The sequence below is a fragment of the Corynebacterium doosanense CAU 212 = DSM 45436 genome (assembly GCF_000767055.1).
Taxonomy (GTDB): domain Bacteria; phylum Actinomycetota; class Actinomycetes; order Mycobacteriales; family Mycobacteriaceae; genus Corynebacterium; species Corynebacterium doosanense.
The window spans coordinates 334,640-387,635 of sequence record NZ_CP006764.1 but is presented as its reverse complement, the minus strand read 5'-3'; the positions used below and the strand labels follow the sequence as shown (position 1 = coordinate 387,635).

The following is a 52,996-nucleotide window of genomic DNA, read 5'->3' as shown; positions in this document are numbered from 1 at the left end:
TCGGTGTGGCAGACGCCGCAGGTCAGGACGCGCACGATCACGTCGTTCGGGCCGGGATCGGGGATGACGACGTCGACGAGTTCGACGTCCGCGCCCTTCGAGCGGGCGATGACACCTTTCACGGTGGTGGGCATAGCTTCTCCTTCGTCTGTTGCTTGGCCACGACCTTACGCTGCCCGTATCCGTAGCGGTAGGAGACCCCGTCGCGGTCGACGTAGGCGTAATCCTCGCCGCGGAACTTGCCCGGCACGTCACGCCCGTGCGCCGCGACCGCGTCCGCGGAGGCGGGCGGCGTGAGCGGCAGCTGCCCCTGCGGGCCGCCGTCCTCCCCGGTCAGCGAGCGCAGCAGGTGCTCCGGGGCGATCTCGAAGGTGGCCACCACGGCGTCGGCACCCGGCTCGATCTCGCCGAGCAGCCACGGGTTGATGAGGTTGACCGCGAGGATCGTCGGCACGGTCGCCTCCACCTCCTGCACCCGCTCGATGTCGACGCCGTTGTCCCGCGGATCCACGGAGAGGGACACCCCGTCACGGTCGTCCTCGAAGAGGTTGATCTCCGGGCGCGCCCAGATCAGGGCAAGGTTGGCGTCCTCGGGCTTATCGACGATCGTTGCCCCGGGCAGTACCTTCGCCACCGCGTCATGGAGCTTGCGCTGCACCACGTCGGACTGCGTGCGGCCGGTGACCAGCAGGTGGATCTTCTGGGTGGTGTCCTTATCCAGCGGCAGCAGGCCCGAGGAGCGCAGCAGCGCGACGGAGTGGCGCTGCGCAAGCTCGCCGCGGGCACTGACCTCGTCGCCTCCCACGACCTGTTCGGCGGTGCCGGCGTCGACGTAGGGGTTCTCGAAGAGCCCGAGCTCGAAGATCTCCGTGAGCAGGCGGGAGAAGGCGCGGTCCAGGTCCTCGTCGGTGAGCAGACCCTGCTCATAGGAGGCGATGAGCTCGCGGGGGTCGGCCATGTCGGAGAAGATGTCCGTGCCCGCCCGAACGGCTGCGGCGAAACGCTCCGGCTTGGTCATCTCCTCCACGCCCCAGGGCATGGCGTCGATGATGCCCGAGTCGGAGTTGACGTAACCCCGGTGCCCCATGTCCTGGCGCAGCATCTTCTCGATGAACGTGGTGTTGTACGCGAAGGCCACCTCCTCGAACTGGGTGGTCGGGCCCTGCCAGTCCTGCTCCGCCAGCTGCGGAGCCGAGTCGTTCACGGGCTTGGCGTAGTACGGCATGATCGAGGAGACACCGGCGTCGACCGCGGCCTGGAACGGCGGAAGGTGGTACTTCCGCAGGGAATCCACCGTGGGGTAGTCATTTGTCTGGCCCCATTCGAAGTGCGGGTCATGGCCGTCGTAACGCACGCCACCTCCGGGGAAGTGTTTGACGGTGCAGGCCACCGAGGTCTCCGAGACCCCTTCGCCCTGCATGCCCGCGGCGATCTCGCGGATGTAGGCGGAGACCAGCTCCGGGTCCTCGCCGAAGGTGCCGTTGAAGCGCGACCAGCGGGGTTCGGCGGCGACGTCGGCCATGTAACCGTAGAGCTTGTGGATGCCGGCGGCGCGCCACTCCCTGGCGATCCCCCGGCTGAAGTAGCCCATGAGCTGGGGATCGTTCAGCGCGGCCAGGCCGATCTCCGCCGGCCACTCGGAGAACACGCCCGAGGATTCGTTGACACCGAACTGCGCCACCAGGGCGACGTGGTTACGGGGGTTGGACCGAATACGACCGGGATGCCCAGCCGGGACTTCTCGGCGACCTCCTGGACCGCGTTGGTCCACTACACCATCTCGGCCGGGGTGAGGTTGTCGCGGCTGATGAGGAAACGTTGGTGACGCAGGTTGATCGCGTTCTCCGTGGACGAGGTCACCAGCACCGGCTCGGGGTACTGCTGGCCGGTGATGGGGTTGGCGTCTCGCGAGACATCCTTCTGCGAGAGGAGCTCTTCCTCGACCGGCTCGGGCAGAAACGACGAATACCCCGGGTGGTGCGAGCCGATGATCATCAGCCCGGCCTTTTCCTCCGGGGTCATACGGGTGAGAAGGCCCGCCGCCCGCTCTCCGGCGGGCAGCCGCCAGTCCTCGTAGGGGGCCAGCTGGCCGTCGCTGTCGAGGTCACGGAAGTCGAGCCCCTCGACGGTGATGGTGGCTCTGGCGCGGCTGGACAGCACCGGTTGATTTGTCATGGGCATCCCACTTTCCTGCTCCTAACTACCTTAGGGGAGAAGGAAGGGATGCGGGGACGGTTACTAGCTGTTGGCGATCATCCAGGCGACGTGCTCGTGACCACGGTCGTTGACGTGGATGGGCAGGTTGCCGGTGCCGCCGTAGAAGTCGACCAGTCCGGCCCACATGCGCTGGTTGTCCGGCGCACACATGTGGTTGTTCACCGTGGAGGGTTTCATGTCCAGGAACTCGACGCCGGTGGCGCGCGCTAGGTCAACCTGCATGTTCTGTGCCTGCCACTGCCAGTGGTTGACGTCGGGGAACAGGGTGCGATCGTAGACGTTCGGACCGACGTGGAAGAGGCAGACGTTGTTGCCCTCGGTGATGGACGGGTAACCGACGATCTGGATGCGGGCGTTGGGGGCCGCGTCGCGGATGCGGTTGATCTGCGGGGCCATGGAGCCGACGAACCGGGCGCGGACGTCGCCGTCCGAGAGGGTGCGGTTGTTGTAGGTGTCGTTGAAGCCGGTGGAGATGATCACGCGGGCGGTGCTCGGGGTCAGCGCCTGGTCCCACAGGGCGTGGTCCACCTGCGCGGCGAACTGCGGACCCTGGGAGATGGAGACCGTGCCGGAGCAGGAGTAGTCCCAGGGGACCAGTCCAAGCCGGGCGGAGGCGGAGCGTCCCCAGTTGTTGCCCTGGGGGCAGCCGGTCGCCGGGTTACCGGAGGAGCCGGGGCGGCCGTCACTGAGGCCGCCTGCCAGGTAGTCGGGAACGGTGGGGTTGGCGATGATGGAGTCGCCGAAGATGACGAGGTTGCGGTCCTGCGCCTGCGCCTGGGGAAGACCCGGCCCGGCAATGAGGGCGAGGGCGCTGACCAGCGCGGCGATGACCGCGGCGAGCCGGCGCGGGGTGGTCGAAACTGACATTCGAGGTCTCCTGAAGATGTAATGGGGAGTTTCGATGAAGATACTACACAGCGCTCGTAACATACGTCACTTCTGCAGCATGCGCACCTTAGGTTACATTGGAAACCAAAACCACACGCGGTACCCTCTTATCGATCTATATGTAGCCTTTGCGTCCGCGTTAGCGATGTAGGACCAGATACCTTCTTTTACTTTCAGGAGTACCCCCGTCATGAACCTTGCCACCGCCCTCCACTACGTCTCCTACACGGCCAAATCGGTGTCCAAGTTCGTCCCCGCCGTCCTCAAGACCGGCCTGGTGGATCTCAGCGCTCCCCCCAAGGTCACGGCGGCGCTGATCCCCAACCTGTCCCGCTACTGGTTCTCCCTCGCGCGCGAGCTGGAGCAGGCCGTGGCCGCGGTCCCCGACCAGCTCGCGCTCATCGACGATGACGGCACCCTCACCTACCGTCAGTTCCGGGAGGACTCCCGGACCCTGGCCAGGTACCTCACCTCTCTCGGCCTGGACGAGCTGCGCATCGGCGTCATGGCGCGCAACGGCCGCGGCATCCTGCTGCCCATGGCCGCCAAGGGTTATGCCGGCGCGGCCATCTACCTGCTCAACGTCGGCTCCTCCCCCGAGCAGATCCTGGGCACCGTGGAGGAGAACGACATCAACGTGCTCATCCTCGACGACGAATTCGAGCAGTGCGCCCCGCTGGACCGTCCCGGCACACTCACCCTCATCGCCCACGCGTCCCGACCCCACGACAACCTCGGCACGGTGCACGACATCGTCAGCCACCCGGAACGGGTCGCCAGCGTCAAGCTGCCCGCCTTCCCGAAGCACGGCCCCATCGTGCTCATGAGCTCGGGCACCTCCGGCATCCCCAAGGGGGTCGTGCGCCCCGAGCCGAAGCTCCCCTACGTCGTCGCCGGCGTCGTGCGGGCCATCCCCTTCAAGGCTGGCATGCGCATCCAAATGACCGCGTCGATGTTCCACACCTGGGGCTGGGCCGTCTCCAACATCGCATTCGCCGCCCGCTCCACGGTGATCACCCAGCGCAACTTCGACCCGGAGACCGTGCTCAAGCAGATCCAGAAGTACCGGATCGAGGGCCTGTACTCCTCCCCGATCTTCCTCAAGCAGATGCTGCAGATCGAGGGCCAGGAGAGCTACGACACCTCCTCGCTGCAGTTCATCGCCTCCTCCGGCCACGCGCTGACCCCGGAGATCGTGCGCTCGGTCAACGACCGCTTCGGCCCGATCCTCTGCAACATCTACGGCTCCACCGAACTCACCCTCGCCGCCAGCGCCACCGCGGCCGAGATCGAGGCCGACCCGACCGTCGCCGGGGAGATCACCGCCGGCACCGTACTCAAGATCCTCGGCCCCGACGGCGCCGAGCTGCCCACGGGCTCCATCGGCCGCATCTGCCTGCGCAACTCCACCTCGCTGACCGGCTACACCAACCCGGACATCCCCATCGTCAGCGACGACGAGGGCCTCATCGAAATCGGCGACCTCGGCTTCATCGACGAGCAGAACCGGCTCCACGTCCTCGGGCGTATCGACGACATGATCATCGTCGGAGGCGAAAACGTCTTCCCCCGTTCCGTGGAGGAGATCCTCGAGCCCATGCCGGGCGTCGCCGACCTCACCGCCATGGGTGTCGAGGACGCGGAGACCTTCTCCCGCATCGCCGTGTGGGTCGTCCGCGAGGACTCCCCGGAGGGAGACGCGCTCACCGAAGACAGCATCCGCGACTGGGTCGCCCGCCACCTCGCCGGGCACTCCGTCCCCCGCGACGTGCACTTCGTCGACGATCTCCCCCGCAACGCGACCGGCAAGGTCGTGCCGCGTTTCCTCACTGAGTGACGGCCAGCTGCCCCACCACGTTCTGCCCCAGGCACACCGTCTGATCCCGCGCGGAGACCCGCAGCGTGTCCCCGCCGCCGCTCACCCGGACGAAGACCTCGCTGAGCCCGGACGGCACCTGCGCCGACGTGGCCTGCGCGTCACCCAGGCCCACGGACACCTCCGTGGCCCCCGCGGCCAACACGTTGAGGCGCACGACCCAGTCACGTTCGAACAGCGGGCCGTCCAGGGGCACGAGCAGTTCCGACCCCGGTTCCACGCAGCCCGGTTCCCACGCCGTCGCGCGGGCGGGTGCGAGCTCTGCGGCGATGAGGTGGCCGGAGGCGTCGACAAGCGTCGGTTCCTGCGTCGCCCCGGTGACCTGGCCCTCCGGTAGCAGCGCTGAGAGCTGGTTGTAGGGGTAGGTGACCGGCAGCAGAACCTCGAGGGCGACCGGCTGATCCAGGATCGGCTCGCGACGCTGCTCCAGCTCGGCCCGCAGGGTGGTGAAGTACTCACGCGCCGGTTGCTCCGACCAGGACTGCGCGTAGGTGACGGTGCTCACCAAGGACGAGACGGCCACCACTGCGGCAACCACCGCTTGTCGACGCCCCTCGCCCGCGAGCACCCCGAGGGTCAGCACCAGGAGCACCGAGGCCTCCGCGAAGTGCCGCAGCGTCTGGGCGATCTCCGGGGCCGTGTCCGGGGCGGAACGCCCCCACGCCAGCGCCGCGAGCGCGAGCACCGGGTACGCGAGCACCACGGCCATGGCCGCGAGGCCGCGTCGGCGCACCGACCAGATGAGCAGCGCGGCGGCGGCCAACGCCCCGGCGATCATCGTCACCGTGGCGGGGTCGGCGAACGGCGGCCCGGGATGCCACCGCTCCCACGTCCACGGCGCGCCGATCAACGTGGGCAGGAAACCGCGGACGTAACCGTGGGTGAACAGGTCAAGCGGACCGGCGCCGGCGGGGTTCGAATCGGGAATTCCCGCGGCGATGACGTACACAGTCGCCCAGACGGCCGTGGGCACGAGGAAGGCGGGCACGAGCCTGCCCGGGTTCCGGTTTCCCGACCAGGCCCACAGCAGGAGCAGCGAGGTCGGAGCCAGCAGGAGGGCGCGTTCGCTGAACAGGCAGGCCAGGAGAATCGCCACGGCCACGACGACGAGGTCCGTGGTGCGCCGGCGCCGCAGATACAGCCAGCCGTGCGCCAGCCACAGCGCCGCCGCGACGTGCAGCGGCAGCGAGTTCACCGCCGCGGACAACCACGTCGTCACCGGCAGCGTCAGGGGCGTGAGCAGGTACAACGCGGTGACCCACCAGGCGTTGCCCGGCGCGGTGCGCACGGCCGCGTAGGCCACCGCCAGGGCGGCGAGCACCTGCCCGGCGATGAGCACCGTCAGCGCCACCGACCAGTTGAGCGGCGGCAGCAGCCGCAGCACCACCCAGGCGCCGGGCATGAGATGGCCGTCATGGGGCTGGAGGAGGAGGTTGCCCAGCCCCTCCGCCCGGGCCTGCGCGCCGAGGGTGAGGTCATCGCCGTACAGCCAGCCCTGGGCCGCCACGAGCGCGCGGAGGGTGACCCCGACGATGAGTACGGCCAGCAGCGCCACGCGGGATCTCGTCATACCCGGGCAGTGTAGTGGGGCACCCGGACAGGGCACGGTAAAACCCCGGCCAGAACAGGGTTCCAGCTGGGGTTTTGGTGGAGCCGCCTGCGAGAATCGAACTCGCGACCTTCTCATTACGAGTGAACCCTTCCTGGCGTTGGCTAGCAACAACGCCACCAAGGACGACAGTAAAAGACCAGATCAGAGAAGCAATACCGCCAATGAGAAACGGTTAGCGCTCAGAGCGGTGTGTATTTTGTGTGTACTCGCCCGTTACTTTGATGGTGTCCCCATAATGGGGATAGTCGCGTCTGGACACAGGAGCTTTCCCCTTTCCTCAGTGGTGCGACCAGAGGGAGAAGAAACATCCACCCCGGTGCACCCGCTGCGGTGACAACGACCCATCGCCCGCAGCAGGTGGCAATCGTCACGGTTATCCCTCTTTTTCAGATTCCTGTCCTCGGGATCAGAAAAAGACGGGGGCCTGTCATAGGTCAGTGAGCATCTGCTGCATCTGGGCGATCTCGGCCTCCTGGTCGTTGATAATTTGTTCGGCCAGGGTGATCGCATGGGGATTCTGGCCGTCAGCAACCTCGTCACGGGCCATGTCGACCGCACCTTCGTGGTGGGCGGTCATCTGCTCCAGGTAGAGGCGGGCAGCCTCGGTGCCCTGGGCTTCCTCAAGGGCTGTCATGTCCTCCTGGCTCATCATCCCGCTCATGCCACCCATCTCGCCGTGATCCATTCCACCCATCTCGTCCATGGTCCCCATGCCCCCAGAGTCGGTGACCGGCTGCTGGCCCCAGGCCTCGAGCATGGCGTTCATCCGGTCAATCTCCGGTCCCTGGGCGTCAATAACCCCCTGGGCAAACTCCACGACCTGGGCGGGGATACCCTCCTTGGCCAGGAGCGTCTCACTCATCTCCACGGCCTGCTGGTGATGGGGGATCATCATCTGGGCAAACATGATGTCCGCGTCGTTGTGATCGGCGGAGATCTCCCCGTCCGCCTCAGTCGTCGCCGTGGTGGTCTCGGTCGTCTCAGCGGTAGTCGTCGCAGTGCTGGTGGCCGAGGTGGTGGCGTCGGTGTTGCCTGACTCGGTGGCCTCACCGCAGGCGGCCAGCGCCAGGGTGGAGGCCACGGCGAGAGCGGAAAGAACAAGGGTGCGCTTCATGGTGGAGCCTTTCAGGGTCATATGGGGGCAGTGGAGAGAAGTGGTGGATCAGTGGACGGCGGTGGATGCCGGAGTAGGCGTGGTGTGTTCCTCCTTCGGACTGGTGGGAGCCAGGTGGGCCGGGTCCAGATCAATCCGGCGCAGCAGCTGAGCGTTCAGGGCCACCACGATGGTCGAGGCAGACATCAAGATCGCGCCCACGGCCGGGGACAGCACGAACCCGATCGGGGCGAGCACGCCGGCGGCCAGCGGCACGGCGAGGATGTTGTAGCCAGAGGCCCAGATGAGGTTCTGGATCATCTTGCGGTAGCTGGCCTGCGAGAGCTCAATCATCGACAACACCGCCCGGGGATCGTCACTGGCCAGGACCACTCCGGCGGATTCCATCGCCACATCCGTGCCGGCCCCGATGGCGATGCCGACCTCGGCGCGGGCCAGGGCCGGGGCGTCGTTGACACCGTCGCCGACCATGGCCACGCTCAGGCCACGCTCCTGTAACTGGGTGACCTTGGTGTCCTTGTCCTGGGGCAGGACCTCGGCGAAGACCTCATCGATCCCCAGGTCCTGGCCAACCGCCTGGGCCACCTGCTGCGCGTCACCGGTGATCATCGCGACCTTCACCCCGCGGTCCTGCAGGGCTTTCACGGCGGCGCGGGATTCGGGGCGGATCTTGTCCTCGACGGCCACCGCACCGATGATCTGACCGTCGCGGACAATATGGAGCACACCGGCCCCACGCCCGGTCCAGGCGCTGGTGGTGTCGGTGAGCTCGGCCGGGGTGGTGAGGTTGAACTCGCGCAGCATGTTCGGCCCGCCCACGAGGATCTCAGCGCCATCGACAGTGGCCCGAACCCCCCGGCCGGAGGCGGCGCTGAAACCAGTTGCACGGATTTGCCGACGGGAGGCCTCGGGATGGGCGGCCGCGGCCGCCACGATGGCGCGGGCCACGGGGTGCTCGCTGTCGGCCTCCGCGGCGGCGGCCAGGGCCAGCAGCTCGCCCTCGGTGACGCCGACAGCTGCCGCGACACCGGTGACCGCGTGCGCACCCTCGGTCAGGGTGCCGGTTTTGTCGAAGAGCACCACGTCGATGGTGCGCATCCGCTCGAGCGCCATCCGGTCCTTGATGAGCACCCCGGATTTCGCGGCCCGCTCGGTGGAGATCGCAATGACCAGCGGAATCGCCAGGCCCAGGGCGTGCGGACAGGCGATGACCAGCACCGTGACCGTGCGCACCACGGCATCGTCCGGGCTGCCGATGATGGTCCACACCACCGCGGTGATCAGAGCGGAGATCAGCGCGAACCAGAACAATAACGCCGCCGCCCGATCCGCCAGGGCCTGGGCCCGGGAGGAGGACTCCTGGGCGTCGGCAACCATGCGTTGGATCCCGGCCAGGGCGGTGTCCCCGCCGGTAGCCTCCACCCGGATGCGGACGGTGTTGTCGGTGGCCACGGTACCGGCGACCACCTTGTCACCGGTGTCGCGGAAGACGGGACGGGATTCGCCGGTGATCATCGCCTCATCGAATTCGGCGGCTCCGTCGAGGATGGTTCCGTCGGCCGGCACCCGGGCACCGGCCCTCACCAGCACGACGTCGTCGACGACCAGCTCGGAGATGGCCACGGTGCGGGTGGTCCCGTCGATGACTTTCTCGGCCTCATCCGGCAGCAGAGCAGCCAGCGCGTCAAGCGCGGAGGACGCGGCCCCGAGAGCGCGCATCTCCAGCCAGTGGCCCAGCAGCATGATGGTCACCAGCAGGGCCAGCTCCCACCAGAAGTCCAGGTCAAAACCGCCCAGCCCCAGAGTGGTGACCCAGGAGGCGACAAACGCCACGGTGATGGCCATGGCGATCAGGAGCATCATCCCGGGTTGGCGGGATTTCAGTTCCGTCCATCCGCCCTTGAGGAAAGGCGTTCCGCCGTAGACGAAGATGATCGTGCCCAGCACCGGGGGGATCCAGGTGGATCCGGGGAATGCCGGGAGGTGGTAGCCGAGCAGGTGGGCGACCATGGGGCTGAAAATAACGACGGGAATGGACAGAATCAGCGACCACCAGAAGCGGTCCCGAAACATTGCGGTGCTGTGTCCGGCGTGTTCGCCGTGACCATGAACGTGGTGGTCTTCGTCCAGGGCGGAGTGCGGGTGATCGTGGGGCATCGCCTGGCCGTGGGTGTCGGCATCTGCGTGGTGTTCGTGGCTGGCATGATCCGGGTGGTGGGTGTGGTCTGTTTCCGGAGCGGGGTGATCACCATGGTGATCGCCGGAATGGTGGGGAGTGCTCATGACGTTCCTTTCGCTCAACCCGGTCGGGGTCGAGATGATGGGTAAAACCGATCAGGATAAGACGGTGTAGCCGGCCTCCTCGATGGCCCGGCGAACCATCTCCGGAGGTACGACACCGGTGACCGTGACGGTGGAAACACCACCAGCAGCGAGATCAATCTGGACGTCGTCGACCTGGGGGAGGGCCTGAAGGGCCTGGGTCACGCTTTTCGCGCAGTGCCCGCAGGTCAGGCCGGTGACCTGGTAGCTAGGGGAGGACCCTCCTGCTGACGAGTCGCTGGCGGCAGGGATGGAGGCGGTGTCGGCACGTGAGGCAGGTCCGCAACAGCTGCAGCCGTGGGAGGCCATCGGCAAGAGGCGGGGTGGGGAGGTGATCATGGGAAAGCTCCTACGGGTCGGTGGGATGCGGCGATGCTACTCTCTAGCATATACCCCCCTGAGGTATATTTTGAAGGGGTGGAGGGCACGGCCCTCACGCGGGGCAGGGTGTGGTCACCGAGCAGCCTCCTCACTGTCGGGAGGGGACAGCGGGAGGCGGAGGGCAAACACCGCTCCGCGACCGGGTCCGGGGGAGGTGGCGGTGAGAGTGCCGCCGTGGGCCTCGATCAATGCCTTGGAGATGGTCAGACCGATACCGGCCCCGCCGTTGTCCCGGCTGCGGGCGGCATCCCCCCGGTAGAAGCGTTCGAAGATGTGTCCGAGCTGGCCAGGTGGGATGCCCTCGCCGTCATCGGCGACGTGGATGAGCGCGGTGGACGCCCCCTGTCGGTGGACGCTGATCCGGACCTGCCCGCCGGCCGGGGTGTGCCGTAGCGCGTTCGACAGGAGATTGCTCATCACCTGGCTGAAGCGTTGCCGGTCCACGAGCACCCGGGCGGTGTCCGTAATGGTCTCGACCTGTAAATCGACGCCTTTGTCAGCATAAGCTTCCCCCGCGGCAGCAGCGGCGGTATGGAGCAGATCCCCGAGCCCTTCCTCCGCCAGGTCCAAATCGATCCGGTGTTCCTGGGCCCGGGAGACATCGTCGATGTCTTCCATCAACCGGGTCAGGCGGGTGAGTTGGTCAGCCATGATCGTGTGGGTGGCATTATTCCAGTCCACGACCCCGTCCTGGAGACCATCGAGGTAGACCGTGAGCACCGATAAGGGGGTGCCCATTTCGTGGGCCAGATCAGAGAGCATCTGGCGGCGGATCTGTTCGGTGTGTTCCAGCCGGTCGGCCATGGTGTTGAAGGCATGCGCCAGGGTGGTGACCTCGGGGCCTGCTTCTCCGGCGGGCACGCGGATACGGTAGTTGCCGGCCGTCAGGCTGGTAGCGGCGCGGGTGAGATCCTGCAGGGGGGTGCGCAGGCGACGCGATAACCACAGGCTGGCCAGCAGGGCGCTGATCAAGGCGGTGGGCAGGGCGACGGCCAGGGTGATCAGGTTGGCGTCCCGGTAGGCCTGCTCGGCATGGAACAGCTCCAGCGAGGGGTCCTCCCGGCCGGTCATCAACATATGATCATGGAACAGGGTCGGGCCCACCATCGTGGCCACGGCCGCGGCCACCAGCAGGCTAATCACCACGACCAACACCTGGGCGGCCAGGAAGCGGAAGGTCAGGCCGGGTCCGTGATTCATGGCTGCCCCACCCGGTAGCCCACGCCACGCACGGTGTCGATAAACCCCCGGCCCCGGGTGTCGGTGCCGAGCTTGCGACGCAAGTTGCCGATGTGGACATCGACGATGCGTTCATCACCGACCCAGGTGGTGTCCCAGACCTCGGTGACCAGGTCGTGGCGGGTCAGCACCTGGCCGGGGCGCAGGGCCAGGGCAACCAGCAGCTCGAACTCCGTGCGGGTGAGCTCCACGGTCGTCTCCCCCACCCGCACCTGATGGGCGACGGGGTCAAGGATGAGGTCACCAACGATCAAGGGGGTGGTCACCTGCGGTGGGGTGGTGCTGGTGCGCGGGCGGCGCAGCACCGCATGCACCCGGGTCACCAGTTCCCGGATGCTAAAAGGTTTGGTGATGTAGTCATCCGCCCCCAGGGTCAAACCGCTGATCTTGTCGTCCTCGCTGCCACGCGCGGTGAGCATGAGGATGTAGCAGTCCGAGAAGGTGCGGATCCGTCGGCACACCTCCAGGCCGTCGAGTTCGGGCAGCCCCAGATCCAGCACCACAACATCGGGGGAAAAGCGACGGGCCTCGTCCACGGCCTGGGTGCCGGTGTGCGCCTGGCGGGTATCGAAGCCGGCCCGGATGAGGTAGGAGGCCACCATCTGAGCCAGGGGTTGTTCATCATCGACGACCAGCACCCGCCCCGGGGGCGTGGCGGTGGTCGGTGTGCGGTCAGCCATAGACCCCAGTATCGCTCCGGCCAGGGGGAATACCACCCTCGCTCAGTGCCCGGCGGGGAAATCTTCATCAAATCTTCAAACATCACCCTTCGACCGCCGTCACCCCTGTGCCCCACCCCGGGCCGGCGGCATCGCCTCCCCTGGTCGGTTCAGCAGGCGCCACCAGGGATTTCACTGCCTGCACCGCATACCCGGGGCGGGTAGAAGGACATCGCCCACGGCTGTGGGGTGGTGTCCCGGTGGTGACCCAGCCCACCGAATTCACCTCCTTTTCGCCCTGTTATAAGGCTGTGAGCAGGGTTTTTGATTTCTAGTCCGTCAGGCACCCGTGCTAGATAAAGGTATGGCATCGACCTTGAGGCGGTGTCTTACCACGATCCAAGGAGATTGACGTGAAACGAGCAGCGATCGCAGCCGCCGCCCTTGCCCTCGCCCTCACGGGGTGTTCGGCCGCCGACCCGGAACCCACCGCCGACGGGACGGTGTCCCAGGATACATTCCTGACTACCCATGGCCTGGCCGCCATGGACGCGGTGGAGATCATTGATCACCTCGACCGGCAGAAGGTCACTGAGCGTCCCACGGATCTGATCGCCTCAGTGCGTGCCGATGAACTGCTGCTCTCGAGCGATGACCAGGAAGTCGTGGTCGATCTTCCCGACAATCAGACGTATGTCTCGATCGCACCCTATCTCACCTCCACCCACGACTGCTTCTACCACAGCCTCACGACCTGCCTGGGGGAACTCGACAATGCGGATATCCAGGTCACGATCACCGATGAGGCGACCGGTGAGGTGCTGGTGGACGAGGCGACAACCACCTTCGACAACGGGTTTATTGGCTTCTGGCTTCCCGATGATGCCACCGGCCTGATTGAGGTCAGCTACCAGGGGCGTACCGGCACCACGGAGTTTTCCACCACCGACGACGGTGCCACCTGTGTCACAGACCTGCGCCTGACGTGATGGCTCAGCAGGGTCCTCACCTGCGCCTGTCTCCCGTGTCACTGAAATCTTGCACCAAGGACGGTTAAATCATGACGAACGCGTTTTCCCGACGACAGTTTCTGCTCGGCGGGCTCGTCCTGGCCGGCACCGGGGCCGTGGCCGCCTGCACCAGCGACCCTGGACCCGCTGCCTCGGCACCAGGTCCCTCCCTTCGCCCCACTCCCACCCCCACTGCGCTCGGTGAGCCGACGGTGCGCCGGACACTGACCGCCCGGCCCCTCTCCCTGGATATCGGCGGCATCGAAGCCAAGACGTGGGGATACGTCTCTGACACCGGGGATGCGGCCATTGAGGCCACCGCCGGCGACGTCCTCCAGGTCGATATCACCAATGAACTGCCTGAGAGCACCTCCATCCACTGGCATGGCATCGCACTCCACAACGCAGCCGACGGTGTGCCCGGCATGACCCAGGACCCCATTGAACCTGGCGAGTCTTTCTCCTATGTTTTTGAAGTCCCCCACGGTGGCACCTACTTCTACCATTCCCACACCGGCCTGCAGCTTGATCGCGGCCTCCACGCCCCACTGATCATCCGTGACCCGCAAGACGCTGAGGACCAGGACGTCGAGTGGACCATCGTGCTCGACGACTGGGTCGATGGCATTCAGGGCACTCCCGACGATGAGCTCGACAAGCTCACCGGAATGGGTTCGGGCGACCATAACGGGAGGATGGGAATGGGAGGTCACGGCCAGATGATGCACGGCACCCCGGACCGGGTACTGGGCGGGGATGTCGGCGATGTGATGTATCCGCACTACCTCATCAACGGACGTATCCCCCGTGCTCACCGGACCTTCGAGGCTCGCCCGGGCGACAAGGCCCGCCTGCGGTTTATCAACTCCGGCGGTGACACCATCTTCAAGGTGGCCCTCGGTGGTCACCGCATGACCGTCACCCACACCGACGGCTTCCCTGTCCAGCCCTGGGAGACCGAATCGATCTACCTGTCGATGGGCGAGCGTGTCGACGTCGAGGTCATCCTCGGCGACGGCATCTTCCCGCTCACGGCTTTGGCGGTGGGTAAGGACGACCGCGCCTTCGCCGTCATCCGCACCGCCGGCGGCCAGGCCCCCCGCCCCGATGTCGACTTCCCCGAGTTGTCGTCCACCGGACTGCTTCTGTCCTCCCTGAAGCCAGCAGACCGTGCACTCCTGCCCGAGGGCACACCAGACCGAGAAGTCAGCATCGACCTGGGCGGGCAGATGATGCCGTATGAATGGAGCATTCTCACCGACGGCCAATCCTCCTCCGCGACCGTGCAGGAGGGCCAGCGCCTGCGGATGGTCATGCGCAACAGGACCATGATGCCCCATCCCATGCACATCCACGGCCACACGTGGGCGCTGCCCGGCAGCGGCGGGCTACGCAAGGACACCGTCCTTCTCCGCCACGGTGAAACCATGATCGCCGACCTGATCGCTGACAACCCCGGTGAGTGGGCATTTCACTGCCATAACGCCTATCACATGGAAACCGGGATGGTCAGCTCGCTTCGCTACGAGTAACCCCCACAGCAGGGTTGAGTGCCGAGGTGGGCAGAGTCGCTGCAGACCACCCACCGGGCAGCACGATGACCTTCCTCGGTGTTGTGGTCTTCCGGGACAACCAGAACACCGTCTTCTTTCCCACCGCCCCGGAATAAGGAGATCTAATCCATGCCGAGCACACCCCGCAGAGCCGCCATCGCGGTTGCCGCGGTGCTCACCGCCGTGACCCTGGTGGCCTGTTCCTCAGGCGACGGCGCCCGAAACGCCGTCGCCGTCGGGGGCACCTTCCAGTTCCACTCACCAGGAGGCCAAACCGAGATTATCTACGCAGAGGAGGAACGTGCCCCGCTGCCGGACTTCTCCGGCCCGTCGCTGATGGAGGAGGGTGAGGAGATCAGCCTGTCTGATTTTGAAGGCGAGGTCGTCGTCCTCAACGCTTGGGGCCAGTGGTGTGCACCGTGTCGGGCGGAAGTCGATGACCTGCAGCTTGTCCAGGAGACTCTCGACCCCCTCGGTGGCACGGTGCTGGGCATCAACGTCCGTGACTACAACCAGACCATCGCCCAGGACTTCAAACTCGACAACGCGGTGACCTATCCCTCGATCTACGACCCGCCGTTTCGTATCGCTGCGGCCCTGGGTGGGGTGCCGACCTCGGTCATCCCGACCACCATTGTCCTGGACCGAAGCCACCGCCCGGCCGCGGTGTTCCTGAGGGAGGTCACCGCCGATGACATCCTTGATGTCGCCCTGCCGCTGGCCGAGGAGGCACCAGCATCATGACCGTTGATGTGATGGCGCAGTTGGCGATCGGCCAGCAGTTCGCCGACGCCGCGGCCACCGGGCCACTGATGATCGGCATCCTGGCTGCGGCAGCTGCAGGTCTGATCTCGTTCGCCTCCCCGTGCGTCGTACCCCTGGTACCCGGGTATATGTCGTATCTGGCCAGTGTGGTCGGCGGGGAGGTCGACTACGACGCCGAGGGGGGCACGGTGGTCACCAAACGCCAGTGGGCGGTAGCGGGTGCGGCCGGGTTGTTCATTCTCGGCTTCACCATCGTCTTTGTGCTGGCCACCGTCACCGTCTTTGGGGCGATCAGCATGCTCACGCTCAATGCTGAGACCCTCATGCGCATCGGAGGGGTGATCACCATCGTCATGGGTCTGGCGTTCATGGGGATGGTGCCTGCCCTGCAGCGCGACACCCGGATGGCCCCGAAGAAGTGGTCCACCTGGTTGGGTGCGCCACTGCTCGGCGGGGTCTTCGCCCTGGGGTGGACGCCGTGCCTGGGGCCCACCTTGGCGGCGATCATCTCGGTGTCCGCCGGCACCGAGGGGATGACCGCTGTGCGTGGGGTGATCCTGATCATCGGCTACTGCCTGGGCCTGGGTCTGCCGTTTCTTCTCATGGCCTTCGGCTCGGCCCGGGCGATGCGCACCGTGGGGTGGCTGCGCCGCCACTCCCGCAAGATCCAGATGTTCGGTGGGGTGCTCATGGTCGCCGTGGGCATTGCCCTGGCCAGCGGGGCGTGGGCGTATTTCATCAACTGGGTACGCCAGTGGACCGTGGAATACGGCGCCACCCTCATCTAACGGTGCTGTTGCAAAGTTGGGGCAGTAGGAAGAGCGACGTGAAATAATCACAGCCATGGGTATCTTCTCCGGTCGTCATTTTGTCAAGCCCCGGGTTTTGTAGAGGGTGATTTACTTGTCGATCAGGCCGCGTAGGCCTGACACTTCTGCCATTCCTGATGAACTTCCTTCGGCGGGCGATGAGCCAATGCGGAGTGCAGTCGGCGATTGTTGTACCACCCGATCCACTTCGAGGTCGCCACGATCACATCTGTCAGCGCCGGCCACGTCCTGCGGTCGATCAGCTCGGCCTTGAACACCGAATTCAACGCCTCGGCCATCGCGTTGTCATAGGAGTCGCCGCGGGATCCGACCGAGGCCACGACCTTCGACTCCGCCAATGACTCGCCGTAGGTAATGGAGCGGTACTGCACTCCACGGTCGCTGTGATGGATCAACCCGGAAACGTCCTCACCATCACGAAGCCGTGCCGACAAAGCCATATCCAACGCATCCCGCGCCAGCGAGGCACGCAGATGATTCGTCACCTGCCAACCGACGATCTCACGCGAGTAGGCGTCCAATACAAACGCCGCATACACCCAGCCGACCCGAGTGGGAATATAAGTAATGTCGGCGACCCACAACATATTCGGCGCGGTCACAGCGAAGTCCCGGTCGACCAGGTCCACCGGACACTGATCGGCGTCCGCGCTGCGGGTCGAGGGCTTTTTCTTCCTTCGGTGGATACCCGCCAGGCCGTCGGCGGCCATGAGGCGTTCGACAGTGCAGCGGGCAACGTGGCCGAAGGTGCCTTCGCGGTTGATCTCCGCCCACAGTTTCCGGGCACCGTAACATGAGTAGTTGTCCTCGAAGATGCGGCGTAGCGCCCGGGTGATCTGCTTGTCCCGGATAGACCGGGCTGATTCAGGCCGGGATTTGTGGGCGTAATACGTGCTCAGGGCTATCTTCGCGCTGGTGGTAGCCAGGACACCGATGATGGGCTCGACCCCGAACTGGGCACGGTTGTCGTCGATGAATCGCACGATCACTTGTGTGGGCGGTCGAGCTCCGCCGCGAAAAAGCTGAGGCCTTCTTCAGGATATCGTTGGCGCGTTTGGCTTCGGCGAGCTCAGCCCGCAGCTGGCGGTTTTCTGCTTCCAGGTCGACCGACTCGGCCGGGGTGCCAACACCGGATTGTTTGTGGGTGCGGACCCAGACGCGCAGTGTTTCCTTGCTCACGCCGAGCTCGGCGGCGATGCGGGTGACCGCACCCCGGGCCGTGTCAGGGTCGGCTTGGGCGTGGAGCACGAGTTCTATGGCGCGCTGCTTGAGCTCTGGGGTGTACTTGACGGGCATGTAAGGGATTCCTTTTCCAGTTTCCTACCCTCCATTAAACCCGGGGCGAACCAGTCAGCCCCACCTTCCGTTAGTGGAATGTGGGGCTGACCTGCTTCTTCATTGGAGCCGCCTGCGAGAATCGAACTCGCGACCTTCTCATTACGAGTGAGCGCGGAATGCCGGTTGACCTGCCGTTTATGCCGCGCCGTTCCGTCCTGGTTCCGAATGGGGCCCCGAACCTCGTAACTGCGAAATGCCCGGCATGGCAGCCGAGCTGGACGCAGCGCGGGGTGTCGGGTGACGTGTGGTGGAACCCCGCGGTCTAGCCCCGCCTGGCCCGGGGCGTGAAAATGTCTGCACCCCGGCCGCAGGGAAGCCACTCGCCTTGGAAGTGATCGCACCCTGCGCAACTCGGTAATAGTTTCAGCGCGAAATCACCAACACTATTAATTCTTACGCCAAAAACTCGTCAGCTAGAATCCCCCCTACCAAATTGTCCAAATCGATCGGTGATGCGCAACACGATGAATCTGCCCCCCAAACGATTACGCAAGCTCGCGAAGAAGCTCGCGGTGCAAGGTTGGACGTATGCCCCCACCAAGGACAACCACCCCCGCTTCAATCCCCCCGAAGGGGCCGTAGGCCTAGATGGAAAACGCGCACGTCCAGTCAAGTTTTCATCGACCCCGTCAGACGCCAGGGGCGACAGAAACTCGGTTTCCCTCCTCAGGCGTCAGGGTGCGAACGTCAGCTTTGATGACATAGGATGACGAGCATTGAAAGTAGGTGACCATCATGAAGAACTTCACTCTGGAAGTAACTACGCCCCCTGTTGTCAATGACGACTGGACCGCCCTCGTCCGCATTCTCGATATCGTCCCCGGCAGTGCCCTTATGGAAGACCCTGATCGCCCCACCATCCTCCTCGACGTAGATGCCGACTCCCATCGGAAGGCGTTTATGTTTGTGCTGGGACTGGCGGAGCTTGTCGGGCTGGAAGTGGATCAGATGGAGGTCATCGAATCGCGGTCCTCTACCGTTCCCCAGTTCATTCCCGACGTAGAATGCGTCGATGAGTGGGTGCAGAATTCCCCCAAGCGCCCGGCAATTACTTACTAGACTCTGAGAACAGCTTTCGGTGCCCCATCCCGCTCGGGATGGGGCACCTGCGTTCGGCTTGGTCTTGCATAAAGTCCAGGGCTCAGAACGAGAAAGAGCCCCCACCCGGCGCGGCGGCCAAGGTGGGGGCATGGGGCTAGAGGTCGCGGAGGACTTCGGGGTCGATGACGACGACGGTAGTGGGGTGCTCGCGCCGGTACTCGCGCAGCGATCGGAGGGAGCCCCTGTACTTGATTTCCAGAGTGCCGAACTCGGACCGGAGACTCGCAAGCTCGCCCTTGACTTCCCCGACCTGGTGCCGCAACTCTTCGATGATCTTTCCGCTCATCTCGGCGAGCTCACGGAAGTCTGCGGAAACCTGCGCGGCGTCGGCGGGGACTTTGTCCGCGTCCGCCTGCCGCTTGCCCTTCACGGTGAGGTAGCCGAAATAGGCGGTAATGAATGCGATGATGACGCCCTGCCATCCGTCCATCGTGGCCCCGCTATTCGTCGCCGTTGCGAGTGTCGTGACGGTCATGGGCTACCTCCCTGATGGTGACCTGCCCGCGCCGACCGCGCCAGGTCGACCAGGTGATAGTGAATGCGAAAGCGACGTAGATGACACCGCGGAAGAAGAATTGCTCGGGTGTGAAGACTAGGTAACCGAGTCCCCAGAAGAGGATGCTGGTGGCTGCCAGGCTAAGCGCGATGGCTGCGGCCCTGGAATCATGCCACCGGGCCAGGATGATGTTGGCGAGCGCGAGGACCAGCCAAGCGTAGGACCATCCCCACGTGGGCAGGAGCAGGTCTGCGGGGTGAGGGACGATGGTGAGGTCAGTGTGGTACCGGTGGCTCACCCAGCCTCGAGAGAGGAGTGCGACGCCGATGAGGAGCATGAGCATGCCGTCGGTCAGCATGAATGCCCGGATCCTACGGGCCAGGGGCTGCGCCCGGGCGGGGAGATGGTCGATGGGCACGGCCTACCCCTCTGCCCGGTGCTCGCCGACGTAGTTGTCGACGTTGCGGCGCGCGAGGCAGTTGCCGACCGCTGCGAGGATCGAGCCAGATACGGCCACGACCGCTGCGACGAGCTCCGCATCGACGGTCACTCCCCAAATCGCTGCGATGGGGACGACAATGCCGGCGAGCAGAGTCAGGGTGTCATAGATGCGCTTGCGGGTGTCCGGGGTGAAATCGCGGTTAGGCATTGGCGGTCTCCTGCTTCTCGTAGAGCCGGGTGGCCTTGATGTCGATCAGGCGGAGGTACTGGTCAAGGGTGAAGCTCTTGGAGGCGTCGACGTAGGACGGGTACTGCTCGCCCACCGACGCCGCAGAGAACGTTCCGTCCTTGATCCCAAGGTCAGCGCCCGTACCGAACTCTGCCTCATAGAGGCGAGTGATCTTGTAGTCCACGAAGCGGAGGTACTCCGAGAACCGCAGTTCGCGCCCGTCGAGGTAGGACGGGTATTTGTTGCCGGTGAACTCACCGGCGGGCTGCGGCCGCTCCGGCGCAGGGGTCGGGGCGGTGCCGCCGGACAGGATCTCGTTCGCCCGGGCGATGACCACGTCGTAGGGGAAATTCACGCCCGGGTCCGTGTGATCGGATTCCTGCCACGCCTTTGAGATGTCGTCGTGGCCACAGACGCCGCCCTGACGGGCGCGCACCTCGACGTGGCTTCGCTTGACCGTGGGAATTCCCTTCTCCTTGGCGTAGGCGGCGAGGACGATCGCGCACTTCTCCATCTGCTTCGGGCGGGCGAGCCACTGCTCGCGGGTGAAGGATGCTCGGCCAGCCAGCGACCAGTGCCACCCGGCGCGGTTGCCGGTGAACATGGCGGCCCAGGGGATGTATTCGTCATCGTTCTCGCGGGCCGTACGGCCTTCGGCATCGATGACGCCGTGATACGAGCCGCCGGCGGCCGGGCTGAGCTGATAGCGGGCCATGGCCTCAGCGGAGAGATCCTGGCCTTCGAAGGTGTGGAAGGTGAAGATGTTGCGGCCAGCGGGGGCGAGGCCGTCGTCGTTTGCGGTGAGGAGGTCGATGTCGGCGGTGAATGCGTTTGCCATGGTGGTGCCTTTCTGCCCGGTGTGTGGGCATGAGAATGGCCCCGCGCCGGATGACGGGGGCTAGGATTCGCTCGTATGAGCGAGTGGTGTGAGGTGGTGCCGGATCGGTGTCCGGCGTGTGGTGTGTCGTGGACGGGTGCGGGGTCGGTGCGCCCGGGGTGGGCATCATCCCCACGGTCGGGCGGCATGGGCGGCAGGACGTGGGAGTGCGCCGCGTGCGGGGTCATGCAGCACCCCGAGCACGTGGACCACCCCGCGGTCTAGACCGGGTCGACTTCGGTGACGTAGATCGAGCCCGCGCTGGTTGTGGTCGCCCCTGTGAAGGTGATCGTGACTGGACCCGTGGCGATGCTGGGGACGTCATACGGGCTGTTCGCCGTGGCCCCGCCGTCCACCGCCGACCCGTTGGCCGTAAAAGTCCCGCCGCGATTTATTAGGACGTAGTTCTTCCCTTCCCTACCGACAGTGCGCGATACGGTTCCCTTTCCGGTGAAACGCCCCGCCCAGGACGCCCCCCCGCCGCCGCCGATGGTGCCGATGAGTTGTGTGGTGAACGCCATGCGGGTCTCCTAGATCTTCTGGAACATGGATACTGCGGCGGCAGGCGGCCAGTGCGCAGCCGAGGTGTGCGCCTGGAGCACCCGGTACGTGATGCCCTTGTCGGTGACGTACTGGCCCACCGTGAGCGCGAGCCCCGCGGCGAACGGGAACGGGCGCGCCTGCGTGCCATCGAGGGTGGGTGCTGCTGGGGTGGCTGTGTCGGCGGGCGGGGCGGGTGGGGTGATGACCTGCGCCGTTACGTCCTTCCAATAGCGGTCGTCGATCCCCGGTGCTCCCGGCTCCCAGGAGTTCAGGCCACGCACCTGCGACTCCCACACCTTGCCGTTCTTGCGCACCTTCTTGCTGAACAGATACATCTTCGCGTGATCCGTGCCGGGGTTGACCCACTCCGCGAAGTCGGTCACCTTGGTCTTGTCGGTGACCTTCACCTCCGGCGCGGGGTCGGGGATCGTGCCCGCCTTGCGCATATCCTCGATGACCCCCGCCCGGGCAACGTCCAAAGCGGGGGCGTTGGCGCGCCTCTCAGTCTCGGTGTTCACCATCCACCCTCGCAGATCGACGAAGTCAATCTCCGAGAGTTTTTGAATATCGTCCCGAATGGTCATGTCTTTTTCTCCTTGGTGCGCTGCGTCGATGAATTTGGGTCGCTGGTGCTGGATGTCACGTTTAGACCCCTGTGATTCGTGAGAGCTCGGCGGTGGTGATGCCCCAGAGGTAATCCCCCACCACCGCACCCGAAGGGGCAGTCGTGGGCTTCGTGCCTGTGTAAGGCCAGATCACGAAGCGATCTTCTACCTGCGCTTTGAGGATCTTGTCCTGGTCGTCGACGTACTTCTTGGTCGACACATCGGCGTCTACCGCCGGGGCTGCGACCTGGGCGCGCCCCGCCCCGTCCCGCAGGACCACCGTGCTGGCGGTGGGGGTCACTGACTCGGAGGTGAGACCTGTGACATCGGCTCTGGGGTGCGTGTGCCCCGTGTTCGCCTTGCCCGCGAGCGCAGGGACGGTGGGCGCGTCTGCCGTACCCGCGAGATCCCCCGCCAGCTTGACCTTTCCCTTGGCAGTGGTCGTCGCATCTGCCACGCCAGCCGCCGCCGTATCCGCAGCCTTCTTCTCACTCGCCGCAGCAGCCGCAGCCGACGCCGCCGAATCTGCCGCCTTAGTGCTCGCGGTATTCGCCGCGCTCGTGGCGAGATCCGCCTTCTGGCTAGCCGTCGAAGCACTACCGGATGAGGCGCTCGCGCTGCCCGCTGCATCCGCTGCCTTCTGGCTGGCAGTATTCGCCGCGCTCGTGGCGAGACCCGCCTTCTGGCTAGCCGTCGAAGCACTACCCGCCGCGTTGGTAGCCTGCTCAGCGGCGGTGTTCTTGTACTGCTCCGCCCGGGTGACGGCCGAGGTGACCGTCTCCGTGGCCGTATTCGCCGCAGACGCCGAGGCCTTCGCCGACGCAGCCGCCGCCTCGGCCCCGGTGCGCCCTGCCTCAGCCCGGTCAGCATCAGCCTTGACCACCTCGCGGATCACACCAGCACCATCGGAGACGGCGCGATCCACTTTCTTTTCGGCCTTAGTCGCCGTCGCTACCGCAGCCTTCTCAGCCTCGACTGCCTCATCACGCGCTGCCTCCGCCCGGCGCGCGGCTTCTTCGGCCCGGGCGACGACGACGGGTGTCCATTCGGTGGTGGTGCCGATGAGGTCGGCGAGCTCGTGGGTGCCCTCTGCGGGGAGGTCGATGTCCCAGTGCGTGCCGTGCGACACGCCACCAGCGATTTCGACGCGGATGGGGCCGGGGTCGAGGGCGGGTGTGGTGAATTTTCCTCCCGAGTTGTACAGGGGGATGCGGTGGATCTCCTGGAGGATGACGCCGCCGCCGTTTTCTGCGGGGCGGGTGATTCGGGATTGGAGGAGCAGCGCGGTGCCCTGGGCCTCGAAGTTCTTGCCGGCCACGTCTTTCAGGTGACCTTTTATGATTGTCATGGTCGCCTCCTTTTAGCCTGGTTGGGTTTCGTCTGGGACGTTTTGCTGGCCGGAGTTTTCTGCGACGGCGGAGTGTCGGATCACGTGCAGAGTGCTGCGTTCGGTGCCGCCTTGCCACCAGCGCCAGTTGTCCGAGTAGGCGCGGACTTTCACCCGGTAGCCTTCTGCTGGGACCACGAATGGGTAGGCAGTGAAGAGGGTTTGTTCGCGGTCTCGGGGGATGACGAATTCGCTGTGGCTGCGGGAGTACACGGTCGAATCGGGCCGGAGCACTTCGACGATGAGGTAGCCGTAGTCGCCGCCGGTGAAGCTTGTCCGGCGAGCGTGAAGCTTTGCATAGGCGGTGTATAGTCCGCCGCCACCGAGGACCATCTGCCCCGAGCTGGGGTCCAGGCTGATCGATTTCTCTGGGCCGAGGCGTCCGGAGTACTTGATGTCCCTCCAGTTGTCGCGCGACCACTCGACGTTGATGTTTTCCGTGAGGTACGCGGCGCAGTACCCCTGAATGCCTTCGAGCAAATCAGTGCGCTCAAGCAGGTCGAGCTGGCCGTCGCGGATCGGCTTAATGGCCTCACCCACCGGGGCGAAGATTCCACCCGGGGAAAAGATGCCCCGGATCGCGTCACCAATCCCGCCGATAATGTTGTTGAATCCGGCGGTTAGACCGGATCCGAGGTCGTTGCCGGCGGTGCCGTAGTCGCGGAGGTCCTGCGGGGATCCATCCCAGCGAGGGGTATATCGGTCCGGCGAGACACCCATCTAGCCCACCTCCTCGGTCCCGGTCTGCTGCAGCTGGGCGAGCAGCGCCTCACGCTGCGCAGGCGTAAGCGCCGCGACGTCGACCGGCTGAGGCACAGCGCGCTCCCGATCCTCCAGGGCCCCGATCCACCGGCCCTCCTCATGAGGGGAGCCGGATCCGCCGAGTGAGTCGTACTTCACCTGCGGGCCGACATGCACCGTCCAGGTGTACGGGCCAGCGGGCAGCACGCCCTGCAGCTCCCCCGTCCTCGGATTGAGCGTCAGCCCGGGCGGCAGATCGGGCGACCACACGCTCGTCAGCTCCGAGCCCGGGACAATCTCATCGACGTTGCGAGGATCATCCCAGCCGCGCGAGTACTCCACGGTGTGCGGTTCGACGTCGTGCAGCTTTGCCCCACACATATCGAAGATGAAGGTGGAGAGGTCGTTCATGAACTCGTTGTCCAGCTTCATGCCGAGCGGGTTGAGGAATAGCTGAATGTAGGGGTGCTTCCCCGCGGGTGCGGGGTGCTCGAACATGAAATCGATCTGGGCGTTCACGGGCCCTCCTTAGGGGATAGCAGTCTTGAAGCGGTCGAAGGCGTCGGCCGTGGCCTTGAGTGAGCGGTCGAGCGAGCGGGACGGGGACTCGCGCAGACGCGGATCTCCCATCCCCAGGGCGACGTCGTCGCCGCCCCGGTGAACCGTCACCGTCCAGGACTCCACGTAGGTGGCGAAGATGATTCCGAGGGAGATCACCGCCGCCTGGTCTCCGGTGCGGAAGTCGCGGCCGAGGACGTAGGGCTGGCCATCTCCCACGGTGAATTCGGTGGAGACGGATCCCTGGGTCTCCTGTAGTGCGGTGAAGCCCTGCTGGAGCGACGAGAGGGAGAAGCCGTCACCGGGCTTGACGATGCCCCGGTAGCGGTAGGGGCCGTGGGCCTGGCCTCGTGCGTAGGCCGGGTACTGGATCCAGGCGAAAAGTTTGTCCTTGAGTAGCTCGCCCTGCATGTGGCCGATGAACGCGCCGGCGGCGGCCGCGAACGGAGCGAGTGGCGGGAAGGCAGCGCCGATGCCGGCGCCGATGCCCTGCCACATCGCCGACGATGCCGCGGCGATGAGCGAGTTGACGATTTGCGGGGAGCGGCCACCGACGATGACGCGGGAGTCCGTGGATTTCTTCACCACCAGGCGGTGCGTGATCCCCTTCATGTGGTCGGCCGACCACACGCACCAGGCATTGGGGTTCTGCCCGGTGAACCAGGAGTCGTCGAGGACCAGCGCCTTGGTCGTCTGGTCGCCCGTGATCGTGGCCCTGATCCCCCGGATGACATCGCCGATGCGGCCAGTCGATGACGTGTCGAAGGCGCGGGGCTTGATGTCGAGGATCATCGTCGGCGTCGACAAGGTGGCGTGCGAGGGGAAAGGTTGCTCGTCGCCGGGGAGCCACAGCTCGATGGTGAGCAGCAGCCCCGCGGCGTCCAGGGTGGCCGAGAACATCTCGCCCGCCGAGTTGAACCTGGAGTCGAGAACCGTCCACTCCGTGGTCGTGGATTCATGGATCGGGCTGACCATGAGCGGCCAGGAGCTCGGGTTGATCCCCGACCAGGTCAGCGGTGACCAGAGATCCCAGGCTGCGAGCATGAGGGGCTGAAACTCGCGCGCGAGATTGCGGTGAAGATAGGACTTCAGTACTCGCAGAGAGTCCCCCGCCTGGACGTCGGCGTACTTGAGCTGCGCTGCCAGCGGCAGGCTGGGGGACGCCCACAGCGGCATGTGGTGCAGGTGCTCCCACAAGCCCTCGCCGAGGACGGCCACCGAATCGGCACCGTCCTCCTGGAGCAGCTCTATCTCCGCGAGGCGGTAGGTCACCCGGTAGCTCGGCGTCTCGACGACGATCCAGAACCACTGGTCGAGAAGCGCTTTCGGGTTGCCCGTCGTCGCCTGGTCGATCATGAGGATCTCCGGCACCGCCGGGTGATTACCCGGCAACTTGATATTCAGTGCGCCGGCGGCGTTGCAGGCGTCGCCGTAGCTCCCCTCGAGGAACCCCGAGAGCGAGCACACCGGCACCATCTGATTGTCGAAGAGCCACACAGTGCGCTGCCCTGCCGCGTGCTCGGCGTCGCGGGCGGAGCGCCAGCTCGTCCAATCGAATGCCACCTGTCACCACCTCCACATTGACGTATGCCTGGGAGTGACCAGGCCCGAGCACTTCTCGAATCCCCAGATCGCCTCCGACTGCCGACCAACAGGCGCGGGAAACAGCTGGCCGCGCATGCCGCGCCACAGATCCGGCGCATCCACTTCGCCGACCCGCACCCGCGACGCCTTCTCCGGATCCGTGTCCAGCTCCGCCCACCGCGTTCCCGCATTCGGCAACGCGACCCGGCCGATTCCCGGCGCGGTGACGTAGGCTCCAGCGCCGGTCCAGCGGATGATGGGCCAGGCGGGCAGGTCGCCGGGGTTGCTGACGATCTGGTTGGTGCCGGTGTAGCTGGTGGTCTCGCCGTGCCAGCAGCCCTGGAAGCTGATGGCGGGGACGTCGATCTCCAGGGATTTGAGGCCCGGGGTGGCGGGCGACTTCTCCGGCGAGATCTCATCCTTGCCCCGGATGACCGGGGTCGTGAGTGTGCCCTTTTCCCGGAGGGTGGAGCGGAGCTCGCAGGCGTCGAACTGGCCGAAGCTGCGGAAGAACATCGACCACACTTCGAGGAGGGGGTCTCCGTCGTCGCCGCGGAAGCCGAGTTTCCAGGTGGCTTCCATCTGGTCGGCGGCCCAGCCGATGGGCGTTGCTCCGATCTGCTGGGAGGTGGAGCGGGCGGTGTGTTCCACCGGGGTCTGCAGGCCGATCGGGCCCATGAGGTAGACCCCTCGTCGGCCGGGGGCACCTCGGGTCAGTGACCATTCGGTGCCCCACGGGTCGACCAGGGAGATCAGATACTCCATGCAGGTCTACCTTCTTTCTGGGTTAAGCGAGCAGGGTGACTCCCGTGCCCGGCGCGCGGCGTTCTCGCTTGATGCCGCGCAATTCCTTCTCGCTGACTTCCGCCTTGCCTTCGACGGCTTCGATGCGGTCTTCGAGGATCTGCTGCCCGTCGAGGTTCACGACGAGCTGCAGGCCCGGGGTTTCCGCTCCGAGGCCGGTGGGGCCGAGGACGGAGGTGACTGCGGAGTCCAGGGCGCGGTTGGCTCCGCCGATGTCGGCGGCGCTGTTGACGGCCTGGCTGGCGAGGTCGTCGTTTCCGAGGATCTCGGCCAGGGCGCCGTAGCCCCAGTCGCCACCGGCGGACGCGATCGCCAGTTCGTCGGCGGCTGCGCCGAAGAGTCGGGCGGTGTCGCCGGCGGAGGCGGCCATGTTGACCAGGTCGCCGGCGAGCGCTTCGTTTCCGATGAGCTCGCTCAGCGCGCCGTAGCCCCAGTCGCCGCCATCGGCTGCGACGGAAAGCTCTTCGACGGCGTTGATTAGGCCTGCGACGTGCGTCCACTGCGGATCCGTGAGGACGGGCTCCCGCTTGCCGCTCAGGTTGAGCGCGAGGCCGCGGTGAGGCAGGTAGCCGCCGGTGTCGTACAGGCCAGTGTCCGTGACCAACTGCTCGCCGCGGGCCATCTTGGTGGCGTACCGGTCCGGGTAGGCGCTGCCCTGCACACCCTGGGCGACGGCACCGGGCTCCTTCGACTCCCAGTCCGGGTACTTCCGGAGCATGGCGTCGAAGAAAAGGCCGGCCGACTCGTAGGGATCCATGCGCTGGTCGAGGGTTCCCCACGCGCCGTTGTCACGCTGTTGGAACAGGCCGACACTGTCGTAGTCCGATCCCACTGCGTCGTGCTTGTAGCCGAGGGAGCCAGGTACGGCGTTGTTCGCCCACATCTGCATCGGGTCTCCCGACTCGACGAGTGCGACGGCTTCACCGATCTTGGCCCCTGCAGCCGAGAGTGACCGGGCCTGCGCAGCCCGGGCGATCTCGTAGGCGAAGAACTCCTGGCCCCAGTCCGTGCCCGGCCCCTTGGGCATCTCCAAGACGTCGGGGTTATCGAGTCCCTGCAGCTGTGGGTCGGCGCCCATCTGCGCAGGGGTCATCGTTGTCACGGCCGCATCGTGCAGCTCGGCCGCGTGGGTCTCCGCAGTCGACGTGCGCGCGCTGTCCGATCCGCTCGTGGCCACACCCGAGTTGGACGCGGGCTTGCCGTACCAGTCCGGGACCGGCATCAGCTGATCGAGCGGTGTCGTCAGTGCCTTCTTCGTGAGACTGTCGCCCATCCCGAAAAAATCGAATACGGCGTCCGCCCCGATCTGCAGAGCGGATTTCGACCCCATCCCCCCGGCGAAGACCGACTTAGCCACGTCCGCACCGTAGGCCGTAGCCTCCTGCGGGGAAGCAGGATCAGCCAGTCGCGGGTCAACCGTTGCCGTAGACGCTGACGTCGCCATCGACATAGACGGTGACTTCGTCGACGTCGAGTAGGTCGTCATGGGCATGGTCGTGGGATCAGCAGTCAGATCCCCCAGCCCGTCCAGCTCCACGTTCTCGAACTTCGGCGCCACCGGCATGTAGAAGAAGGTGTCGAAGTACGAGTCCCAGGCGCCGGCAGCACCGCCGCCGATCTGACCGTTACCTCGCCCACCACCCATCTCGACGTTTGTGCCGTCCGGCAGGGTGCCGGCGGTGTGTCCTCCGGCCGGGCCGCCGTTGAGGAAGCCGATCCGGAGATCTCCCTCCCCGCCCCGGCCGCGAGTGAATCCACGGGCCGAGAGCTCGGAGGCTTCATTGCCGGTCGCGAAGCGTGAGCCGAAGGCCTGGCGGCCCGAGGCCACATTCGCGAAGGCGGACATGGCGCCGGAGCAGTCGCCCCAGTTCGTCCCGCCCCACACGTAGGGCGCGCCCTCCAGGGAGCGGGCCGGGCTGCCGAAGCCGACGTCGGATCCGCCCGCAAAAGTGCGGAGGTCCTCGTCGCCGACGACAGCGCCGTCAGCAAACGCGGCCACCTTCTGCGGGCCCAGGTCCCCTGCGTAGGTGCCGGAGTAGGCCGCACCGGTGGCGGCGTCGACGAGCTGGTAGCCGAAGCGGCCAGCGACGTCGTCGAGAATCGCTGTCGACCGTTCCCGCTTGCCCGGGGCGAGCGGGATGTATGCCTCTCCCCCGGTCTCGTCCTCGGCCCAGATTCGCCAGGCGCCCGCGGGGGCGATCTGTGCGACGTGGTTCTCGCGGCCGCCGCCGTTGGCGTAGGCCTCGAGCTGGTCAATACCTCCGTCGACGTAGGAGCGGGTGATGCCACCCTCTGCCATCTGGACGATGCCACCGCTTCGTAGCCCGATCATTGAGCCGACTGCCGAGAAGGACAGGTTGCTCGACAGCCAGGACTTGACGCTAGACCAGGCTCCCTTCATTCCCTCCCACAGGCCGTTGATGATCGCGCGGCCGGAGTTGACCAGCCACGATCCTGCGGCTGCGAAGAGGGACTGGATCTTGCCCGGGATTTCTCCGATGTTGGAGACCATCTCCCCGATCTTGTCGCGGACGATTCCGACGACGTTGGACACGGTGTCGCGGAAGGCGTTCCACGCCTGGCCGACCATGTCGACCACGCCGCGGAAGTAGTCCAGCGCGACGGCGATGACGCCGTGCACGATGTCGCGAAGATAGCCACCCATCTCGGAGAATCGGTTACCGATGTTGGAGAAATTGCCGGTCAGTATGTCGGCGAGTAGGCCTGCGGCAGTGGAGATGAACCCCCAGACCGGCTGGATGATGTTCACCCAGACGGACTGGATCATCATGCCCAGGAAGTTCCACCCGGGGATGATCAGCCCGTTGATGATTCCGGTGATGACGGCTCCGACGATGGAGAAGCCCATCTTGATGAACTCGAAGATGGGCGAGATGAACACGCTCCACACGAGGTTGAACGCCTGGCCGAGGAGCGCCAGGGCGGGCATGGTGATGTTCTGGATCCACCAGGTGATGGCCTGCGACAGGAGGTCGACACCCAGCTTGAAGGCGTCGAATACCGGCTTTACCCAGGTCTGGTACCACTGGCCGATGCCGGTTCCGAGCTGGGTGAACTTGTCCTGGATCCAAGCGAATCCGGTCTCTACGGCCTCCCTCGTGTTGATCAGGAACAGCACGAAGGGATTGTCATCTCCGAGAGCAGTGCGCAGCGCGGTCTTGTAATCGCCGCTGCTGAACAGAGCTTTCAGGCCTTCCCACGCCATGGCGATCCAGTCGAACACGGGTTTGATGTAGTTCTCGTAGCCGGCTTTGAATCCGGTGACCGTCGCTTCCCAAGCGCGAGACATGAAGCCTGTGAATTTCTCCCATGCCTGCCGGCCGGTCTCGGTCTTGGTGAAGAACAGGTAGAGGCCGCCGACGACCGCGGCGATGCCGGCTACGATCCACATGAGCGGGTTGGCCCACATCGCGCCGTTGAGCAGCCACTGTGCAGCGGCGGTGATCTTGAGGACCCCGCTGAGGCTCTTCATCGCGTTGATGATTCCGCCGGCGGCTGCGATCTTGGTCTGGATGTTGAAGGCGAGCATGCCGAGGGCGAGCGCTCCGAGGGGAACTGCTGCCACGGTGAGCGGACCCTGCCACTCCTTGATGAAGCCGAGGAATCCTGCGGCTACGTCCCAGGCGGTCATGAACGCGCCGGTGGCGAGATCCATGAGCGTGCCCTTGAGCATGGTCAGGCGGCCACCGAGAGACTGCTCGATGGACTGTGCGAGTGCCTCCGAGGATCCGCCGAAGCCCTCCATCGACGATTCAGCCCCGGAGAGACCTTCGAGGAAGGCGGGGATCTGATCGACGGAGAGGTCCTCCAGCGGGGTGCCGAACAGAGCGATGGCGGTGTTCGCCCGCTCTGCCGGGTCCTCGATGCCGAGCAGTCGCTCCGCGGTCATCTCCAGCGCCTCGCGGGCACCGGCGCCGCCTCCGGCGATCTTCGATGCCATGTCCTCGGCGGAGAGCCCGAGAGAGGTGAAGGCGTCGACCGACGACTTTGACATGTCGGAGCCTCGGATCGAGAACTCCTTCAGGGCGTCGCCGGTTTTGTCGAGAGCCCACTTGCCGTTCTCGGCCTGGGTGACGAGCATGCCGAAGGCCTCTTCACCCGAGAATCCGAGCGCGCGGAAGTTCGTGCCGTACTCGTTGATGATCTCCGGGAGCTCGCCCCGCATTTCAGCGGGGACACGCTGGAAAGCTGCGGTCATGAGGTCCAGGCCCTCGGTGACGTCAGAGGCCAAGCCGTTCTTCACGAGCTGACCGACCGTCTGCGTGGCTTCGGCCGCTTCGACCCCGAAGGTCTGCGTGAAGCCGAGGAGGTTGCGGGAGAGCTCGCCCGCGGTCTTCTCCCCGTTCATGCCGAGGTTGTCGAACTGGGAGATCAGTGAACCCACTGCCTGGGTGGCTTCCTCGGTGCCGGAGACCAGGCCGGATCGCATGACACTGCTGACCTGGTCACCTGCCATCGCTGCCGCGGGGCCGGTGAGGCCGAGCTGGGAGTTCATCGTGGAGATCGCGTCGGCAGACCCCATCATGGCTTCGACACCCATCGCGAGGCCGAGCCCGGCGAAGATCCCACCCATGCCCTTGAGGGTGCTGCCCATCCCGCCCATGGAGCCATCGACCTCGTCGGTGGCGTCTGCTACTTGGTGGCTGGCGCGCTCGACGTCTTCGAGTGCTGCGGCGTGGCGGAGTTCCGCGGCGCGGAGCTGGTCCGTGGTGGACTCCCCGGCGCGGCGCTCTTTGGTGACTTCGCCCTCGGCGCGGACGGCTGAGGTTGCTGCGGCGTCGGCCTTCTTGCGGGCCTGCTCTAGCTCACGTTCTGCTCGCTGTGCCTCGCGGGAGTCGTCGCCGAATTCCTGGCGGGCTTGAGACAGTGCGGTCTCTGCGGCTTCGGCGCGGTTCGTGGCCGCGATGGACCCGGCGCGGGCGTCTTCTGCGCGCTGTTCGGCGGCGGATATCTGCAGGGCTGCGCGTTCGGTGGCGAGTTTTGCGTCGGTAAGTTTGTTTTCAGCGTTGACCAGGGAGGTTGCCCGGGCTTCGCCGCCGTTGCGGACGTTGTTGAGGTCCGTCTCGGCGGCGCTTAGGCGCTGCTGCATGGCGACCTGCTGGGAGCGGGCGGACTCGACCCGGGCTTCGGCGGTGGCGATCTGGCCGGCGGTGGCTGAGCCGGACTGCCGGAGCTGCTCGAGCTTGGACTCCTCGACCTGTAGTGCGCTGGCGGCGCCGGCCTCGCGGGTGCGGGCGGCGACGACTTTCTTGGTCTGGGATTCGACCGCGGAGGCGAGCTGGTCGGCGGCGGATTTTCCGCCTGCCGCGCCTGCTGCTCCGAGGCCTTTTTCCAGGGTCTGTCCGGCGGACTTGCTGGCGGTGTTCGCGCCCTTGTTGACCTCGGCGACGAAGCCTTTCATTGAGGCGAGGACGGGGACCCAGACTGTGCTGCCGGACATGGGCACCTCCTAGAGGTTGTCGAGATACTCCAGGATTTCGTCCTGGGAGTGGTTGCCGGCGTTGCCGAGCATTTGCGGTCGGCCGGTCTCGGCTTCGGACCACGGGTAGGTGGGCCGTTTGGGGGCGGGCATTTTGGCTTTCTTGTTGCCCGCGGCCTGGGCGGTGGCGACGGTGTTCTCCCACATCGCCCAGACGAGCGACCAGAGGAGGCTGTCGGTGGCGGAGAACTCGCGGCCCTCGGTGGCCTGTCGGGTGTGTGGGCCCACCGGTGGGAGGCCTTCGAGCAGCACGCGGAGTTTGCGGAGAGTGATCTCCCCGCGCCAGAACCGGGCCAGGAAGTCCTGCCCCGGGTAGGCGCGCTCTAGCGCTGCTTCCGCCTCTTCCGCTCCGCCGCACGACGCGAGGAGCGATACGGCCGAGTAGGGCGACCGTTGGAGTCCACCCCCTGGGTCAGACGCGCGTTCTCCTGGACTACGAGCTGGAACATCAGCGCAGTGCCGCCGGCAGTGGTGAAGCGGTCGTACTCTTCCTCGCCGAGCCAGAACTCGGTGACGTCGTCGATGGTGCCGTCCTCGACGAGGTCGTTGATCTCGTCGCGCTCGTCGTCGGTGAGCGCGATGGGGTCTCGGAAGGTGAAGGTGTCGTTGTTGAATTCGAACGGCACTCGGCCTTCTTCGGCGCCGGTGGCTTCTGCTCGCTGGTCGAGCAGTTCGTTGAGATTGATGGACATGGCAGATCCTCCTTGAAAGTTTGGGTGGCAGGTCCCTTATGCGGGAGTTGGTGGGGCGGGGGTGTGGGCGGGACCTGCCAGGGTGTTTCCCACACCCCACACCGGGTGGCCGTTAGGCCGTGACTTCGAGCTCGATCTGCTTGGAGGCGATCAGCGAGTCCTTGTCGGTCACGCGGAAGGTGACATCCTCCAGGGCTTCGGCGGTCGGGGTGCCGGAGACCACGCCTGCCTCGGAGAGGGTCAGGCCGGCCGGCAGGGTGCCGGCGTCGATGGCCCAGCGGTACGGGGCGGTGCCGCCGGTTGCGGCGAGCTGAGCGGAGTAGGCAGCGCCCACGGCGGCGTCCGGCAGGGCGTCGGTGGCCACGGCGAGAGTGGACGAGCCGTCCGTGGTGGAGCGGACGTTGCCGCCGCCCCAGGAGTCGGTGAACTGCCAGAACGTGGACTTGCCGCGGGACTCCTTGCCCTCGTAGGACTCGCCCGCCGGGTAGACGGAGAGCTCGATGGTCAGGCCGATCATCTCGTCGCGCTTGATTGCGATGGACTCACGGGAGGAGACCTGGGCCTCGAATACGACCAGGCGCATGGCGGCGTCGCCGTCGACCACGTCGATGGAGTACTGCTCGCGCTGGAAGTTCGGGATCGCGTCCTCGTAGAAGGACCACACGCCGGTGTCCGGGTTCTCCTTGACCGAGCCCTTGGCGAGGCCGAAGTAGACCTCGGCGTTGCCGCGGGTGAACTCCCAGAGGGTGATCTTGATCTTCTTCACCGACTTGGTGATGTCCTCGCGGATGGCGTTGAGCTCCTGCCACGGAATGAACTCGGACTTGTCCTCGTCGAAGCTGATCTCGACGCCGTCAGGGCTGAGGTAGCCCATGTTCTTGAAGACGTCGGAGTACTTGTGGTCAGCGGCCAGGACCGGGGTTGCGGTGCCGAGCGGGGCGCGGCGCACTGCGCCAGTGACACCGACGCGGGCGGCGCCGGCGTTGAAGCCGGTGAGTGCATCTGAATAAGCCATGGGGTATTCCTCCTGGAATGAGTGAGACCCGGCGGGGTTTCGCAGGGTCGGGTGTGTTCAGGGTGGGGTCAGGCGTGCAGGGTGACGTCGGCGACGACACCGAGCACCCTCACATGCAGGTTGATGTCTTCGCGGGTGGTGAAGGCCGGGCAGTCGACCTGCGTCACGCCCGTGCCCGCGAGGTGCGGTAGCTGGTGCAGCGCCTGTCGGACTTTCGCCGCGACCGGGGTGGCCGCGGCGCGCGAGCGGGCGACGACCTCGATGTCCAGGCCGACTCTGTCGAGGCGGACAGGGAAACCCTGCCCGCCCCACGAGGTGGCTTCCTCGGCCCCGGGCAGGAGGTCGATCACCACGCAGGGCAGTTCCTTCTCCAGGCGGTCAGCAGGCGGCAGTACGTCAGCCACCCACATGTCCGGCACCATCTGGCTCACGCGCTCGATGATGGTTTTCAGGACGTCGACGTCACTCACCGCCGTACCTCCCTCGCGGTGCGGCGGAGGATCCTCCCGGCGCGGCGGGCGCTGTAGTCGCCTTTGCCTGAGACGGTGACGTCGGCTCCGCTGCGCCCGTTGGCGAGGGTTCGCGGGGTGACGGTGACGTCGGCGTCGATCTTGGCTTTGGCCAGTTCTCGTCGGGTTCGCGACGCGATGTTTGCGCTGCGCTGCGAGACAGCGGCTTTGACCTGGGTTGTCTGGTTGGCGAGGACGAAGAGGTCGTCGGCGTCAATTACGGTCTGTTCCACGGATCACCTCCATGTCTACTTCGGAGTGGGCTAGGAATTCCGTCCGCCAGTGCAGGGGTTTGCCCTGGACTTCCCACTGCATGTCACCCCAGGTATCGACCCGGATGCGGTCGGTGTCCCGAAGATCGAGCAGGAGGTTCGGTGGCTGGGTGTACAGGCGGTATCGCTCCACGGTGTGGTGTGATCGGCCGTTCTCCTGCTCGTCTCCCTGCTGGGGTTGGACGGAGACGGGGAAGCCCACCGGAATTTCTTCCGGGTTCTCCCAGTCCTCGACCTGGCCGCCGTAGTCGCCACGGACGAGTCGCGCGCGGATGATCGTGACGTTCTCGGTGAAGATCACGGCATCGGCCCCAGCTTGTAGAGGTCGACGATCCGCCACTCTGTGGACTGCGGCGTGACTGCTCCTGGTGCCCCGACCGAGATCCCGCCGACCTGGTAGGACTCTTGCGGAGCTCCTGCCCGGCGCGCCATCTGGCCGATGACGCCAGCGAGGTCGGGGACTTCGTCGTAGCCGTGGGTGATGGTGGCGGCGAGGCGACGAAAGCCGGCGGGTGGTCGGCGGGTTAGTTGCAGCATGCCGTCTGCGGAGAATGACCACTCTCCTGGCGGGATCTGCTCGTTGTCGATGGACACTTCGGTGACGTTGTGCAGTCGCTTGGTCGGGAGGAAAACGACGTCGTCGCCGGTGGTGTCGACGGTGACGGTCTCCTCTCGGACGGGCCACACGTGCCACCCGCAAAGGCTGCGCACGGTGTGGACCGCGGCGTCGATGACGTGTTGCTCGGGCATGGTGGTGCCCGCTGCGACCATGGACGGGGTGATGCCGTGCTCGGGGAGTTCCTCGGGCATGTCGGTCACCTCCGCTCGTTACTTGGTCTCGGCTGCGCGGGCCTTGTTACGCGGGGGTCGCGCGGCCTTTTCACCTTCGTTGTCGTCGATGAGGACGGCGCCCGGGTATCGCGCGACATCCTGCTCGAGGAGGAGAAGGTCGGTGGTGCGGCCGTCGCTGCCCAGGGGGACGCGGTAGGTCTTGCGGGGGTCAATCATTAGGCACCTCCGGTGAGGTCGATCTTCACGAATGCGGCGGGCAGCGGGACCATGAGGCCCAGGCGCTCTTCGGCGCGGAGGGTGACGAGGTTGTGCTCGAAGTCGCGGTCGTTGGTGTTGGTCGAGTCGACGCGGACACCACCCTTGCGGAGGACGATCGCGCCCTGCTTGAAGGCTCCGGCGAGCGCGGTGCCCTGGGGGACGAGGTTGGTGACGACGGTCTTCTTCGCCCACAGCGGGGGCTGGACGAGGATTCCGCCGACGCCGTACTGGCCCATGAACGGGCCGCCGGCGACGTACTGGCCGTTGGCGTCTTTTGCCAGGCGCAGGGGCTGGTAGTCCAGCTCGTTGATGACGTAGGCGTCCGCGGAGAGCGGGGTGGCCTGGCGCACCTTGGCCTGGGCGATGAACAGCTCGTCGAAGATGTTCGCGCTCGCTGCCTTGTGCGTCTGGATGCCGGAGCGGTTGAGCAGACCGGTGAGGTTCGAGCCTGCGCCGTTGCCGTTGAGCAGCTGCTGCTCCTCGGTGAGGGACAGGTCGTAGAGCAGCTGACCGTTGATCCAGTCCGTGACGAAGGAGAAGTCCTCGATCATCTCGTCGGAGAGCTTGGTCAGTGCGGCGACCTTCGCGAGCGAGTCGGTGATGACGTCGAAGTTGTCGTAGCGGATGTACGGCTTCAGTGCGCCCTCGGCGACTGCGGCGGCGGCGCCCTCGCGGATGCGGTTGAGCTTCTCGACGATGTACTTGACCGTGGAGGTCGTGACGTTCGCCGTGCCCATGAGGTCCTGGGTGATCAGCTCCTCGCGGCGCTGGTTGACGATGGTCCGGTTGTAGGTGGTGCCCCAGCCCTCGACGAGGTTTGCCGGGGTGGTGAGCGGGTCATTGGCGGCCTTGACGGAGAACTCCGGGGTGGAGTGGTCCATCTGCACTCCGGAGCCCTGCTTCACGAGGACCTCGCCTGCGTGCTTGACGAAGTGCTCGCCGAGGGAGGCTGCCTTGAGGTTGCCGCTTTCCTCGGGGTGGCCTTCCTGGAAGAGGCCACGGAGGCGGGCCTCGGAGGAGTTCTTCGCGCGCACTGCGGCGATCTGGTCGTCGAGCTCCTCGACAACGTCGAGGGCCGACTTGAGTTCGGTGAGCTGCTCCGTGGTGGGAGCCTCGTCGAACTGGGAGTGGAGAGACTTGGCGGCCTGGTAGGCCTCGTCTCGGCGAGAGTAGAGGGACTTAGTCATGGGTGGGTGTCCTTTCAAGGAGCATGAGGCGGGCTTTCAACGCGCCAACAGGTGGGGTGTCGGGATGCGAAACCCCCTCAGGCTCACGGCCATCGGGGGTGGTGTCGGTGGGTTCAGTCGGGTCCCCTGGCGGGCCGGACTTGAACAGCGCCGTCAGGACGTTCTTCTGCCAATCGGCGAGGGTCACACCCAACTCGCCGGCGAACTGTTCAGCGGCCTTGACCGTGAGGATCTCGGTCTGCTGATTCGCGCCGATCGGCACGACGGAAACTTCGTAGAGCTTGAGTTTGCGGAGCTCGAAGGCTGGCTCGCCGTCGACCTCGGCGGATGCGGCGTCGATAACGTCGTAGGCGAAGGACATCTGCGTGAGCCGCTTCTCCTTGACCAGCCGGTACACCTGCGCCGCCTTGGCGTTGTCGAGGTCGAACGCCGCGGTGATCTTCAACCCGCGCTCATCCTCGACGGCCTCGATGACGCTGCCGATATTCGACCAGGGGTCGTGCATGTCGTGGCCGTAGAGCAACGGCAGGGTGTTCCCCGACGCCGCCCACTCGGCCAGCGTGTCGGTGAACGCGCCCCGGCGGATGACGTCGCCGTAGGAGTCGATGTTGTCGAACACGGCGGCGTAAGCGACCATAGTGCCTTCGCCCTGTGCGTCATCTCCCGTGGCTTTCACCTGGACGGTGACGTTCTTGTGCTTCATGGTCTCACCTCCTTTCTCACCCGGCAGCTCCGGTGGAGCGTCGTACCAGGTGCGGATTGCTTGGATCGTGGATTCAGGTCTTTCCTCCCGCTGGGCCCGGGCAATGCACTCGTCGACGCCCGGGTCCAGGAGATGAAACTCGGCCCCGACCTGTGCGAGTCGACTGATCGTTGGGGCCGAGGGGTTGGAGTGAATCAGCCACATCTCTGGCACGGGCGTCTCGACGTCGAGTAGCCAGCCCATGAGCCCGCGGCGTATGGCGAGGACGACGTCCATTACCGGGCCGGGAATGTCATGGCCCAGCTGATCCCCGGCAATCGTCGATGCGACCGCATCGAAGTCCCAGCGGGGTATGCCCGGCGCGGCGTTGTTGTTGACGAACGTGGACTTGCCGCTGGCCGGTGGGCCGACGACGACGTGGAGGGTCATGTCGCTTCCTCCTTCGGCGGGTCGTCGACGGTTGGTTCGATTTCCGGTGCCCCCGCGGCGCTTACGTTGAGGGGGCGGAGGAGGTCATCACCGCCTTCGATGGCCGGCATGTTGTTCATGGCGCGGGCTTCGTTGGGTGCCATCCATGGGCCGCCGACAGCGGTCGAGGTGACCGCTGCCTTCTCCTCGAAGGAGGCCCGGAGTTTCTCGTCGAGGTTGAACTCGAAGTAGACGCCGTCGGTGTCCTCTGCCGGCATGGTCTCTGCGAGCATGGGGATGAGGAACTCGTTGAGCACATCCTCGAGCTGTTTGATGACCGGTCCGAGGGAGTCGCCGTAGAGGCTCTTGCGGAACTCTCGGACGTTGGAGTAGTTCGCGTTGTCGAGCAGGCCGACCATCGTCGGGTTGATGTGGAAGGCGCTGGCCACGGTCTGCAACGAGAGTTTGGTGACTTCCACGACTTTCTCGTCGTCGGCCTTGAGGTGGAACGCCTTGAAGTCCATCCCGTCTTCGAGGACCGGTACGCCGCCGGCGCCGGATCCTCGCCCGGAGTACTGCGAGGACCAGGAGCGCTTGAATCGGTTGCGGGCGGTGTCGTCCCACTTCACGTCTTTGGGGCGGGTGATGATGCCGCCGAGACGTGGCCCGTTGCGCCAGAGCTGGGCGCGGTACGCGGCGGACTCCAGCTGCTCCTGCAGCGTCTCGCGGAGCGCCGTGATGGCGGAAGTTCCGTTAGCCAGCGAGTGGGGGCTGTACCCGTGCTGGCGGATGATTCGATCGGCCGGGATCTCGAAGGGCCGGCCGCGCTCGTCTGCGAGGACGAGACTCTTCATAGTCCAGGGGTCCTCCCAGCGAGTCGAGTGAACCCAGTGGTGCGGGATCGGCAGGATCTCTGGTGCCTGGTCTTCGCGCTGTGTGACGTACCAGATCCACTCGTCGTAGAGGCAGTAGTCCATGACCGCGCGGTAAATGAGCGAGGACATAAGCGAGGACTTCGAGGACTTCTTGCAGAGGTCGGCGAGCCAGCCCGAGCGCACGCGCTCGCGGCCGCCGTCCTCCATCCTCCGGTAGACGTGGAGGCCGGTGGAGGACACGGAGCGAGCGATGAAGTCTGTGACCGTCCGGAGGTGGGGTTGCTGTTCCCACAGTTCTTCGACGGGTAGATCCTTCATCTGCATGGACAGTGCGCCGTAGATCGGGCCGGAGAGTTCCTCCGGTGTCGGCGGGGTCAGCGTCGTCGGCAGGATGCCGAGGCGTTGTAGCACTCCCATAGGTTCCCCCCTTTCACACGATCAGCAGTCCGCCGTCGTCGTCGTTGTCGTCAACATCGCCCACTTCCTGGGCGACGTCTGGTTCTTCGTAGGTGCCGAAGTCGTCGGCGGCGTAGGCCGAGACGAACTCGTCGGTTTCAATTCGGGTCGCCATCCACCAGGCGATGTTGGCGGCGATGGTGGGGGCGGCATCGGTTGCCGAGTTGCCCCGGTCCCAGATTGCGATGTCACCGCGCTTGCGGTCGACGGCACCTTCGATGGAGACGTCGAGGATGGGCTGCGCACGGTGGCGGATGCCTCGGCTCTCGATCTCGTCGGTGAAGCCGAGTACGGACGCTGACATCGCGGTCCCCTGCCACTCTTCGACCTCGATTCCCTCGGCCCGGAGCAGCGGAGCTAGGCCCGCCGAAGCGGAGCCCTTGACCTGCATGCCAACCTTGCCCGAGAACCATGCCGCCCCCTCCCTGCGCTTGAGCCACCCCGGGACCCACTTGAACCCGGCGCGGCTGGCCACGATCTCGACGTGCCAGAGTCCGTCGAGGCGACGGGAGCAGATTGCGATGTGGGCGAATCGGCCGTCGAGAGCGACGTCGATGCCGACGAACACTTCTTCACCCGGCGCGCGGCACGAGTCGGGGTCGGCGAGTGCGTTCCAGAGGCGCATGGGGATGCGCCCCTGGGTGATACTGACCTGCCACTGACACATGTGCTCGGCGCGCCAGCCGGCCTCGTTGCCCCCTGCCTGCGCGTCGCGGGCGTCAGCGAGAAGTCCTTCCTCTGAGATCTCGCCGTAGCCCATGGACGGGTTGGACTGCGCGTGCGCCGCCGAGTCGAGAATGTCGGCGTCGGGGTGGGCGCTGTAGGAGAAGAACCCGACGCGGGTCCCGGCCGTCTTGTTCTCCTCGAGCTGCGCGACTGCAGAGTCCCGGAGGGACTTGAGGACGATGGAGCGGACGTCGCCGGCGTTGGAGAAGCCCCACACCTGCGAGCGCGGGCGGGCGGTCGTGGTCGGGACGACGCCGTTCCACGCCAGCCAGTCCAGGAGTTCGCGGAGCTCGTCGAGAAGCGCGAGGTCGACGGACTTCGAGCGTCCCCCTTTGCGGGACATGACGGCGAGCGACCAGGTCGGCATCGTTCGGGCGATGTCGAGTACCTCGGGGACCGGGGCGAGGGCCAGCTTGATGGCGGCTTTGCCGTTGGCCCGCGAGCGGTGCGCCCCGTTGTACTCGTCTTCTTCCTCCTCGGCCCGGGGGTTGTCGGGTAGGAACGCTCGGAGGACGGGATCCCAGCAGGCGATCTTGAACGCTTCATCCAGGGTGTCTTCGGCGTCGCCGAGCGACTGTGCGCCGGAGAGCACCCGCGATGCCCCGTACTGGAACAGGCGCCACAGGCCGAGGACGACCATGAGCAGCGTCTTGCCGTTCTGCCTAGCGACCTCGACGATGACGGTCTTGAATCGGAACTCGCCCGTGGGCAGCAGCTCCAGACCGTGGATCAGCACCCACTCCTGCCACGGGTACAGCTCGATGCCGAGCAGCGCGGCGAACTCGATGACCTCGAATCCCTTGGAGGTCTCCGGGGTGAGTTCCCTCAGCGGCGGGACGTAGAAGCGCGGCTCGGTACTGCCCTTACGCCCCATCCTTCTTGAGGCTCTTCATCATCTGCATGACCCCGACGCGAGCGTCGCGGAACTCGGGGTCCTGCGGCACGCCACGGGCCGGGTCGCCCGCTCGGTCAGTGTCCTCCACGTTGTTCGAGGGCAGGCCCAGGCGGTCCCAGACGTTCAGGAAGTAGTGCGAGAGGTTCAACGCTTTGCGCTGCTCCGACGAGTCGACCGTGCCGGCCTCGTCGATGTTCCGCGCGACCAGGCGGCCGAGCACCGTGAGGCCGTCCCACTCTTTGCCGTAATCGCCATGCGCCTCGATCGATCTCAGGAACGCGGCCTCCAGCGAGCCGTCTCGCGGGGTTTCAGCGGTCATGGTCCTTCCACCTCCCTCCGGGAAAAGTCAGCCAGGCTGGCGCGGTCGATATGGGGGAGGGGGATCGTGCGGGGAGAGAGGCCCCCTCCACCCCACTCACCCGGCCGGGGCCGTTCTCGCTCGTGATTCTGACCGCCCCTCCCCTGCCGCCAGGCGGGCAGCGGAGGGGCGGACGGCGGGTCACCAGGCTTCGGAGAGGTCTCCGATCGGTGGGTTCGGCATGCTGGCCTGGCGAGAGCGGTTGCAGGAGCAGTGCGAAGGGCGGAGGTTGGCCGGGTCGATCGACAACTCGGGGTGAGTCTTGCGCGGGTGGAAGTGATCCGGCTCGAAGGCGTCGGGGGTCTGCGGTGCAGCCTCGTAGTCGATGGGTTGCCAGCAGAGCCAGCACACCAGGCCCGCCTCGCGGCACGCCGCGGTGTACTCACGCTTGAGCCTCTTGCCCGCCCGGGTGTCCCACTGATCCTCGATGGCCACTCACCTCCGGGCATGCAAAAGGCCACCGGAATCAATCGATTCGGTGGCCCAACTCTTTCGCACGTCAGTGTATCAATTCACTTGTGCCACATCATGCTTACGCTGGTCACGGCACGCTTCGAGCACGTCGGCCAGGCGCACGAGCACGCGGCCATCGGGTGCCAGCTCCGATGGGATCACCCCGCGCTCAACCCACCGGTACACCGAGCGAGTCGACGCCTGTGCCCCGAGGTTGCGCGCCCACGACACGATCTCTCGCACACCGCCAACCTCAAGCGGATCCGGCGCATCCTTCTCCTCCGGTGGCATCACCACATCCGAGACCAGCCGAGCCTGTCCGATGATCTCCTCCGCACACATCCCGGCCCACGGCATCTCACTGATCATGCCCACCTGTCCGAACAACCACCGAGCAGCAGCCGGAGGATCCATCGGGGCTGACCCCACCTCAGGCACAGCGCGCAGCAGCGCACCGACCCACCTGTGCAACGTCCGCTCCGCTTCGATCTTCACATCCAGGATCGACACCACCAACGGCACCTTCGACCCACGCCGAGCCGGGGGCTTCCCCGCATTCTCACCAGACGTCGCCTGACGTGGCAGCAGCAGATCATCCAACCCGGGCAGATCGTTCTCCAAATTCAGAAGATGCTTAGACAACATCCCCATCAACTGATCATCCATCACGACTTCCTTCCTCCACGCTTACCTCTACGACGACGACCAGAGCCGCCATTACCGACACCTGCCCTGCCCTGCCCTGCCCGACCCGACCCGTCCCTACCCGACGTTCCCGGGCGCGTCACCCTGGCGACCTGGGTCGGACCTGGGTCGCCTCCGCGTGACTCGCCTCCTCCGCGTTGTTCGGTGGCCGGCGCGGCGTGGCCTGGCGCTGCTCGGTGCTCAGGTGCTGCTGCCACGGTGGGCGCTGCTCCCTGATCTGCCTGCTGCTGCCTGGTCGTCGCTGCCTGGCCGAAGGTCGCGCCGTGGGCCTGTGCTGCTGCCGCGGTGGGCGCTGCTCCAGGTTCCGGCTGCGAGTCGAGTTCATCCAGGGACATGGACATCCACGGCGGCTCAACGGGGTCGCCACCGTCACCCGGCGCGGCGTGGCCTGGCGCTGCTCGGTGATCAGGTGCTGCTGCCGCGGTGGGCGCTGCTCCCTGGTCTGCCTGCTGCTGCCTGGTCGTCGCTGCCTGGGTGGCGGTGTCGATGGGGAGTTGGGGTTGTGTCTGGGTAATGGTGATGCCGTGGTCTTGGCACCACGGGTCGGTGTTGACGAATTCGACGGTCTGGATGCCGTAGATCATCTCCTCGGGTGTGGGTGGGTCGAGCAGCGTCAGGGTTTCGCCGGCGCCGCGTTTGGAGTTGCAGGACTTGCAGGCGACGACGAGGGTGTCAACACTGCTGTCCTTGTGGTTGGTGAGGCTGTCGTAGGTGGCGGCGCGGTAGCCGGAGCGGTTAGTCCAGCTGACGGACTTGGAGCACCAGCGGCAGCGGTCGCCGTCGCGGACGCGGACCTGGGCGAGCAGGCCCGGGGTGCGCTTGTCCTTGGCGCGGTTGCGGTCCTGCTGGACTTCTTCGCGGCGGCGGGCGTGGATGAACTCTTCATCGTCGAGGACCAGGCGGATGATGCGCTCTCCGTCGTGTTCTTCTTCGGTCGCGAGCCCGGCGCGCTTGAGGGTGTCGAGCACGTCACGTTCGCGGCCCGGTGCGATCTGGGCGAGGAGGCCAAGTTCAACGACGCTGTCGGTGAGGTGGCCGGCGGAGACGGCGGCGAGCTGGACGAGCACGCCGAAGGCCTCGTTCTTCTGAGGGTGCTTGAAGTCGGTGGCCATGAGGAGCTTCGACATGAGCGGGTGTGTGGTGGCGTTGTCGCCGATGCGAAGCCAGGCCATGTGCTCGTCTCCTCTCTACAGGGTGCGGGGTTGGTGGTTAGTGGGTGTGGGGTCAGGGGTTATTCGGTCTTTCCCCAGCGCAGGACTTCTCGGGGTTCGGGGTTGGACCTGACGAGCTCCTGCGACGTGCGGGCCAAGCGGAGCAAGTAGGGGTCATCGTGGAGTAGCCAGGTCCCATCCGGTTGTTTCTCCCAGAAGAATCTCCCCAGGCTCGAGTTCGCGACGCGGGTGCCGGTGGGTGCCGCGTCGAGCGCGGACACGCTGGTGATGAACTCATGTTCGCTCAAGCTTCCCCCTCGGCCAGGTCAGCAGCGGCGAGGATGCGGCCTGCGACATCGCGTGCTTCCGCCGGCGTCCAATTGCCGGGCTCGACTCGCTGAATCATCACCCGGCCAGCTGGTGCAGACCAGATGATCCCGCCTTCGGGTGTCCGCCACCCGCGGGAGCCTCCCGCGAGTTCCTCGTCGTTGTTGGGGAGGTTGGGGGCGATGAGGCCAGCGTCCGCGAGGGCTTCAATCACCCCGTCGACACACCCTCGCCCGCCGTAGTTACAGGTAATGGACTTGTAGAGAACTTCATGGGCGCGTTGTTGATTGGTAGTCATGAGACAGCCTTTCCTAGCGGGTTGTTGAGCTGGTGATCATGCGGTGGGGCCGGCGGGCGCTTGCGCGCGGAGAGCGCCAGCCACGGCCAGCAGTCCTCGCACAGGCCCTCGCCGACGTGCGGGCTAGCGCCCGGGCGAGGCTTGGCAGTCACGTACTGGCCGCCCCGGGGAATCAGAGGCACGCAACAACCGCGACAGCTCGTCTGGCGCATCGCGGCGTCCGTGGCGGCCTGCGAACGGACGTCGGAGTAGCGGCCGGCCATCACCCCGTCCACGTGGAGGCGCTGGGCCTCCATGTCGGCGAGAGCGCGTTCGCAGGCGTCGAGAAGGGGGCAGCGGCGGCAGAGAATGCGGGCCTGCCGGTGACGGTCGAGAACCTGCTCGGTCTCTTCGTGCGGGCGACGTCCATCCCACGGGTTACCGCCATCCCACCGCTTGTACCAGCACACCGCAGTTGTCTCGGCTCCCTCCTCGAGGCCCCACAGGTCGCGGGCGGACGCGGTCACGCAATACCTCCGGGCGGGTTCGAGCGCACGATCTTGAGGCCGGTCTTGCCCTCGGGGTCGAGCTTCGCAGCCATGTCGTCGAGATCCATGTCAGCGAAGCTCACGCTCACCGGCGCCGCGGTTGTCGGCTCCTTGTCCGGCTGCTCGGCTGGCTTCTCCTTGTCCGGGCGGGAGCAGTGCGCTGCGAGGGACTCGGAAAGCACCAGGCAGGAAGCGAGTTGACCCTCCGACGGCTGGAGCGGGCGCAGGCGCGCGATCTCCTGCAGGTGGCCGAGAGCGTTGCCGAGAGCCTTCGTCTGCGCCGGGGTCAGTTGCGAGACACCGGTGAGCTCCGGGGTGGCGTCGGCCATCTCGGCGAGCTTCGACGAGATGTCGCCGAGGGTCGGGGTGTCACGGTTCTCGCGGAGGACGCGGGACTGCCGACCGAAAAGCTGGCCCTCGTCGGTCTGCGTGACGCGGGTCTCCGAGATCGCCCAGGACACGGACGGCCACGGATCCTCCTCCTTCGGGGTCTTGACCTTCATGGCCAGGAGCTGGCGCACCGCCGGCGGGGTGAGCTCAACCGTCCGGTCCCGTTCGTCCGCGACGTCAACGTGATCAGCTGGCACTGCGATCGAGATGTGCATTTCCCGCGCGGGATCGTAGGCGCACACTGCAACCTGCGAGCCCGGGCCGCTGCTGGCTGGCAAACGCATGGCGATGACCGCGTGCTCGCCTTTGGTCGGGGCGACGACCAGTGCTGCGCGTAGTGCGGCCTGGAGTGCGACACCGTCAAGCACCGCGACTGACTCGGGTGCTGTCGTGGTCTGGCGTTCTGCCATGGTCTTCCTCCTTCGTGATTAGTTCGAGCTGGCCGGGGATCGGCCCGCGGATGGTGTCCGGGCGGGCGATCCAGTGGAAGATCGACCGCCGTCGGTCGGGATCGAGCGACGCCCACCAGGCGTCCGGATCGTCGGTGTCGGTCATGGCGCTCCGGGCTCGAGGTGCGCGAGCACCTGCCAGCCCAGGTCAGTGATCTCGACGATCTCCCAGCCCACGGGATCCGGTCCGTCCCGGCGGATCAGACCCGCGTGGATCAGTCCCGAGGCTTCCCGGCCGTCGAGCAGGTGGCCATCACCGTCAGCGACCTGGCGGAGAGCTCGACGGCGGGTCGGCGAGAGCTTCTCGACGAGCGCTTCGATGTCCGGGTTGTTCATGCTCTGCGGGCTCCTTTCGCTTTCGGGGCGTCGATGATGCGCTGCAGCCGGGCGAGGGTGTCCTCGGGGACCGGCTCGGGGTCTTTGCGGGCGGTGCATTCTGCGACGTGTGGGAGGAACAGCTGCCGCTGGGTCTCCCCCGCGGCGAGGGCGACGCGGTGACGCTCGCGCTCCCACGACGGCAGGTGGCGAACTACGCCCGGGCCGGTGAAGAGGTACACACCCTCCGGGTCAGATGACGGCATCAGGGGGATCGGAGCGTCGTTGGTCGTTGTGGCCCACCTGATCGGCTGGCCGCACTCAGCGCACCGAGCCACGGACTTCTTCTGCCACGCCATCACGATCACCTCCCACCGGTACTGCGATCGCCCAGGCAATGAGCATTTCGAGTGCATCGGCCTGCTGTTTGTCGCCCGCGGCTGCGAGGAACTTCACCCAGGCGCGTGCGCCCGTAGTGGCGATGAACTCTCGACGCTTGATCCAACGGCGCGGCACGACGGCCATCTCGGCGGTGAACCGCATGCCGGCGATCACCGAGAACATGTCCCCCATCTCCAGGAGGCGGTTGCCGTGCTCGTCGACAGCCACGCCGACCTTTCGTCCACCGGCGGGCGGGCACGAGACGCGCTGGACCATCATGAGCGCTCACCTCTCGGGTGTCGGCGAGCTGCGAGATCGTCGAGGGCGGCGATCTGGTCGATCTGCTCCTCCCACTCCCCCACTGCCACGTCGATGACAGCGGCCAGGACGCCGAGGATGGCCGGTTCTGCCTGTTCCAGGAGCGTGCGGTGACGCGTCCAGCCCATCCCGTCCTCGGTGAGGGCGTCGATAACCTTCGTGACCATCTCGTGGACGGCGTCCTCGACCTTCTGCGGCGCCTTCGGAGAGACCAGGGGCGAGCCGTCGGTCAGGCGGGCAATGCTAGGCAACTGCACGGCGCACCTCCCGTCGATAAGGCTTCGGTGCAGACGTTCGTGCGAGACGCTCGGGATGGCTTCGCTTCAACACGTCGACGTAGCTGGCCTCGAGGTCGGCGACATCGCGGCGGAGCACGTCGACCTCGCGGCGTACCTGGTCGGCGACGCACAGCGCCAGGAGGGTGATGAGCAGTGAGGCGGCGACGATGGCGCAGAGAACAGTGATCATGGCGGGCATTGGCAGGTCTCCTAGTGGTCGTGGGAAAAGGTGGCGAACAAGGTGAGCAAGGTGTTGGCGTCGAAAAACCTGTCATCGACGACGCGGCCGCGGAGCTCGTTGACCAGGTCGTCGATCTCTGCCTCGGTCAGCGGGCGGTAGTACGCGCGGGCAGCCTCAGCAAGGTCAGCCCGGAGCGTCTCCTCGTAGAGGGTCGCGCCCTCGATGTACGGGTCCTGGGGATGGGACGTGATCACTTCTCCGCCTCCTTGCCCGGCGCGGTGGTGTCGGTGGTGGGGCGGTTGGTGAGTTGGGTGGTGGCTTCGCGGAGGGTGACGATGACGGCGTCGTCCTTTTCGAGGTCGTAGAGTCCGCCGGAGTTGGTGAGGGTGCGGATTGCGCGGGTTACCAGGGCCCGGGCTTTCTCGGCGGCGGCGTCGGGGACCGGGGCGGTGTTGCCCATGGGGCTCTGTTGGGCGTCGGCGAGTTGGCCGGTCAGGTCCTGGATCGTCTTCGCGTCGGCCTTGGCTTGTTTGGCGAGTTGCTTCTGCTCGCCGAGGGCGTCTGCGTGTTGTCGCTTGGCCTCGACGGCGTGCGTGCGGTGCTCCTCGGCGAGGCTTTCGGCCGCCTCGGCTGCGGCTCGGGCGTCGTCGAGCTCGGCTTCGACCGCGGCGAGTTTCTCGGCGAGGGTGTCTGCTCGGTCGGCGTGGTCGCCGCGGTTGGCAGCGGTGTCGGCCAGGTCTTTGCGGGCCTGGCTGAGGTCGAGCCGGGTGGCGTAGAGCGTGTTCTTGGCGGTTTCGAGTTCGCGGGTGCGCTCCTCGATCTGCTCCTGGAGCGCGATGATGTCCTCGCTGAGCTTCGTGTTCTCGGCGTCGCGCGCCTCGATGGCGGTGAACTGAGCGTCGACCTGTCGGTTGAGCGCGCCGATCTGATCCTCGAGCTCGGCGATGTTGGCAGCGTCCGCCGTGGCCTCGTCGGCGTTGGAGGTCCTCGCGAGTTCACCGCGGAGAGAGGCGACCTGGGATTCGAGTTCTTCGATGACTGCATCGGCGGCAGCGGCCGATGCGGTGATCTGTTCTCGGAGATCCTTCTTGTCCTCCAGGAGCCCTTTGTTGATGGACGCATAGTCCGCAGTGATTTTATGTGCGCCCTCGCGGATGAATTCGATCTCCCTCTCGTACCTGGCGGCGAGCTCACCGAGTAATGCGAGGTCACTGGACCGCTTAGGCCGGTAGTCGCTCGTCACAGCGCACCTCCGAGGAGAATGACGGCCAGGAGCACGAGGACGAGGGTGGCGTGCCAGTGCAGCGGGGCGTGGCCGGCCCACGTCGGCGGGGTGGCCGAGGGCCGGGTGGTGGTGAGGTTGTTCATGGGTCGTGCCTTTCTAGGAGTGATCAATGGCTTCGTCGGAGAGGTACAGCGCGGTCTGGTCGGACCCGCCGAGCGAGCGGTGCAGCTCACCCAGGCCCTTCGGGGTGATCCGGATCGTCGGCGCGGGTGCCTCGAATTCCTGCGTGCGTTCGTTGAGGAACGGGGCACTGAGTTTGTGCGCCAGGCGGCCGGTCTTGATGGCCTTGTCCTGGTACGCCTCCCAGTGCGCGCGGCGCCCCTCGCCGTGGCGGAAGATCCAGCCGAGAGCGTGCATATGGCGGAAGAGCCGGTCTCGTCCGATCTCGATCTCGGGATCGCGCGAGAGCGTCTTCGCCGCGGCGCTGACCGAGAAGTCGCCACCCGGCGCGGCGAGGTGGGTCCAGGAGCGGGCGGGTGCTTCGAGGCTGTTGGCCCGGGTCTCGGCGTGGGTGGCGCGCTCGCGTTCGTGCTTGAGGTCGGTTGCGAGTTTGATCAGGGTGTCGGGGTCGGTGAGGATCTGCTCGACGGTGGGCTGGGTGAGGTATGCGCCGTGGCGGCGGATGGCAGGGAGTACTTCGCGGGTGATCCACCGCTTGAAGTCCTTCGCCTCGGGCCGACGGCTGCGGAGGATGCAGGAGTACAGGCCGGATTCGGTGATGGTGGTCATCTCCTGGTCTCCGGAGGGGGTGCGGATAGTATCCGTACCCCGCTCGTCCTCGTCGAGGGAGCGCACCATGTCGTGCGTGCGTCCGAGACCGAGGACGGCTGCGACGTCCGCGGCGACCCAGCGGGGCTCGTCGGCCCCGCCGGCGACGCGGACTGCGTTGCCGTGGAAGTCGAACTTCTGTAGTTCGGTCATCGGATTTCCTCCATTCGGACGAAGCGGGTGATCTCGGATTCGGGGATGAGGCGCTTGACGCCTCTGCTCCCGGCGCGGCGGCGGCCGGAGCGGATTTCTCCGCGGCGGCAGAACTGGTTGATGGACCATTCGGAGTAGCCGGTTGCTGCTGCGAATTCCTTGACGGTGACCATCGGCTCGATGTCGAGGACTCTGGCGGTGGTCATCGGCGGCGCCTCCCCTGGTAGATGTGTGCGCCGATCAGCCAGCGCGCAATGCGAACTCGTGCTCTACGCATTGGTGGCCTCCGGTGCGGGTGCCGAGCAGCGGACGTCGCTGATCTGGTCGTAGGCCACGTGGATGGTCTGCTGGCCGATGCCGAAGATCGTTCCCTTGCAGATCACTGCGGCTGTCGTGACGCCGATGATCTCCAACTGGTGGTCGGATCCAGTGATCACGGCGGTGTCCCAGCCGGCCGGGAATGCGGCGGCGACGGTTTCTCTGTTAAACTTCACGGTGAATTCCTTTTGGTATCGGCCCGCGTCTGTTGCACCAGACGCGGGTTTTCGTTGTGGTTCACTTCCTGTAGCGCGGTCAGCGCTGGAAAGGAGGTGATGAAGAATGGAAACGGAACCAGTTTGGGAACCGAACATCCCGGGTGAGGCCTTGGAGTCGCTGCAGTTGTCACATCTTTGGATGGAGACGGTTAAGCAGCGTGGTGGTGCAGACGGGAAGATTCAGCCGATGACAGCAGCTGAGGATGTCCCTCTGATCGGTCAGATGATCAATGTGATCGCCAACCTCGAGAAGCGGATCATCGAACTCGAGGAAGCCGAGTAGTTCGCTTGGTGGAGCGGGTCGGGATAGGCCCCAGCCCGCTCCCCTTGAGCATGTCGTTGACGTCGTGGACGGTCAGCGTGCGGCGGTTGGCAGCTCGGCGGCGCTGGTAGTCCCGGGCGCAGTACGTCGCAATAGCGATGAGGCCAATCGAGTTGAGCCAGTTGTGCAAGAGAGTCATGGGATCACTTTCGTGGTGCTCAGCGTGGTCAAGCCGAGAGCGTTTCGGGGATCTTGGAGATCGCGGCGTCGAACCTGGTGATTCGGGCGGCGTCGGCGATCTTCATGAGAGTGGGGAGTGAGGGAGTTCTCCCGGCGCGGAGGCCGGCGATCGTGCCGGCGGTCAGACCGAGATGGTGGGCGAGCTGTTCGTCGCTCGTTAGTTCGTTTTCTTCGCGGATCTTGTTGAGGATCTGTGGGCGGATTGCGAGTTTCATGCGACAGTCACCTCCTGAGCGTTTCGCACTGCGCTACCCACTTTAGTCAGCTTTGAGCGATTTAGTCAACGCGAATTGCAAAGACGTGATTCTTCCGCAGGTCACTGCTATTGTTTCAACTTGCACAGCGGCCCATCGTTGCGCATAATGGGCAGCATGGAACACACCGAATGGTTCAACGTCCTGACGAGCAACGCTTCTGGCCTCGAGGCCTCGAGGCGGGCCGGGATTACCACGTCAACGCTCAACCGACAGCTCAGCCGGAATGCCCTTTCTGCAGAGAGCGTCATCCACCTCGCGCGGGCCTACGGTGCGAACCCGACAGAAGCTCTCGCGGCGACCGGCTACCTCACTTCAGAAGAAGTCGTGGGCGCATCACCCGAAGCGCTGGCGGAGCTGCTCTCAGATCGCGCCCTGATCCGCGCCGTCGCTCGGCGCATCGATGCGGATCCCGCGGCGTGGTTCGGCACCTTCGGAGAGCTCGCCGACGAGGACCCGGACGCCAACGTCCACCAACTTCACCCCGCAGATACCCCCGGTGTCCACGACCTCAAGTACGTTGCCGATTCATCACCAGACGAACCCGAGGAGGGCGATGATGACTATCACGACGGCCCCTGACGAATGGACCATCCGACTCGGCCTCGTCGTCCTCACCCACGAGGGCGGGGAGAAAGGCCGGCGCTACCCCGGCGGGGTCATCACCCTGCGCAGCGACCTCGGCCCCATCGCGCGGCGCTGCACCCTCATGCATGAAATCGGCCACGTCATCCACGACGATGAGCCCGGCACTCCAGCCTGGCGAGACGCGCGCCAGGAGAAGCGGGCCGACGAATGGGCAGTGACGCAACTCGTTTCGTGCGAAGATTACGCAACCGCTGAAAACCTCGTCGGCTCGTCGGAAGGCGCACTCGCCAGAGAACTCGGCATCACCACGCACCTGCTCCGCGTCTGGCGGGGGCTACACGAAAGAAGGACAGCAGCATGACCGCTAGTCGAGACAATTACCCCACGGGCAACCCAGCCCAGAATGCTCGCCAATCTCGCAACTCCAACTCGACAGGCTCCCAGGTTGCTGGATGCGGATGCATGCTCATAATCATCTTCATCCTCTTCGGCGCATGCAGTGCGATGCGCGGGGAAGACGAAGAGAAATCGGAAACTCCCCCGGCTACTTCGTCCGCCAACTCGACAGCTGAAGACACCAGCGACATTTTGGGATGGTCACGGGCGGAAGCGAGAAACGCCTGCCACGACAAAGTCGAAGACCAGCTAAGGGCTCCCGGCACCGCCAACTTCGAGGGCCTGTTCGAGGCGGACATCTCCAAGACGTCGAACAGCTGGTCAGTGGGCGGCTACGTCGACGCCGAGAACGCTTATGGTGGCGAAGTACGGACCGACTACACCTGCACAGTTACTCCGACAAGCGAATCCCACGCTTCCGTAGAAGTATCACTATCCAGCTAAAGTCCCTTCCCCGCGGGACCTACACGAACGGAAACCTTCATGAGCACCATCCCATCACATGACAACGAACCCCAAAAGTCCCCTAAGCCCTGGTACAAGCGGTGGTGGGGGATCGCCCTCATTGTTCTCGTAGCCTTCTTTCTCTTCGGCGGGATCCTCAACGCCCTCGGCTTCGAAGGCGACACCACCGACACAGCAGCCGGCGAGCAGACAACTACCAACGCTCCCGAGGAGTCCACGTCGGCGACAGAGCAGCCCTCTTCAGACCCCGCGACGTCCGCTTCTCCGGAGCCTGAGTCGACAACCTCGGAAGCGCCAGCGAGTTCCGAGCGCCCGACGCCGGCAGCCGCAGTGCGGCACGAACGATGCGTCGACGATGACGGCACTGCCGAGATGGTCACCGGCATTCTCAACGATCCCGGCATGACGATCAAGAACCCCCAGCTGATCAAGGACGGCAACGATACGTGGATCGGCGCCG

Annotated in this window: 66 protein-coding genes, 1 pseudogene and 1 other annotated feature (2 of these 68 cut by a window edge); of the genes and pseudogenes, 11 read left to right on the top strand and 56 right to left on the bottom strand. The window is 65.8% G+C overall.

Annotated features, from left to right (window positions below; genetic code table 11):
- The 3 genes and pseudogenes from CDOO_RS02015 to CDOO_RS02005 form a co-directional block, all read right to left on the bottom strand.
- Positions 1-134, bottom strand: partial view of an S-(hydroxymethyl)mycothiol dehydrogenase gene (locus tag CDOO_RS02015; protein WP_018021426.1) — the 5' end (the start) only. 961 nt of this gene lie to the left of the window's left edge; 134 of the gene's 1,095 nt are visible here — the first part of the coding sequence; its start codon is at positions 132-134; its stop codon lies off the left edge, out of view.
- Positions 119-2,175 (bottom strand): annotated as a pseudogene (locus CDOO_RS02010) (glycoside hydrolase family 3 protein). The gene CDOO_RS02015 and the pseudogene CDOO_RS02010 overlap by 16 nt, the downstream one beginning before the upstream one ends.
- Positions 2,176-2,238: 63 nt before the next feature.
- Complete coding sequence (locus CDOO_RS02005; protein ID WP_018021427.1) at positions 2,239-3,084, bottom strand: GDSL-type esterase/lipase family protein; 846 nt, start codon at positions 3,082-3,084, stop codon at positions 2,239-2,241.
- A gap of 211 nt (positions 3,085-3,295) precedes the next feature.
- Here CDOO_RS02005 and CDOO_RS02000 point away from each other — a divergent pair, with 211 nt between their 5' ends.
- Positions 3,296-4,942: an AMP-binding protein gene (locus CDOO_RS02000; RefSeq protein WP_018021428.1), complete on the top strand. Its 1,647-nt coding sequence runs from the start codon at positions 3,296-3,298 to the stop codon at positions 4,940-4,942.
- Here the strand turns inward: CDOO_RS02000 and CDOO_RS01995 are convergent.
- From CDOO_RS01995 to CDOO_RS01965, 6 genes are all read right to left on the bottom strand, one after another.
- On the bottom strand, positions 4,932-6,551 hold the full coding sequence (locus CDOO_RS01995) for a hypothetical protein (protein ID WP_155861289.1): 1,620 nt from the start codon (positions 6,549-6,551) through the stop codon (positions 4,932-4,934). The genes CDOO_RS02000 and CDOO_RS01995 overlap by 11 nt on opposite strands.
- Before the next feature lie 469 nt (positions 6,552-7,020).
- Positions 7,021-7,707 (bottom strand): DUF305 domain-containing protein, encoded by a 687-nt coding sequence (locus CDOO_RS01990; protein WP_018021430.1) that lies wholly within the window; start codon positions 7,705-7,707, stop codon positions 7,021-7,023.
- A gap of 48 nt (positions 7,708-7,755) precedes the next feature.
- Complete coding sequence (locus CDOO_RS01985; protein WP_026159287.1) at positions 7,756-9,990, bottom strand: copper-translocating P-type ATPase; 2,235 nt, start codon at positions 9,988-9,990, stop codon at positions 7,756-7,758.
- A 51-nt stretch (positions 9,991-10,041) separates the two neighbouring features.
- A complete protein-coding gene (locus CDOO_RS01975) occupies positions 10,042-10,368 on the bottom strand; it encodes a heavy-metal-associated domain-containing protein (RefSeq protein ID WP_005276120.1) in 327 nt (108 codons plus the stop codon).
- A 114-nt stretch (positions 10,369-10,482) separates the two neighbouring features.
- A complete protein-coding gene (locus CDOO_RS01970; RefSeq protein ID WP_018021434.1) occupies positions 10,483-11,610 on the bottom strand; it encodes a sensor histidine kinase in 1,128 nt (375 codons plus the stop codon).
- Positions 11,607-12,329 (bottom strand): response regulator transcription factor, encoded by a 723-nt coding sequence (locus CDOO_RS01965; protein WP_003859491.1) that lies wholly within the window; start codon positions 12,327-12,329, stop codon positions 11,607-11,609. The genes CDOO_RS01970 and CDOO_RS01965 overlap by 4 nt, the downstream gene beginning before the upstream one ends.
- 392 nt (positions 12,330-12,721) lie before the next feature.
- Between CDOO_RS01965 and CDOO_RS01960 the strand changes: the two genes are divergently transcribed.
- The 4 genes from CDOO_RS01960 (at position 12,722) to CDOO_RS01945 (ending at position 16,424) form a co-directional block, all read left to right on the top strand.
- Positions 12,722-13,297, top strand: coding sequence for a CueP family metal-binding protein (locus CDOO_RS01960; protein WP_018021435.1), 576 nt, complete (start codon positions 12,722-12,724; stop codon positions 13,295-13,297).
- A gap of 71 nt (positions 13,298-13,368) precedes the next feature.
- Positions 13,369-14,850 (top strand): multicopper oxidase family protein, encoded by a 1,482-nt coding sequence (locus CDOO_RS01955; protein ID WP_020384563.1) that lies wholly within the window; start codon positions 13,369-13,371, stop codon positions 14,848-14,850.
- Positions 14,851-15,000: 150 nt separating this feature from the next.
- Entirely contained in the window at positions 15,001-15,615 is a 615-nt protein-coding gene (locus CDOO_RS01950; protein ID WP_018021437.1) for a TlpA family protein disulfide reductase, read from the top strand.
- Positions 15,612-16,424 carry a cytochrome c biogenesis CcdA family protein gene (locus tag CDOO_RS01945; protein WP_018021438.1) on the top strand — a complete coding sequence of 271 codons (813 nt, stop codon included), beginning with the start codon at positions 15,612-15,614 and terminating at the stop codon, positions 16,422-16,424. Before CDOO_RS01950 ends, CDOO_RS01945 begins: the two co-directional genes overlap by 4 nt.
- A gap of 122 nt (positions 16,425-16,546) precedes the next feature.
- On the opposite strand, the gene CDOO_RS01940 is transcribed toward CDOO_RS01945, so the two are convergent.
- Together CDOO_RS01940 and CDOO_RS14440 are read right to left on the bottom strand one after the other, a co-directional pair.
- The gene (locus CDOO_RS01940; protein WP_162138661.1) at positions 16,547-17,449 is read right to left on the bottom strand and encodes an IS3 family transposase; all 903 of its coding nucleotides are present in this window, start codon (positions 17,447-17,449) and stop codon (positions 16,547-16,549) included.
- Positions 17,331-17,762 carry a transposase gene (locus CDOO_RS14440; protein ID WP_155861290.1) on the bottom strand — a complete coding sequence of 144 codons (432 nt, stop codon included), beginning with the start codon at positions 17,760-17,762 and terminating at the stop codon, positions 17,331-17,333. The genes CDOO_RS01940 and CDOO_RS14440 overlap by 119 nt, the downstream gene beginning before the upstream one ends.
- Positions 17,363-17,490, bottom strand: a sequence feature (AL1L pseudoknot). (Overlaps the previous gene by 128 nt.)
- A 777-nt stretch (positions 17,763-18,539) precedes the next feature.
- On the opposite strand from CDOO_RS14440, the gene CDOO_RS01930 reads away from it, so the two are divergent.
- Positions 18,540-18,863 (top strand): hypothetical protein, encoded by a 324-nt coding sequence (locus CDOO_RS01930; protein ID WP_155861291.1) that lies wholly within the window; start codon positions 18,540-18,542, stop codon positions 18,861-18,863.
- A gap of 136 nt (positions 18,864-18,999) precedes the next feature.
- Here the strand turns inward: CDOO_RS01930 and CDOO_RS01925 are convergent, their stop codons facing one another.
- The 44 genes from CDOO_RS01925 to CDOO_RS01730 form a co-directional block, all read right to left on the bottom strand.
- Positions 19,000-19,380, bottom strand: coding sequence for a hypothetical protein (locus CDOO_RS01925; protein WP_155861292.1), 381 nt, complete (start codon positions 19,378-19,380; stop codon positions 19,000-19,002).
- Positions 19,346-19,819, bottom strand: a complete 474-nt coding sequence (locus CDOO_RS01920; RefSeq protein ID WP_018021442.1) for a hypothetical protein — start codon at positions 19,817-19,819, stop codon at positions 19,346-19,348. The genes CDOO_RS01925 and CDOO_RS01920 overlap by 35 nt, the downstream gene beginning before the upstream one ends.
- A 3-nt stretch (positions 19,820-19,822) precedes the next feature.
- Entirely contained in the window at positions 19,823-20,050 is a 228-nt protein-coding gene (locus CDOO_RS01915; RefSeq protein ID WP_018021443.1) for a hypothetical protein, read from the bottom strand.
- Complete coding sequence (locus CDOO_RS13190; protein WP_018021444.1) at positions 20,043-20,909, bottom strand: peptidoglycan recognition protein family protein; 867 nt, start codon at positions 20,907-20,909, stop codon at positions 20,043-20,045. The genes CDOO_RS01915 and CDOO_RS13190 overlap by 8 nt, the downstream gene beginning before the upstream one ends.
- A gap of 260 nt (positions 20,910-21,169) precedes the next feature.
- The gene (locus CDOO_RS01905) at positions 21,170-21,469 is read right to left on the bottom strand and encodes a hypothetical protein (protein WP_018021445.1); all 300 of its coding nucleotides are present in this window, start codon (positions 21,467-21,469) and stop codon (positions 21,170-21,172) included.
- Between the two features lie 9 nt (positions 21,470-21,478).
- Positions 21,479-22,075 (bottom strand): carbohydrate-binding protein, encoded by a 597-nt coding sequence (locus CDOO_RS01900; protein ID WP_018021446.1) that lies wholly within the window; start codon positions 22,073-22,075, stop codon positions 21,479-21,481.
- Positions 22,076-22,136: 61 nt separating this feature from the next.
- Positions 22,137-23,444: a hypothetical protein gene (locus tag CDOO_RS01895; RefSeq protein WP_026159289.1), complete on the bottom strand. Its 1,308-nt coding sequence runs from the start codon at positions 23,442-23,444 to the stop codon at positions 22,137-22,139.
- A gap of 12 nt (positions 23,445-23,456) precedes the next feature.
- Positions 23,457-24,203: a hypothetical protein gene (locus CDOO_RS01890; RefSeq protein WP_018021447.1), complete on the bottom strand. Its 747-nt coding sequence runs from the start codon at positions 24,201-24,203 to the stop codon at positions 23,457-23,459.
- Complete coding sequence (locus tag CDOO_RS13185; RefSeq protein ID WP_018021448.1) at positions 24,204-24,743, bottom strand: Ig domain-containing protein; 540 nt, start codon at positions 24,741-24,743, stop codon at positions 24,204-24,206. It lies immediately after the preceding gene.
- 9 nt (positions 24,744-24,752) lie between these two features.
- Positions 24,753-26,345 (bottom strand): Gp37-like protein, encoded by a 1,593-nt coding sequence (locus CDOO_RS13180; RefSeq protein WP_018021449.1) that lies wholly within the window; start codon positions 26,343-26,345, stop codon positions 24,753-24,755.
- 3 nt (positions 26,346-26,348) lie between these two features.
- Positions 26,349-27,131 carry a hypothetical protein gene (locus CDOO_RS01875; RefSeq protein WP_018021450.1) on the bottom strand — a complete coding sequence of 261 codons (783 nt, stop codon included), beginning with the start codon at positions 27,129-27,131 and terminating at the stop codon, positions 26,349-26,351.
- A gap of 22 nt (positions 27,132-27,153) precedes the next feature.
- A complete protein-coding gene (locus CDOO_RS13175) occupies positions 27,154-32,631 on the bottom strand; it encodes a phage tail tape measure protein (RefSeq protein WP_018021451.1) in 5,478 nt (1,825 codons plus the stop codon).
- Positions 32,632-32,640: 9 nt separating this feature from the next.
- Positions 32,641-32,898 (bottom strand): hypothetical protein, encoded by a 258-nt coding sequence (locus CDOO_RS01865; protein WP_245616235.1) that lies wholly within the window; start codon positions 32,896-32,898, stop codon positions 32,641-32,643.
- Between the two features lie 95 nt (positions 32,899-32,993).
- Positions 32,994-33,362 carry a hypothetical protein gene (locus CDOO_RS01860; RefSeq protein WP_018021453.1) on the bottom strand — a complete coding sequence of 123 codons (369 nt, stop codon included), beginning with the start codon at positions 33,360-33,362 and terminating at the stop codon, positions 32,994-32,996.
- A gap of 112 nt (positions 33,363-33,474) precedes the next feature.
- Complete coding sequence (locus CDOO_RS01855; RefSeq protein ID WP_026159290.1) at positions 33,475-34,377, bottom strand: Ig domain-containing protein; 903 nt, start codon at positions 34,375-34,377, stop codon at positions 33,475-33,477.
- A gap of 68 nt (positions 34,378-34,445) precedes the next feature.
- On the bottom strand, positions 34,446-34,847 hold the full coding sequence (locus CDOO_RS01850) for a hypothetical protein (protein ID WP_018021454.1): 402 nt from the start codon (positions 34,845-34,847) through the stop codon (positions 34,446-34,448).
- A complete protein-coding gene (locus CDOO_RS13850; RefSeq protein ID WP_018021455.1) occupies positions 34,844-35,119 on the bottom strand; it encodes a hypothetical protein in 276 nt (91 codons plus the stop codon). The genes CDOO_RS01850 and CDOO_RS13850 overlap by 4 nt, the downstream gene beginning before the upstream one ends.
- The gene (locus tag CDOO_RS01845) at positions 35,100-35,459 is read right to left on the bottom strand and encodes a hypothetical protein (RefSeq protein ID WP_018021456.1); all 360 of its coding nucleotides are present in this window, start codon (positions 35,457-35,459) and stop codon (positions 35,100-35,102) included. Before CDOO_RS01845 ends, CDOO_RS13850 begins: the two co-directional genes overlap by 20 nt.
- Positions 35,456-35,968, bottom strand: a complete 513-nt coding sequence (locus CDOO_RS01840) for a hypothetical protein (protein ID WP_018021457.1) — start codon at positions 35,966-35,968, stop codon at positions 35,456-35,458. Before CDOO_RS01840 ends, CDOO_RS01845 begins: the two co-directional genes overlap by 4 nt.
- Before the next feature lie 18 nt (positions 35,969-35,986).
- Positions 35,987-36,166 (bottom strand): hypothetical protein, encoded by a 180-nt coding sequence (locus CDOO_RS01835; RefSeq protein ID WP_018021458.1) that lies wholly within the window; start codon positions 36,164-36,166, stop codon positions 35,987-35,989.
- Positions 36,166-37,395 (bottom strand): phage major capsid protein, encoded by a 1,230-nt coding sequence (locus CDOO_RS01830; RefSeq protein ID WP_018021459.1) that lies wholly within the window; start codon positions 37,393-37,395, stop codon positions 36,166-36,168. Before CDOO_RS01830 ends, CDOO_RS01835 begins: the two co-directional genes overlap by 1 nt.
- The gene (locus CDOO_RS01825) at positions 37,388-38,527 is read right to left on the bottom strand and encodes an HK97 family phage prohead protease (protein ID WP_018021460.1); all 1,140 of its coding nucleotides are present in this window, start codon (positions 38,525-38,527) and stop codon (positions 37,388-37,390) included. Before CDOO_RS01825 ends, CDOO_RS01830 begins: the two co-directional genes overlap by 8 nt.
- The gene (locus tag CDOO_RS01820) at positions 38,524-39,798 is read right to left on the bottom strand and encodes a phage portal protein (protein WP_018021461.1); all 1,275 of its coding nucleotides are present in this window, start codon (positions 39,796-39,798) and stop codon (positions 38,524-38,526) included. The genes CDOO_RS01825 and CDOO_RS01820 overlap by 4 nt, the downstream gene beginning before the upstream one ends.
- 13 nt (positions 39,799-39,811) lie before the next feature.
- Positions 39,812-41,437, bottom strand: a complete 1,626-nt coding sequence (locus CDOO_RS01815) for a hypothetical protein (RefSeq protein ID WP_018021462.1) — start codon at positions 41,435-41,437, stop codon at positions 39,812-39,814.
- Complete coding sequence (locus tag CDOO_RS01810; RefSeq protein WP_018021463.1) at positions 41,427-41,777, bottom strand: hypothetical protein; 351 nt, start codon at positions 41,775-41,777, stop codon at positions 41,427-41,429. Before CDOO_RS01810 ends, CDOO_RS01815 begins: the two co-directional genes overlap by 11 nt.
- 180 nt (positions 41,778-41,957) lie before the next feature.
- Entirely contained in the window at positions 41,958-42,251 is a 294-nt protein-coding gene (locus CDOO_RS01805; protein WP_018021464.1) for an HNH endonuclease signature motif containing protein, read from the bottom strand.
- 72 nt (positions 42,252-42,323) lie between these two features.
- A complete protein-coding gene (locus CDOO_RS01800; RefSeq protein WP_018021465.1) occupies positions 42,324-42,935 on the bottom strand; it encodes a hypothetical protein in 612 nt (203 codons plus the stop codon).
- Entirely contained in the window at positions 42,935-44,146 is a 1,212-nt protein-coding gene (locus tag CDOO_RS01795; protein ID WP_018021466.1) for a hypothetical protein, read from the bottom strand. Before CDOO_RS01795 ends, CDOO_RS01800 begins: the two co-directional genes overlap by 1 nt.
- A 59-nt stretch (positions 44,147-44,205) precedes the next feature.
- On the bottom strand, positions 44,206-44,433 hold the full coding sequence (locus tag CDOO_RS01790; RefSeq protein ID WP_018021467.1) for a hypothetical protein: 228 nt from the start codon (positions 44,431-44,433) through the stop codon (positions 44,206-44,208).
- Positions 44,430-44,750: a hypothetical protein gene (locus CDOO_RS01785; protein WP_018021468.1), complete on the bottom strand. Its 321-nt coding sequence runs from the start codon at positions 44,748-44,750 to the stop codon at positions 44,430-44,432. Before CDOO_RS01785 ends, CDOO_RS01790 begins: the two co-directional genes overlap by 4 nt.
- A complete protein-coding gene (locus tag CDOO_RS01780) occupies positions 44,747-45,256 on the bottom strand; it encodes a hypothetical protein (protein WP_018021469.1) in 510 nt (169 codons plus the stop codon). The genes CDOO_RS01785 and CDOO_RS01780 overlap by 4 nt, the downstream gene beginning before the upstream one ends.
- Positions 45,253-46,077 (bottom strand): hypothetical protein, encoded by an 825-nt coding sequence (locus tag CDOO_RS01775; protein WP_018021470.1) that lies wholly within the window; start codon positions 46,075-46,077, stop codon positions 45,253-45,255. Before CDOO_RS01775 ends, CDOO_RS01780 begins: the two co-directional genes overlap by 4 nt.
- Entirely contained in the window at positions 46,028-46,222 is a 195-nt protein-coding gene (locus tag CDOO_RS13845; protein ID WP_156111864.1) for a hypothetical protein, read from the bottom strand. The genes CDOO_RS01775 and CDOO_RS13845 overlap by 50 nt, the downstream gene beginning before the upstream one ends.
- Positions 46,219-46,452 carry a hypothetical protein gene (locus CDOO_RS01770; protein WP_018021471.1) on the bottom strand — a complete coding sequence of 78 codons (234 nt, stop codon included), beginning with the start codon at positions 46,450-46,452 and terminating at the stop codon, positions 46,219-46,221. The genes CDOO_RS13845 and CDOO_RS01770 overlap by 4 nt, the downstream gene beginning before the upstream one ends.
- Positions 46,449-46,697: a hypothetical protein gene (locus CDOO_RS01765; protein ID WP_155861293.1), complete on the bottom strand. Its 249-nt coding sequence runs from the start codon at positions 46,695-46,697 to the stop codon at positions 46,449-46,451. Before CDOO_RS01765 ends, CDOO_RS01770 begins: the two co-directional genes overlap by 4 nt.
- A 55-nt stretch (positions 46,698-46,752) precedes the next feature.
- Positions 46,753-47,091: a hypothetical protein gene (locus CDOO_RS01760; protein ID WP_018021473.1), complete on the bottom strand. Its 339-nt coding sequence runs from the start codon at positions 47,089-47,091 to the stop codon at positions 46,753-46,755.
- Positions 47,088-47,387 carry a hypothetical protein gene (locus CDOO_RS01755; RefSeq protein WP_018021474.1) on the bottom strand — a complete coding sequence of 100 codons (300 nt, stop codon included), beginning with the start codon at positions 47,385-47,387 and terminating at the stop codon, positions 47,088-47,090. The genes CDOO_RS01760 and CDOO_RS01755 overlap by 4 nt, the downstream gene beginning before the upstream one ends.
- Positions 47,374-47,598, bottom strand: coding sequence for a hypothetical protein (locus CDOO_RS13840; protein WP_155861295.1), 225 nt, complete (start codon positions 47,596-47,598; stop codon positions 47,374-47,376). The genes CDOO_RS01755 and CDOO_RS13840 overlap by 14 nt, the downstream gene beginning before the upstream one ends.
- Positions 47,599-47,618: 20 nt before the next feature.
- Positions 47,619-47,843 carry a hypothetical protein gene (locus CDOO_RS01750; protein ID WP_018021476.1) on the bottom strand — a complete coding sequence of 75 codons (225 nt, stop codon included), beginning with the start codon at positions 47,841-47,843 and terminating at the stop codon, positions 47,619-47,621.
- Entirely contained in the window at positions 47,840-48,832 is a 993-nt protein-coding gene (locus CDOO_RS01745; RefSeq protein WP_018021477.1) for a coiled-coil domain-containing protein, read from the bottom strand. The genes CDOO_RS01750 and CDOO_RS01745 overlap by 4 nt, the downstream gene beginning before the upstream one ends.
- Positions 48,829-48,957 carry a hypothetical protein gene (locus CDOO_RS14435; protein ID WP_018021478.1) on the bottom strand — a complete coding sequence of 43 codons (129 nt, stop codon included), beginning with the start codon at positions 48,955-48,957 and terminating at the stop codon, positions 48,829-48,831. The genes CDOO_RS01745 and CDOO_RS14435 overlap by 4 nt, the downstream gene beginning before the upstream one ends.
- 13 nt (positions 48,958-48,970) lie before the next feature.
- The gene (locus CDOO_RS01740; protein WP_018021479.1) at positions 48,971-49,795 is read right to left on the bottom strand and encodes a BRO family protein; all 825 of its coding nucleotides are present in this window, start codon (positions 49,793-49,795) and stop codon (positions 48,971-48,973) included.
- Complete coding sequence (locus CDOO_RS01735; protein WP_018021480.1) at positions 49,792-50,001, bottom strand: helix-turn-helix domain-containing protein; 210 nt, start codon at positions 49,999-50,001, stop codon at positions 49,792-49,794. Before CDOO_RS01735 ends, CDOO_RS01740 begins: the two co-directional genes overlap by 4 nt.
- Positions 50,002-50,064: 63 nt before the next feature.
- The gene (locus CDOO_RS01730) at positions 50,065-50,289 is read right to left on the bottom strand and encodes a hypothetical protein (protein ID WP_018021481.1); all 225 of its coding nucleotides are present in this window, start codon (positions 50,287-50,289) and stop codon (positions 50,065-50,067) included.
- Positions 50,290-50,395: 106 nt separating this feature from the next.
- Between CDOO_RS01730 and CDOO_RS01725 the strand changes: the two genes are divergently transcribed.
- Positions 50,396-50,614, top strand: a complete 219-nt coding sequence (locus tag CDOO_RS01725; RefSeq protein WP_018021482.1) for a hypothetical protein — start codon at positions 50,396-50,398, stop codon at positions 50,612-50,614.
- 206 nt (positions 50,615-50,820) lie between these two features.
- On the opposite strand, the gene CDOO_RS01720 is transcribed toward CDOO_RS01725, so the two are convergent.
- The gene (locus tag CDOO_RS01720) at positions 50,821-51,048 is read right to left on the bottom strand and encodes a helix-turn-helix domain-containing protein (protein ID WP_018021483.1); all 228 of its coding nucleotides are present in this window, start codon (positions 51,046-51,048) and stop codon (positions 50,821-50,823) included.
- Between the two features lie 156 nt (positions 51,049-51,204).
- Here CDOO_RS01720 and CDOO_RS13835 point away from each other — a divergent pair, with 156 nt between their 5' ends.
- The 4 genes from CDOO_RS13835 to CDOO_RS14240 all read left to right on the top strand — a co-directional run.
- Positions 51,205-51,669 carry a hypothetical protein gene (locus CDOO_RS13835; protein ID WP_155861296.1) on the top strand — a complete coding sequence of 155 codons (465 nt, stop codon included), beginning with the start codon at positions 51,205-51,207 and terminating at the stop codon, positions 51,667-51,669.
- On the top strand, positions 51,647-52,036 hold the full coding sequence (locus CDOO_RS01710; protein WP_018021485.1) for an ImmA/IrrE family metallo-endopeptidase: 390 nt from the start codon (positions 51,647-51,649) through the stop codon (positions 52,034-52,036). The genes CDOO_RS13835 and CDOO_RS01710 overlap by 23 nt, the downstream gene beginning before the upstream one ends.
- Positions 52,037-52,137: 101 nt before the next feature.
- On the top strand, positions 52,138-52,515 hold the full coding sequence (locus CDOO_RS01705; RefSeq protein ID WP_018021486.1) for a hypothetical protein: 378 nt from the start codon (positions 52,138-52,140) through the stop codon (positions 52,513-52,515).
- A 39-nt stretch (positions 52,516-52,554) separates the two neighbouring features.
- On the top strand, positions 52,555-52,996 hold the 5' portion of the coding sequence (locus CDOO_RS14240) for a hypothetical protein (RefSeq protein WP_245616234.1). It continues 191 nt past the right edge of the window; the window shows 442 of its 633 coding nt (coding positions 1-442); the start codon lies at positions 52,555-52,557; its stop codon lies beyond the right edge, outside the window.

What these genes read in the sequence shown, in the direction of transcription:
- CDOO_RS02005 (WP_018021427.1), bottom strand. Translation starts at nt 3,084, where the DNA reads ATGTCAGTTTCGACCACCCCGCGCCGGCTCGCCGCGGTCATCGCCGCG.
- CDOO_RS02000 (WP_018021428.1), top strand. Translation starts at nt 3,296, where the DNA reads ATGAACCTTGCCACCGCCCTCCACTACGTCTCCTACACGGCCAAATCG.
- CDOO_RS01995 (WP_155861289.1), bottom strand. Translation starts at nt 6,551, where the DNA reads ATGACGAGATCCCGCGTGGCGCTGCTGGCCGTACTCATCGTCGGGGTC.
- CDOO_RS01990 (WP_018021430.1), bottom strand. Translation starts at nt 7,707, where the DNA reads ATGAAGCGCACCCTTGTTCTTTCCGCTCTCGCCGTGGCCTCCACCCTG.
- CDOO_RS01985 (WP_026159287.1), bottom strand. Translation starts at nt 9,990, where the DNA reads ATGAGCACTCCCCACCATTCCGGCGATCACCATGGTGATCACCCCGCT.
- CDOO_RS01975 (WP_005276120.1), bottom strand. Translation starts at nt 10,368, where the DNA reads ATGATCACCTCCCCACCCCGCCTCTTGCCGATGGCCTCCCACGGCTGC.
- CDOO_RS01970 (WP_018021434.1), bottom strand. Translation starts at nt 11,610, where the DNA reads ATGAATCACGGACCCGGCCTGACCTTCCGCTTCCTGGCCGCCCAGGTG.
- CDOO_RS01965 (WP_003859491.1), bottom strand. Translation starts at nt 12,329, where the DNA reads ATGGCTGACCGCACACCGACCACCGCCACGCCCCCGGGGCGGGTGCTG.
- CDOO_RS01955 (WP_020384563.1), top strand. Translation starts at nt 13,369, where the DNA reads ATGACGAACGCGTTTTCCCGACGACAGTTTCTGCTCGGCGGGCTCGTC.
- CDOO_RS01950 (WP_018021437.1), top strand. Translation starts at nt 15,001, where the DNA reads ATGCCGAGCACACCCCGCAGAGCCGCCATCGCGGTTGCCGCGGTGCTC.
- CDOO_RS01945 (WP_018021438.1), top strand. Translation starts at nt 15,612, where the DNA reads ATGACCGTTGATGTGATGGCGCAGTTGGCGATCGGCCAGCAGTTCGCC.
- CDOO_RS14440 (WP_155861290.1), bottom strand. Translation starts at nt 17,762, where the DNA reads ATGCCCGTCAAGTACACCCCAGAGCTCAAGCAGCGCGCCATAGAACTC.
- CDOO_RS01930 (WP_155861291.1), top strand. Translation starts at nt 18,540, where the DNA reads ATGAAGAACTTCACTCTGGAAGTAACTACGCCCCCTGTTGTCAATGAC.
- CDOO_RS01925 (WP_155861292.1), bottom strand. Translation starts at nt 19,380, where the DNA reads ATGACCGTCACGACACTCGCAACGGCGACGAATAGCGGGGCCACGATG.
- CDOO_RS01915 (WP_018021443.1), bottom strand. Translation starts at nt 20,050, where the DNA reads ATGCCTAACCGCGATTTCACCCCGGACACCCGCAAGCGCATCTATGAC.
- CDOO_RS13190 (WP_018021444.1), bottom strand. Translation starts at nt 20,909, where the DNA reads ATGGCAAACGCATTCACCGCCGACATCGACCTCCTCACCGCAAACGAC.
- CDOO_RS01905 (WP_018021445.1), bottom strand. Translation starts at nt 21,469, where the DNA reads ATGGCGTTCACCACACAACTCATCGGCACCATCGGCGGCGGCGGGGGG.
- CDOO_RS01900 (WP_018021446.1), bottom strand. Translation starts at nt 22,075, where the DNA reads ATGACCATTCGGGACGATATTCAAAAACTCTCGGAGATTGACTTCGTC.
- CDOO_RS01895 (WP_026159289.1), bottom strand. Translation starts at nt 23,444, where the DNA reads ATGACAATCATAAAAGGTCACCTGAAAGACGTGGCCGGCAAGAACTTC.
- CDOO_RS01890 (WP_018021447.1), bottom strand. Translation starts at nt 24,203, where the DNA reads ATGGGTGTCTCGCCGGACCGATATACCCCTCGCTGGGATGGATCCCCG.
- CDOO_RS01875 (WP_018021450.1), bottom strand. Translation starts at nt 27,131, where the DNA reads ATGGAGTATCTGATCTCCCTGGTCGACCCGTGGGGCACCGAATGGTCA.
- CDOO_RS13175 (WP_018021451.1), bottom strand. Translation starts at nt 32,631, where the DNA reads ATGTCCGGCAGCACAGTCTGGGTCCCCGTCCTCGCCTCAATGAAAGGC.
- CDOO_RS01860 (WP_018021453.1), bottom strand. Translation starts at nt 33,362, where the DNA reads ATGTCCATCAATCTCAACGAACTGCTCGACCAGCGAGCAGAAGCCACC.
- CDOO_RS01855 (WP_026159290.1), bottom strand. Translation starts at nt 34,377, where the DNA reads ATGGCTTATTCAGATGCACTCACCGGCTTCAACGCCGGCGCCGCCCGC.
- CDOO_RS01840 (WP_018021457.1), bottom strand. Translation starts at nt 35,968, where the DNA reads ATGCCCGAGGAACTCCCCGAGCACGGCATCACCCCGTCCATGGTCGCA.
- CDOO_RS01835 (WP_018021458.1), bottom strand. Translation starts at nt 36,166, where the DNA reads ATGATTGACCCCCGCAAGACCTACCGCGTCCCCCTGGGCAGCGACGGC.
- CDOO_RS01830 (WP_018021459.1), bottom strand. Translation starts at nt 37,395, where the DNA reads ATGACTAAGTCCCTCTACTCTCGCCGAGACGAGGCCTACCAGGCCGCC.
- CDOO_RS01825 (WP_018021460.1), bottom strand. Translation starts at nt 38,527, where the DNA reads ATGACCCTCCACGTCGTCGTCGGCCCACCGGCCAGCGGCAAGTCCACG.
- CDOO_RS01820 (WP_018021461.1), bottom strand. Translation starts at nt 39,798, where the DNA reads ATGGGAGTGCTACAACGCCTCGGCATCCTGCCGACGACGCTGACCCCG.
- CDOO_RS01815 (WP_018021462.1), bottom strand. Translation starts at nt 41,437, where the DNA reads ATGGGGCGTAAGGGCAGTACCGAGCCGCGCTTCTACGTCCCGCCGCTG.
- CDOO_RS01810 (WP_018021463.1), bottom strand. Translation starts at nt 41,777, where the DNA reads ATGACCGCTGAAACCCCGCGAGACGGCTCGCTGGAGGCCGCGTTCCTG.
- CDOO_RS01800 (WP_018021465.1), bottom strand. Translation starts at nt 42,935, where the DNA reads ATGGATGATCAGTTGATGGGGATGTTGTCTAAGCATCTTCTGAATTTG.
- CDOO_RS01795 (WP_018021466.1), bottom strand. Translation starts at nt 44,146, where the DNA reads ATGGCCTGGCTTCGCATCGGCGACAACGCCACCACACACCCGCTCATG.
- CDOO_RS01785 (WP_018021468.1), bottom strand. Translation starts at nt 44,750, where the DNA reads ATGACTACCAATCAACAACGCGCCCATGAAGTTCTCTACAAGTCCATT.
- CDOO_RS01775 (WP_018021470.1), bottom strand. Translation starts at nt 46,077, where the DNA reads ATGGCAGAACGCCAGACCACGACAGCACCCGAGTCAGTCGCGGTGCTT.
- CDOO_RS13845 (WP_156111864.1), bottom strand. Translation starts at nt 46,222, where the DNA reads ATGACCGACACCGACGATCCGGACGCCTGGTGGGCGTCGCTCGATCCC.
- CDOO_RS01770 (WP_018021471.1), bottom strand. Translation starts at nt 46,452, where the DNA reads ATGAACAACCCGGACATCGAAGCGCTCGTCGAGAAGCTCTCGCCGACC.
- CDOO_RS01765 (WP_155861293.1), bottom strand. Translation starts at nt 46,697, where the DNA reads ATGCCGTCATCTGACCCGGAGGGTGTGTACCTCTTCACCGGCCCGGGC.
- CDOO_RS01760 (WP_018021473.1), bottom strand. Translation starts at nt 47,091, where the DNA reads ATGATGGTCCAGCGCGTCTCGTGCCCGCCCGCCGGTGGACGAAAGGTC.
- CDOO_RS13840 (WP_155861295.1), bottom strand. Translation starts at nt 47,598, where the DNA reads ATGATCACTGTTCTCTGCGCCATCGTCGCCGCCTCACTGCTCATCACC.
- CDOO_RS14435 (WP_018021478.1), bottom strand. Translation starts at nt 48,957, where the DNA reads ATGAACAACCTCACCACCACCCGGCCCTCGGCCACCCCGCCGACGTGG.
- CDOO_RS01740 (WP_018021479.1), bottom strand. Translation starts at nt 49,795, where the DNA reads ATGACCGAACTACAGAAGTTCGACTTCCACGGCAACGCAGTCCGCGTC.
- CDOO_RS01735 (WP_018021480.1), bottom strand. Translation starts at nt 50,001, where the DNA reads ATGACCACCGCCAGAGTCCTCGACATCGAGCCGATGGTCACCGTCAAG.
- CDOO_RS01725 (WP_018021482.1), top strand. Translation starts at nt 50,396, where the DNA reads ATGGAAACGGAACCAGTTTGGGAACCGAACATCCCGGGTGAGGCCTTG.
- CDOO_RS01720 (WP_018021483.1), bottom strand. Translation starts at nt 51,048, where the DNA reads ATGAAACTCGCAATCCGCCCACAGATCCTCAACAAGATCCGCGAAGAA.
- CDOO_RS13835 (WP_155861296.1), top strand. Translation starts at nt 51,205, where the DNA reads ATGGAACACACCGAATGGTTCAACGTCCTGACGAGCAACGCTTCTGGC.
- CDOO_RS01710 (WP_018021485.1), top strand. Translation starts at nt 51,647, where the DNA reads ATGACTATCACGACGGCCCCTGACGAATGGACCATCCGACTCGGCCTC.
- CDOO_RS01705 (WP_018021486.1), top strand. Translation starts at nt 52,138, where the DNA reads ATGCTCATAATCATCTTCATCCTCTTCGGCGCATGCAGTGCGATGCGC.